At 52.6% G+C, this 45,321-nt stretch carries 33 protein-coding genes and 1 pseudogene (1 of these 34 only partly in view); 23 read left to right on the top strand and 11 right to left on the bottom strand.

Annotated features, from left to right (window positions below):
- Positions 1-580 precede the first annotated feature (580 nt).
- Positions 581-1,503, bottom strand: a pseudogene (locus tag ACE41H_RS16800) (ABC transporter substrate-binding protein); the annotation flags it as partial.
- Between the two features lie 146 nt (positions 1,504-1,649).
- Complete coding sequence (locus tag ACE41H_RS16795; RefSeq protein ID WP_375356622.1) at positions 1,650-2,468, bottom strand: endonuclease/exonuclease/phosphatase family protein; 819 nt, start codon at positions 2,466-2,468, stop codon at positions 1,650-1,652.
- Between the two features lie 206 nt (positions 2,469-2,674).
- On the opposite strand from ACE41H_RS16795, the gene ACE41H_RS16790 reads away from it, so the two are divergent.
- The 5 genes from ACE41H_RS16790 to ACE41H_RS16770 all read left to right on the top strand — a co-directional run bounded on the left by ACE41H_RS16790 (position 2,675) and on the right by ACE41H_RS16770 (position 9,471).
- A complete protein-coding gene (locus ACE41H_RS16790; RefSeq protein WP_375356621.1) occupies positions 2,675-4,516 on the top strand; it encodes a helix-turn-helix domain-containing protein in 1,842 nt (613 codons plus the stop codon).
- A gap of 98 nt (positions 4,517-4,614) precedes the next feature.
- Positions 4,615-5,649 carry an ABC transporter substrate-binding protein gene (locus ACE41H_RS16785; RefSeq protein WP_375356620.1) on the top strand — a complete coding sequence of 345 codons (1,035 nt, stop codon included), beginning with the start codon at positions 4,615-4,617 and terminating at the stop codon, positions 5,647-5,649.
- Positions 5,646-7,658 carry an iron ABC transporter permease gene (locus ACE41H_RS16780; RefSeq protein WP_375356619.1) on the top strand — a complete coding sequence of 671 codons (2,013 nt, stop codon included), beginning with the start codon at positions 5,646-5,648 and terminating at the stop codon, positions 7,656-7,658. The genes ACE41H_RS16785 and ACE41H_RS16780 overlap by 4 nt, the downstream gene beginning before the upstream one ends.
- A 621-nt stretch (positions 7,659-8,279) precedes the next feature.
- Positions 8,280-9,131 (top strand): hypothetical protein, encoded by an 852-nt coding sequence (locus ACE41H_RS16775; RefSeq protein ID WP_375356618.1) that lies wholly within the window; start codon positions 8,280-8,282, stop codon positions 9,129-9,131.
- Between the two features lie 73 nt (positions 9,132-9,204).
- Entirely contained in the window at positions 9,205-9,471 is a 267-nt protein-coding gene (locus ACE41H_RS16770; protein WP_375356617.1) for a hypothetical protein, read from the top strand.
- Positions 9,472-9,571: 100 nt separating this feature from the next.
- Here ACE41H_RS16770 and kimA read toward each other — a convergent pair whose 3' ends face one another.
- The 3 genes from kimA to ACE41H_RS16755 all read right to left on the bottom strand — a co-directional run bounded on the left by kimA (position 9,572) and on the right by ACE41H_RS16755 (position 13,507).
- Entirely contained in the window at positions 9,572-11,398 is a 1,827-nt protein-coding gene (gene kimA, locus ACE41H_RS16765) for a potassium transporter KimA (protein ID WP_375356616.1), read from the bottom strand.
- A gap of 260 nt (positions 11,399-11,658) precedes the next feature.
- Positions 11,659-12,750 carry a bifunctional diaminohydroxyphosphoribosylaminopyrimidine deaminase/5-amino-6-(5-phosphoribosylamino)uracil reductase RibD gene (gene ribD, locus ACE41H_RS16760; protein WP_375356615.1) on the bottom strand — a complete coding sequence of 364 codons (1,092 nt, stop codon included), beginning with the start codon at positions 12,748-12,750 and terminating at the stop codon, positions 11,659-11,661.
- Positions 12,743-13,507 carry a GTP cyclohydrolase II gene (locus tag ACE41H_RS16755; RefSeq protein WP_375356614.1) on the bottom strand — a complete coding sequence of 255 codons (765 nt, stop codon included), beginning with the start codon at positions 13,505-13,507 and terminating at the stop codon, positions 12,743-12,745. Before ACE41H_RS16755 ends, ribD begins: the two co-directional genes overlap by 8 nt.
- A 280-nt stretch (positions 13,508-13,787) precedes the next feature.
- Between ACE41H_RS16755 and ACE41H_RS16750 the strand changes: the two genes are divergently transcribed.
- The gene (locus ACE41H_RS16750; RefSeq protein WP_375356613.1) at positions 13,788-14,123 is read left to right on the top strand and encodes a winged helix-turn-helix transcriptional regulator; all 336 of its coding nucleotides are present in this window, start codon (positions 13,788-13,790) and stop codon (positions 14,121-14,123) included.
- Positions 14,124-14,198: 75 nt separating this feature from the next.
- On the opposite strand, the gene ACE41H_RS16745 is transcribed toward ACE41H_RS16750, so the two are convergent.
- Entirely contained in the window at positions 14,199-15,671 is a 1,473-nt protein-coding gene (locus ACE41H_RS16745) for a chitinase (RefSeq protein ID WP_375356611.1), read from the bottom strand.
- A gap of 474 nt (positions 15,672-16,145) precedes the next feature.
- On the opposite strand from ACE41H_RS16745, the gene ACE41H_RS16740 reads away from it, so the two are divergent.
- A complete protein-coding gene (locus ACE41H_RS16740; RefSeq protein WP_375356610.1) occupies positions 16,146-17,789 on the top strand; it encodes an SWIM zinc finger family protein in 1,644 nt (547 codons plus the stop codon).
- The gene (locus ACE41H_RS16735) at positions 17,786-20,827 is read left to right on the top strand and encodes a DEAD/DEAH box helicase (RefSeq protein ID WP_375356609.1); all 3,042 of its coding nucleotides are present in this window, start codon (positions 17,786-17,788) and stop codon (positions 20,825-20,827) included. Before ACE41H_RS16740 ends, ACE41H_RS16735 begins: the two co-directional genes overlap by 4 nt.
- 67 nt (positions 20,828-20,894) lie before the next feature.
- Here ACE41H_RS16735 and ACE41H_RS16730 read toward each other — a convergent pair whose 3' ends face one another.
- The 5 genes from ACE41H_RS16730 to ACE41H_RS16710 all read right to left on the bottom strand — a co-directional run bounded on the left by ACE41H_RS16730 (position 20,895) and on the right by ACE41H_RS16710 (position 25,531).
- Positions 20,895-21,551: a sulfotransferase family protein gene (locus tag ACE41H_RS16730; protein WP_375356608.1), complete on the bottom strand. Its 657-nt coding sequence runs from the start codon at positions 21,549-21,551 to the stop codon at positions 20,895-20,897.
- A gap of 30 nt (positions 21,552-21,581) precedes the next feature.
- Entirely contained in the window at positions 21,582-22,040 is a 459-nt protein-coding gene (locus ACE41H_RS16725; RefSeq protein ID WP_375356607.1) for a hypothetical protein, read from the bottom strand.
- A gap of 104 nt (positions 22,041-22,144) precedes the next feature.
- Positions 22,145-22,834, bottom strand: coding sequence for a glycosyltransferase family protein (locus tag ACE41H_RS16720; RefSeq protein ID WP_375356606.1), 690 nt, complete (start codon positions 22,832-22,834; stop codon positions 22,145-22,147).
- A gap of 574 nt (positions 22,835-23,408) precedes the next feature.
- Positions 23,409-24,311: a transposase gene (locus ACE41H_RS16715; RefSeq protein WP_375356604.1), complete on the bottom strand. Its 903-nt coding sequence runs from the start codon at positions 24,309-24,311 to the stop codon at positions 23,409-23,411.
- A gap of 503 nt (positions 24,312-24,814) precedes the next feature.
- Entirely contained in the window at positions 24,815-25,531 is a 717-nt protein-coding gene (locus ACE41H_RS16710) for a Crp/Fnr family transcriptional regulator (RefSeq protein ID WP_375356603.1), read from the bottom strand.
- A 466-nt stretch (positions 25,532-25,997) separates the two neighbouring features.
- On the opposite strand from ACE41H_RS16710, the gene adhE reads away from it, so the two are divergent.
- From adhE to ACE41H_RS16640, 15 genes are all read left to right on the top strand, one after another.
- Entirely contained in the window at positions 25,998-28,619 is a 2,622-nt protein-coding gene (gene adhE / locus ACE41H_RS16705; RefSeq protein WP_375356602.1) for a bifunctional acetaldehyde-CoA/alcohol dehydrogenase, read from the top strand.
- Between the two features lie 181 nt (positions 28,620-28,800).
- Entirely contained in the window at positions 28,801-31,062 is a 2,262-nt protein-coding gene (pflB, locus tag ACE41H_RS16700) for a formate C-acetyltransferase (protein WP_375356601.1), read from the top strand.
- A 61-nt stretch (positions 31,063-31,123) separates the two neighbouring features.
- A complete protein-coding gene (gene pflA, locus ACE41H_RS16695) occupies positions 31,124-31,879 on the top strand; it encodes a pyruvate formate-lyase-activating protein (protein ID WP_375356600.1) in 756 nt (251 codons plus the stop codon).
- A 303-nt stretch (positions 31,880-32,182) separates the two neighbouring features.
- Positions 32,183-33,541 (top strand): extracellular solute-binding protein, encoded by a 1,359-nt coding sequence (locus ACE41H_RS16690; RefSeq protein ID WP_375356598.1) that lies wholly within the window; start codon positions 32,183-32,185, stop codon positions 33,539-33,541.
- Positions 33,542-33,555: 14 nt separating this feature from the next.
- Entirely contained in the window at positions 33,556-34,440 is an 885-nt protein-coding gene (locus ACE41H_RS16685; RefSeq protein WP_375356597.1) for a carbohydrate ABC transporter permease, read from the top strand.
- Positions 34,440-35,270, top strand: a complete 831-nt coding sequence (locus ACE41H_RS16680) for a carbohydrate ABC transporter permease (protein ID WP_375356596.1) — start codon at positions 34,440-34,442, stop codon at positions 35,268-35,270. The genes ACE41H_RS16685 and ACE41H_RS16680 overlap by 1 nt, the downstream gene beginning before the upstream one ends.
- 39 nt (positions 35,271-35,309) lie before the next feature.
- On the top strand, positions 35,310-37,118 hold the full coding sequence (locus ACE41H_RS16675) for a cache domain-containing sensor histidine kinase (protein ID WP_375356595.1): 1,809 nt from the start codon (positions 35,310-35,312) through the stop codon (positions 37,116-37,118).
- A gap of 18 nt (positions 37,119-37,136) precedes the next feature.
- A complete protein-coding gene (locus tag ACE41H_RS16670) occupies positions 37,137-38,408 on the top strand; it encodes a response regulator (protein WP_375356626.1) in 1,272 nt (423 codons plus the stop codon).
- Positions 38,409-38,609: 201 nt separating this feature from the next.
- On the top strand, positions 38,610-40,826 hold the full coding sequence (locus tag ACE41H_RS16665; protein WP_375356594.1) for a stalk domain-containing protein: 2,217 nt from the start codon (positions 38,610-38,612) through the stop codon (positions 40,824-40,826).
- A gap of 127 nt (positions 40,827-40,953) precedes the next feature.
- Positions 40,954-41,259: a membrane protein insertion efficiency factor YidD gene (gene yidD / locus ACE41H_RS16660; RefSeq protein WP_375356593.1), complete on the top strand. Its 306-nt coding sequence runs from the start codon at positions 40,954-40,956 to the stop codon at positions 41,257-41,259.
- A 124-nt stretch (positions 41,260-41,383) separates the two neighbouring features.
- Entirely contained in the window at positions 41,384-41,524 is a 141-nt protein-coding gene (locus ACE41H_RS25300) for a hypothetical protein (RefSeq protein ID WP_445974747.1), read from the top strand.
- 120 nt (positions 41,525-41,644) lie between these two features.
- A complete protein-coding gene (gene metG, locus ACE41H_RS16655; RefSeq protein ID WP_375356592.1) occupies positions 41,645-43,648 on the top strand; it encodes a methionine--tRNA ligase in 2,004 nt (667 codons plus the stop codon).
- Between the two features lie 30 nt (positions 43,649-43,678).
- Positions 43,679-44,425, top strand: coding sequence for a cytochrome c biogenesis CcdA family protein (locus ACE41H_RS16650; protein ID WP_375356591.1), 747 nt, complete (start codon positions 43,679-43,681; stop codon positions 44,423-44,425).
- Between the two features lie 222 nt (positions 44,426-44,647).
- The gene (mntR, locus tag ACE41H_RS16645) at positions 44,648-45,073 is read left to right on the top strand and encodes a transcriptional regulator MntR (protein ID WP_375356590.1); all 426 of its coding nucleotides are present in this window, start codon (positions 44,648-44,650) and stop codon (positions 45,071-45,073) included.
- Between the two features lie 151 nt (positions 45,074-45,224).
- Positions 45,225-45,321: the start of a family 10 glycosylhydrolase gene (locus ACE41H_RS16640; protein ID WP_375356589.1), read on the top strand. It continues 1,493 nt past the right edge of the window; only the first 97 of its 1,590 coding nucleotides appear in the window; its start codon is at positions 45,225-45,227; its stop codon lies off the right edge, out of view.

Raw genomic sequence — 45,321 nt, 5'->3', positions numbered from 1 at the left:
CTAAAGTGTATTTTCGGTTCCCGGTTTTCTGTTTTTCTGTACCTGATCCAACGGGATAATCGTGCAAAGCTCCTGAACAGCGAGTATCACATGTCTTGCCACGATCGGCTGGCGGCTTGACCGTCCAGCACTAGAAGCGGATTCGAATTCCTCAGAACCCAGTAGCTACAAAGGTTGAAGTGGATTTGGGCTCTGTGAAAGTCGAGTTAATAATTCAACATGAAGTTCAAGGCGATCGACCTTCTTATGTAGAGCTTCTTCGCGGTTCATGAAATCGATCACCCCTTAAAATTTTGTTTACAGGAATACAGTCACCAGCACCCAGGCTACAGAGTTAGCAACACCCTCTCACTCATCCAATAACCTCAAATAAAGTATCGGATACGATGCCACGAAACTCCGATGCTCCCAGATTCTTACCTACAAACATGATATCCACTTTCCGAGAAAGTTTCGATACCAACCCTTCAATCGTAGAAACTTCATCATGTGTTAAGGTAGGCACTTTTTCAAGCTTGAGTCTTGTCATAGTACTAAAACCAGGCTTAGTGAAGTCTGCAGATACAGTATTCTTGACGAAATCCAACATAAATTCAAGCTGTGCTTCCAGAGATATCGGATCGTTGAATAAATCCCCCTTGCGGTTCGTCATGAAGACCAGGTTATTCTTGACGGCGGGGAGATTTTTCCACAAGCTGCTCTCATATACAACAGAAGGATCGGCGTCATCACCGCTCCAGGCGTTCGTGAAAATATAGTCTCCAGCGTACTCCGGCAGCTTCTCCAGAGACAGATTTGCCCATCCTTGGCCGCTATCAATGGCCTCCTTCTGAATGATCGGCGGCGCTTTCAGCTCCAGTTCGCCATAGAGGATATCGCCGCCTCTGCCAAAGTTATGGCCAAATGCATAGATTCCTTTGGCGTACGGCTGCAGGATAGATACGGTCTTGTCTCCGACTGCAGCCTGAACCTGAGGCTTCACCTCGGCGATTTTCTGATCCCATGCAGCAATCCATGTCTCCGCTTCGGCTTCCTTGCCTGTCATCTTGCCGAATTCACGCAGCTGCTCTCCTAATGGAAGCTCGCCAAACTTGATAGCCACGGTAGGGGCAATCTTCGAATAACTCTCAATGAGGCTGGCATCTGCCCAGCCGGGGGCAATGATCAGATCAGGCTTAAGCTCCAGTATTTGCTCAATGACTGGCCATCTCCCAAATTTTCGACACCATCCAGCTTCCCCTCAAAATAAGGATTCTCCAGGGCTTGCTGATTCACCCCCACAGGCTTGATGCCGAGCACCAGCAAATCCCCGACATAGCTGTCTGCCACTTCCACAACGCGCGCAGGATTGCGCGGAATCTCGACCACACCATTCGAAGCCTGATAGGTGATCGTCTCGGACTGCGCACCCTCGGTGCTATTCGTATTGCCGGCTGACGCTCCCCCTGATGCAGACGACGAAGGAGCTGCAGCATTTCCACAGGCCGCCAGAACTCCAATCATAAGTAAGGTAATCACGATAAATGCCCAGTTACAAAATTGATTTATGTACACAACGTTCTCTCCTGTCCTGTTATTCCAATTGAGAATAATTATCAATTAAATAATAACAGGGTTGACCATAACTGTCCAGCAAATGGAGCACAAAATTACAATTCAACAGCCACACCAAAATGATCTGACACGACAGGGCCTGTCTTCCCGTTCAGCACCACCGTGGATGACTTCGCCCGCACCGGCACGCTGGAGAGGATATAGTCGATACGCAGGCTGTCCATATTGTTTTCCCAGCCGGCAATCGCCTTGAGCACCGTGTAGCCCTCATCGCGCAGCTCTGCCGCTTCGTACAGATCATGCCAGCCATGCTTCATAACATAGTCGTACCCCTCGCCGCGAACGCCGGCCGCATTATTCAGGTCACCCATCATAAATACAGGGTTGGGCCTACAGCTCTGCAGGATGGCTTCCGCCCGGTCCCACTGCTGCCGGAAGGGCTCCTCGCTGTCATGCCACCAGCCGAAATGTCCGCTGACGAACCAGGTCTTCTCCCCGCCCGCTTCCGTCAGAATGCCGGCGATCTTCCGTGTGCGAAAATTGGCATTGTCGCGGCCTGCGGACACATAATCGCTTACCGTTTCCAGGATTGGCGTTCTCGACAGCAGCGCCATCCCTTCATCGTATTTCCCGCCGGTCATGTGAGTCGGCACCCAGGTCCAGTGATAGGTCTCTTCCAGCTGCTGCAGAAGAACATAGGCATAGTTGTCCTGCTTTATAACCGCCCCCTGCTCCGCCATCGTATAACGGGTCAGGCCTTCCGCTGCGACCGAAGCTGCGTGCATGGATTGATTCACTTCCTGCAATGCAATGACATCAAATTGATGCTCATTAATAAAGCGGGCCAGTTGCCCGATCTTGTCCATCTGGTGCTCTTCATGCCAAGCATGGGTGTTCAAGGTCAACAATTTCATTTTTAATCACCTGCATTCCATAATTGTATATACATCATAACACACCCAAGGGCCGCATACTGCTTCTGGCAGACGGGAAATGGCGAGGGAGCGGGGGCTTCCCTCTTTCGAGCCGGGCGAGTACAATCTTTAGAGAAGAAAGTCGTCCCCAAAATAGTCCCCAACTCTCTTTTCGGACGAATTGACAAGGAGGTCGGGTTTCGATCATGTTCCTGAAGAAACATACCGTAACACGCAACGGCAAGACCTATCGCTATTACCGGATCGTAGCCGCCTACAAAGACGAGGACGGCCGGAGAAAACACCGTCTGGTGAAGCATGTAGGCTCACTGACGGATGAAGAAGCGGCGCGTCTCAGACAGGAGCTGCGCTCCGGACGGTGGCGGCAACAGCCGGATACGTCCATAGCCTTGCCATCCGCAAGCCGCGCAAGCCGGCTCAATGTGGCTGCTTTTATCCCAAGGGAGACGCAGCAGCTGGCTTATTATGATCATACCGACAAAGAGTGGAATTTGACGGACCATGATATGCTATTGCTCGTACGCGAAGGAAAGGGCGAGCTGCATATGGCCGGCAAAAAGATCATGCTCGCTCCGGGTATTGCTGTATTTTGCCCGGCAGGCACAGGAATGTATATCATCAACGACGAGCCCCGGAAATTGCTGATCGACCGCATCGTGTTCGATACGCTCGTTCCTGCAGAGAACTTTGCGGGCAACGGCAGCGCATACGAACGAGCAGCCTGCCCGCTGCCGGAGGGAGAGATCCGGCTTGCTTATCCCAAGCGGGCGCTGCAGCTGTGCAAGGAGCTGCATGCCGCAGCGCAGCCCGGCAGACCGCGTGATCCGTTGAAAGTGCAGGCGCTATTTACGCAGCTGCTCGACAGCGTCTTCCCTTCGTCCTCTGCGAAGGAAGCCGGCGAGACGGAGCGGTGGATCGAGCATTCCATCCGATATATAAGGGAGCATTATCAGGAACATATTACGCGTGATCAGTTGGCGGCGCTGATCGGCATCAGCCCTGAGCACTTTTCCAGAATATTCATGAAAGAAACAGGCCGCAGCTTCATTGATTATTTGAACAGAGCACGGATTCGGAAAGGACGCGAGCTGCTGCAGCTTACACGGCAAAGCGTTCATGATATTGCAGTAACGACAGGTTTCGGGAGCGGGCATTATTTCAGCCGCAAATTCAAGCAGCTGACCGGTGTCTATCCGACAGAATACAGAAAGCAGCCGAAAAGCTATGCGGCGCTCAATCCGCACACAACGTCATGCCTGCTCGCGTTTGGCATCGTGCCGAAGCTCGGTGTCATTGGGGAATGGATGAAGCCATGGATGCTCAGGCATTACGAGAGACAGATCGATCTGTCCTCGTTTCAGGAGACGCAATGGTACAGCGAGAGTGTGATACAGAAGCTTGATGAGCTTGGCATCGACCTGGCGATCGCGTATTCCGATGAAGAAGGCGCAGAGCGGCTAAGCGACCGTGTTCCGGCACTGCTGCTTCCGAGCGAATGCGCATCATGGCGCAGCGAATTGCTCGGTCTGGCCGCTGCCGTCGCCCGCGAGGAGCAGGCTGTTGATTGGCTGGCTGAATTTGACCGGAAAGCGGCTGCGGCCAGAGACGTGCTGGCTCCGCTCCTTGGCCGGGGCGATACCGCGCTAATTGTTAAAATCGTCTCTGGAAAATTATACGTGTATGGAAATTTGACAAGCATGGGCGGCAATGTCATTTACGAGGCGCTGCAGTTGAAGCCGCCTCCGGCGGTCAAGCGGGACATTATCGACAAAGGGCTGCTCAATATACCGGTAGCTCCGGAAGCGCTGGCGGAGTACGCCGCCGATCATATTTTTTTGTTCCACTACCGTTCGAACTGGTATGCGCAAACACCGTCTGTGCTGGAAACCGGCCCATGGCGGCAGCTGGAGCAGGCTTGCCTGCAGCGCATTTATACACCTGATTACAATGTGTTTTATGGCTACGACCCGCTGTCGATGGATTTGCAGCTGGAGCAGGCGGCTGAGCTGCTGTCATCACAAATGTAATCATTATCTGTCATCTATGTCCATTGACGCGTTCCTGGAACGTTGCTAACATTCTCATTGATAATGATTATCAATTATTGGCGAGAGGAAGACATCCGATGAAACAACGCAAAGGAATTTCAGGTCTGGTACTGACGCTGCTGATGATTTTGCTGGCGGCTTGTGGGAATGCGGGGACAAATAACGCAAGTCCTGGCGGCAGCGCGGAAGGCCCGTCCGCAGCAGATAGGCAGCAGGCAGAGACAGGTGCCGCAGGCGCCGGTGCAGGACCGATCACGATACAGCACGACAAGGGCACGCTGACGCTGGACAAGCCGGCAACCCGTGTCGTGTCGCTCGACTGGATGTTCACCGAGTCGCTGGTCGCGCTCGGCATGCAGCCGGTTGGCAATGCGGAGAACGAAGAATACAAGAACTGGGTGACTTCCGAGGCTGCGGTAACGGATACAGTCGTGGAGCTCGGCATCAAAGACGAGCCGGACCTGGAGGCGATCGTCGCGCTGAAGCCGGACCTGATCATCGCCGGCACCGCCTATCAGGAAGGAATCTATGAGCAACTTAATGCTATTGCTCCGACCATGATGTTCACTCAATATCCAGCAGATGGCGACCAGTATACGAGGATGATGGATATTTTCCATGAGATAGCGGCCGCAGTGGGCAAAACAGAGGAAGCAGAGCAGTATGTGGCCGGGCTGGACCGGCATTATGAGGAAGCCAAGACCAGGCTCGCCGCCGCCGGCAAAGCGGATTTGCCTTACATTCTGATCCAGGGCCGCAGTGATCAGAATGCCGCCGCCTTGTGGACCATGACAGAAACGTCGATGGCGATTAAAACGTTGGATCATATCGGGCTGAAGAACGTCTGGAAACCGGAGAAATTCGAGCAATACGGATATACCGATACAAGCGTCGAGGCGCTCATTGCGGTACAGAATGCCACCCTGCTGTCTGTCGCGCAGCAGACGGATGACGTGTTCAACCGGCAATTGGCTTCCAATGCGGTATGGAATGATCTTGCTTTTGTCAAGGATAACCGGCGCTATGCGCTGGATGGCAGCACCTGGCTGTTCGGCGGACCGGTATCGGCCAAGGTGCTCGTCGACGAAGTCGTTAAATCATTGCTGCCATGAGACTGGCTGCCCTATTCGGAGGGGGTGCTGCCGCTCTCCTTGCCTTGCTGCTGCTCAGCTTGTATGTGGGCGACGCGCCGATTCCCGCCTCGGCTATCATCGAAGCGCTGCTGAGACCGCAGGACAATCTTTACCATCATTCAATCCGGGAGCTGCGCCTGCCGCGTGCCGTTATCGGCCTGCTGGCCGGCGCAGCATTTGCTGCGGCGGGAGCCTTACTGCAGACCGTTACGCGCAATCCGCTGGCTGCATCCGATACGCTGGGCATTAACGCGGGCGCTTATTTTATGGTGGTGCTGGGCACGGTTGCATTTCCGCTGCAGCTCCACCGCTCTCCTTTTGTATTTGCCGCAGCGGGCGGGGCTCTGGCCGCGCTCGCCGCTTATTTGCTGGGCGGCGGCCGCGCCGCGGCGCCGGTCCGCCTGGCTCTCTCCGGCATCATCGTATCAATGGTGCTCGGGTCGTTTACGGCGGCGCTGCACATTTTGAATCCGATTCAAACGCGCTCACTGTTTCTATGGGGCTCAGGGTCGCTGGAGCAGATGGACTGGAGCGGCGCAGCGTATGCCTGGCCCTGGGTCATGGCGGGACTACTGGCCGCCTTTGTGCTGGGCAGGCAATTCGATGTGCTTGAGTTCGACGAATCGACGGCACAGTCCCTTGGACAGCGAGGGGGATGGATCCGCTTCGCCGGAGTCGCGCTGTCCGTACAGCTTGCGGCCGTGGTCGTCAGCGTGGCCGGGCCAATCGGCTTCATCGGCCTGCTGGCTCCCCATCTGGTGCGCATGGCCGGGCTTCGCTCACATCGCCTGGTGATTCCAGCCAGCGCATTATGGGGGGCGGTGCTGCTTGTTGCCGCAGACATCATCGCCCGTTTGATTCACAGCGACGTCGGGGAATTGCCAGTCGGCGCGGTCATGGCGGCGGTCGGGGCGCCATGGCTGATCTGGCTGGTGCTGCGCAAGATGAAGGGAATCTCTACCGGAGCGGCGCAGGCATCCGTGACCGCCAGCGGTTCGGCCGCCCGACTGCGCTTCGCTCCGCTTGCTCTGGCACTGCTGGCGCTGCTGGTAGCGCTCATTCTTGTGAGCTTCACACTGGGCAGCTCACGCATCCCGCTGACCGAGTTGTGGGGCAGCCTTATCGGAGCGGACAGCGCTTCGCCCTATTCGATCCTGCTGAATCTGCGCATGCCGCGTACGCTCGTGGCTGCTGCGGCCGGCTTTGCGCTTGCGGTCAGCGGTGTGCTGATTCAAAGCGCCATCCGCAATCCGCTCGCCGACTCCTGGGTCATCAGCGCCGCTCCGGGCGCAGGCCTGGGCGCGCTGCTCTTGATCGTCGTCTGGCCTCAGGTTCCGCTCGGCTTTCTGCCCGTTGCGGCCATGATCGGAGCCGTGACCGCCGCCGCGCTCGTCTTCCTGCTCGCCTGGCGCAAGTCGCTGCAGCCGTCTGTTCTGATTTTGCTCGGCATCGCCGTATCCGCCGTCGCTTCCGCCGGTATTCAGGCGCTGCTGGTGAAGGGGAGCTTTTCTGGAAACAAGGCGTTGATCTGGATTAACGGCAGCACCTATGCGCGCGGCTGGCAGGATTTGCTTGTCATCGCCTGCTTTCTCGCGGTATTGCTGCCCGTGTCCTGGGCATTCGGCCGCAAATTCGATGTGCTGGCCTTCAGCGACGAAAGCTCGACCGGCCTCGGCCTGCAGGTGCGGCGCACCCGGCTTCTGGCTTTGGCAGCCGGTGTGCTGCTTGCGGCTGGAGCCGTTGCGAGTGTCGGTACAATCGGCTTTATCGGCCTGATGGTGCCGCATGCCGCCCGGCTGCTGATCGGTCATCACACGCGGCGCCTGCTCATCCTCTCCGGCCTGCTCGGGGCGATACTGCTCGTACTCGCCGACACGAGCGGCCGCATCATGCTTGCGCCCAAGGAAATCCCTTCAGGGCTGATGATCTCTTTGATCGGCTCGCCTTATTTTCTGTTCCTGATGTACAGAAGCATGGGGCGAAAATGAGCGTATGGAACAAAATAACGCCCTTCTGACTCCGCAAGGTGGAGGAAGGGCGTTTATTTGTGTCCGACAATAATTCCTTTAAGTTACACTATTCAGGCCATTCCGGAAACCCCGGTCAGAAATCCAGCGCACGAAGTCAATCATAGGTGCACGCGTTTGACCATGTTTAAATAAGATTCTGGGAATAAAAAAACTCCTTTACCCCAACGATGGAAGTACAACCATAGAGGGTACTCCTTTTATATTATATTCAAACACAATCCTGAAACCAGACTGCAATACCGAAAAACGTATTTATGAGAACCTGAAGGATACAAAGGTTAAGTAGCAAATAATCCTGCCTGTTAAGTGAAGTAGAAAAAAAGACATTCTTGCTCACTTCTACACCTCAAGCACTTTGAATTTTAATCTTCGTTTGCGCAACAATAATTGTTAAAAATATGTGAATTCTTCTAGCAGAGAACTGACAATTACCATGATTGGTGATAAGATCATATAACTACCTTATTTTGTAATTCTATTCCATTAAAATGGAACAGATCTTTTAAATTGCTCAAAAAGGGGCTGATAAACTTATTTGTGAGCGAGGGTGGCAAAATAAAATTGAAGGGAGTTTTTGTTTTGAAAGGAAAAGGTCTATTTTCTGTAGCGCTTTCCGCAGCATTGATCTTAACTTTACCTTCGATACCCGTCTTTGCGGAATCAGACACAAATGATGAAGTGCAAGCAAAACAAGCCGTTGTTAATTACCTTCAAGCCATTGAGAACCAGGACACAGATGAACTTACTAAATGGGTGGAAGATACGAGATTTTCATCATTAACCGAACAAGAAGAGCAATATGAAAATCAATTTGAAAACGATAACTTTACCGACTACACCTTAAACGATTTTGATGAAAATGGAGATTCATACGAGGCAACGATTACTATGACACGTAAAGCTACGGGTGAAGTCCATTCTTTGAATCTTCCGGTGGAGAAATTTGGGGATCAGTGGAAACTTGTCGTAAATGGACAAGAAACGATGAGCGAAAATGTTAAAGCGCGACTTCAGAGCAACCAGAATAATGAGGTAGGAGAAATATCGCCTAATGAAATCAAACCTCTGGCTGCTGCAGTCGCATATTGGAGCTTCTCTTTTACAAGAAATGGGGTGGTATTACCCAACACGTCAGCCTATTCAGATAAATTTGATATGACAGGAAATTCTGTAACGATCAATGGGTGGCAAGAGTTGCCCGGGTCAACCAGAAGCGTTACCTTACTATATTCGATAGTCGAGAAAGGCTTCCTCGGAGATGATGTTTACGGGGAAACTACAGTAGCAGGGAGATATCCTCAAAATGGAACATGGTACTCTACTAGCATAAGAAATGAGAACAGCAACACACCTCCCTCCGATGTTTCTATAAAAATTTATAATCCTAGCTCAACTATAGGTCCATCTGGAGCTGGTAATGCGTATCAATAAATAATTTGCTATTCTTAACACAATCCACTTACGTGGATTGTGTTAAGAATTTTTTGTTTAATGGGGTGAAAATATGTCGAACCAAAAACAGGACCATAATCCGGTATCCAAATTAAAAACAGAAATGATTAATGAATTGGAACAATATGAAGAACATGAACAGATTGCCATCCTGACAAAGATCACAAATGATCTTAAAAAAGGCCCTTACAGAAGTCGTATTTTACGAATGAGAGAATTCCTTTTAGTGCCTAATTGGACTGTGGTAATATCAGTTGGATTATTATTACCAATCATTATAGGCGCACTAATAATTTGGTTTGCATTATACGTGGAATAGAGAGTGGCCATGAGTTGCCCCTTGGAATTCTCCTATGTTTTCTTTCAGGTAACCCAACAGCCTTAGGCGAAAAAATTCTCTAAGGCTGTTGGGTTGGAATTTACTTTTGCAAATGATAAGGCACCGTCGTGATAATGACATTTCTGCGGTAGAGCAAGTGGGCCCGAATCAGCAAGCTGGATTGGTTATGCAAAATATTGTGCCAGCCTTTTTTCGGAATAAACTGTGGAATCACCACCGTAACCTGATAGTTCGCTTCACTAGCTTTCCGCTGGACGGTATCGATAAATTTAGTCAATGGATGAATGATGCTCCGATAAGGAGAATACAGCGTCACCAGGCGGACATCCGGGTGCCAGGTTTCCCACTTCTTCTCGAAGGCCACTTCATCCCCCCGCTCGAATGGAACATATACGGCAATAATCTGATGCGGGGACAGTGACTTCGCATAGTTCAACGAATTTTCGACGACATGGGTAATGCCTGCGACCGGCAGGATCACAACATTGCCATCAATCGGAACAACGGGCTTGGATGCCGAGATTCTGAGCTGTTCGGCCACGGCGTCATAATGCTTCCGGATCCGGTAAAAAAGCAGAATGATGAGCGGCAGGAACACCAGCACAGGCCACACCTGGCTAAATTTCGTTAAAAAGAACATGATCACCACAATAAAGCTGATCAAGGCTCCGATGGTATTAATGATGAATTTGAGTCCCCACCCCTGCGGTCGCTCACGCAGCCATTTCAACATCATCCCGGTCTGGGACAGGGTAAAGGGTATAAACACACCCACCGCATAAAGCGGAATCAAATGCTCGGTTTGCCCTTTAAAGGCCATGATTAATACAATCGACAGCAGGCCCAGGATGATAATGCCGTTGGAGTAGCCCAGACGGTCCCCTCTTACCGTAAACATGCGGGGAATAAATTTGTCTTTTGCCAGATTGACCGCCAGCAGCGGGAAGGCCGAATATCCCGTATTGGCAGCCAGAATCAGAATAAGCGCCGTCGTTCCCTGGATAAAGAAATACATAAAATTCCGTCCGAAGGTCTGCTCGGCGATTTGGGATAAGACCGTCACCTCTCCCATGGGGCTTACTCCGTAATAATAGGCCAAATACACAATCCCTGAGAAAAGCAGGGCAAGCAGCAGCCCCATGGCCATTAGCGTTTTTGCCGCATTGTTCGGAGCCGGATCCCTAAAATTCGGAATCGCATTGGAGATAGCCTCAACTCCGGTAAGAGCCGAGCTTCCTGAAGAAAAGGCGCGCAGCAGAATGAACAAGCTTACTCCCGCCACCGGAGTGCCGATGGACGTGTGCAATTCAGGAGCAACCTGACCTGTTGCAATCCGATACAGACCAACACCAATCAGTATAAAAAGAGCCAGCACGAACAAATAAACAGGGTATGCCAGAACCGAGGCCGATTCCGTAACCCCTCTCAAATTCAGCAGCGTAATTAACAGCACAAATATGACCGCAATCAACACATTATAGGAATGCAGACCGGGAAAAGCGGAGGTGATGGCATCCGTACCGGCAGATACGCTTACCGCCACCGTCAGGATATAATCCACCAGCAGCGAGCCTCCTGCTATTAAGCCAGGATACTTGCCCAAATTTTCTTTGGAGACGACATAGGCTCCGCCGCCGTGAGGATAAGCAAAAATAATTTGCCGGTAGGACAGGATCAGCGCAGCCAGCAAAATTAAAACACCAACGGCGATGGGGATTGAATACCAGAAGGCGGCCGTGCCGAGGGTGACCAGCACCAGTAAGATTTGTTCAGGACCGTAGGCCACGGACGAAAGGGCATCCGAGGAGAGAATCGCGAGCGCTTTTTTCTTGTTCAGCTTCTGCTCACTGGCTTCATGTGATTTCAGAGGCCTTCCGATTAAAAATCGTTTCAAATAGGGTAACATTTGTCCTCACCGTAACTTTCTTAGGAAGTCATTCATTCAAAACCCGCGTGTATACAGCTTTCCCTGCAACAGACTAAATTATTGGCAGGCTGAGCGGGCCTTGAATAGAATATCCCTTTGGAACGGTTTATGTAAAATGCTCCTTTTTCTTATTTGTGTCAATTTTGCCTGAATGGATTCATGTAAGCGAGCAAAATAACCTTTTTTAACATAAAGCTCTTGCTGGCTTTTGCAATCTCGTCCGGATCAATCTATAGCAATTAGCTTTTATCCGCTTTCGGAAAATAAGCTTCAATCTTCAAATCAACGCCAACGTGCTGCACACTCATGCAGGTCAAGGAGAAGGCTTCATCCATAACCGCCGCGCCCAGACCTTCAAGGAAGGTGGGCGCATCCTTGCCTCCGACCAGCTTGGGGGCCACATAGAGTACAAGCTTGTCAGCCAGTCCCTGCTGTACAAACGAGGCGTTCACTTGCCCTCCGCCTTCCACGAGCAGCGAGGAAATTTCATGCTGGCCCAGTATGTCCAGCACCTGCTCCAGATTCACCCGCTCGCCTTCCGTCGGGATGACTTTGACCCCCGCTTCTTCAAGCTGCCGCTGCTTGTCCTCATCCGGCGCGCTGCCGGTAAAAATCCAGGTTTCCGCCTCGCCGTCCGTTACCACGCGGGCATCCAGAGGAGTGCGCAGGCGGCTGTCCAGAATGACGCGCAGCGGATTTCTGCCATCAGGCAGACGGGTGGTGAGCTGGGAGTCGTCATGCAGGATGGTCTGCACGCCCACCAGAATGGCGGCATGCTCATGGCGCAGCCTGTGAACATCCTCTCTGGCCTCCCCGGAGGTGATCCATTTGCTGCTGGCCGTCCGGGTCGCAATTTTGCCGTCGAGCGTGACTGCGGATTTGATGGTGACAAACGGCCGCTTGCTCACAATATAAGCATTGAACACTTCGTTTAACCGCTCGGCTTCTTCTTCCAATACGCCCTGGATGACTTCAATGCCCGCATCCTTCAATATTTGCACACCTCGGCCCGCCACGAGCGGATTCGGGTCCAGCGCGGCAATGACGACACGGCGGATGCCGGCGCGCACGATGGCCTCGGCGCACGGACCTGTCCGTCCATGATGCGAGCAGGGCTCCAGCGTAACATAGATGGTAGCCCCTTCCGCATGCTCGCCAGCCATGCGCAGCGCGTGAATCTCTGCGTGAGGTTCGCCCGGCTTCAGATGGGCACCAATGCCCACAATTCTCCCATCCTTGACGATAACCGAACCAACCATCGGGTTGGGCCGGGTTTGGCCCCGGGCTGCTTTTGCATTATCCAGAGCCAGTCTCATGTAGGTTTCATGCATGCAAAATCTCCTCATTTTGACCGAAGTGACCGGAACGCTTCACCTTCGTCTGCAGATATTTGACGTTAAATTCAGAGACATCGCCCCATAGCGGGACACGCTTGACCACATTCATGCCGGAAGCCTTCAAGGCTTCAAGCTTCTTCGGATTGTTCGTAATCAGCGTCACTGGCTGCTGTCTCAGATGCTTGAGAATGCTGATGGCATCCGTGTAGCTGCGGGAATCGTCGGCAAAACCGAGCTCCAGATTCGCTTCCACCGTATCCATGCCATTTTCCTGCAAAATATAAGCCATCGCTTTGCTGAACAGCCCGATGCCTCTTCCCTCATGATTCGCCAGATAAAAGAGAGCTCCTGCCCCGTTCTCCACAATCATTCTCATGGATTGGTGAAGCTGGTACCCGCAATCACAGCGTTTGCTGCCGAAAATATCACCTGTATGGCAGATGCTGTGCATACGGATCAGCGCATCCCCGGCGTGCTCAAAATCACCGTAGACCAGCACGCTGGACTGCTGTCCTTCCGCCAGATTAAGGGAAGAGAGCCGCTTGATCAAGGTTTCGGTCGAAGCTGTCTGGCAGGCGGCCATATCCTCCTCGCTTTGCACAGGCAACCAGGAGTACCACTGGAACACCACGGTTTGCCCGTCAAGATTCACCGGAAGCCTGATGGGTCCGACCAGAATATTGGTCGATGTATCGGATTGTACGGTCGCTATTCTATCTTTCAAAAGGGAAACTGCCTTGTTATGAATCATGCTGCACCATCCTTAGCTTCTATAAGATTACCCCGCCCGGCGGGTTTGATATGACTATGACTAGCATACAAAAATAATAGCACATACGTTCGTGTATTTAAAGAAAAAATATGATTCATCCAAATTTTAGATGTAACCTCGTTTCATTAGATTACTTTATGTAACAGAGTATATTTATAAAACTTAATTTCGTCAAGTAAATATAAATAAAATAAGTTACATTATATATTTTAATCAGCTTTAGTTTTTAGTATAATAAACCCCAAAGAGGTGATAGAGAATGGAAACGTCACAATTATGCCCCCGGTTCGAAAAAGCTGTCGAACTGCTGAGCAAGCGCTGGACCACGTTAATCGTCTATCAGCTCATGGCTGGGCCGCAGCGGTTTGTCGCCATTGAGAATTCGCTGCCCAATCTGAGCGGCAAGGTTCTTTCGGAGCGTCTGAGGGAGCTGGAGGAGGAAGGGGTTATTGAGCGTACCGTGTATCCCGAGAAGCCGGTCCGCATCGAATATTCACTGACACAGAAAGGCCGTGAGCTGGCCCCTTTGCTGGAAAACATTCAAGGCTGGGCCACCCGCTGGGTTGAAGTGCTGCCTGCTCTGGAGAAGCAATAAACGGAGGTTGATAAATGAACAAGCCCAAAAGACACCCTTGCGGGAGCCTTTTGGGCTTGTTTGTTGTTCAATCGATTAGGGCATACGCTCCAGATACGGCTTCACCGTCTTGGCGAATCTGTAGCCGCTGGTCGCATCCCAGTTCACGGACCAGGTCATGGCCCCGCGCAAATCCGGGTAGCGAGCCACCGGTTTATAGCTGCCACAGCCAGTGCCTGTCGCAAGACAGCCCAGGGCGTTGTTCACGACAGAAGCATCCACGTAACCCCCGCCTGCCGCATTCGCAGTAGCCGGAACGCCCAAGCCCAACTGCGAAGGCGACACCCACTGCAGCGTCAAATCCGACAGGGCGGTCAGGAAGTCCACATTGCCCTGGGAATAACATTTGCCGTCACGCCCCAGCATACAGCCTGAATTGTAGTATTGAACATTGATGACGGTTGTGATGTCTTTCAGATTTTTATAGAGCTGCATGTAGGTCGTATTTTCATTCTGCATATCAATCGTTTGCGGAGCCATGGTCAGCACGAAGTCAGACCCTGACCTCTGCTGAATTTGGCGGATTGCGCTCGTTAAATTCGGCACATTCATGCCATGCTCCAGATCGACATCAAGACCGTCGAGGCCGAATTGGGAGATCAGGCCGGACATGCTTTCCACAAAATTGGACACGTTCGGGGAGGCCACACTAAGATCAATATTACCTCTCTCCCCGCCGATGGAGATAATGACCTTTTTGCCCTTCGCCTGTTTGGCGCGAATGTCGCTGATCAGATCGGCGTTGCTGTATCCGCCCAATGCCGAGGAGAGCGAGGAGTCCACGTTAAATTTAACCGCCCCCGGTCTGGAGGTATCCATATCGGCAAAAGCCAGCACGATGATATCGTACTCGTCAGGCACATCACGCAATCTCAAGTTAGTGGCCCCGTTCACGAAGTTCTGCCAGTACCCGGTAAGCGTATGCTTCGGCAGATCACCGTTTCCTCCGTCCCCGCCGGAAGGAGCCGTCGTCGCCGTCACCTGGGTGCTCTTGGCAGACGTATTTCCAGCGGCATCCTTGGCTGCTACACTAAACACATACGATGTACTGGCGGCAAGTCCGGTTACCGTAGCCGTCGTGCCCGATACGGTGAGCACCTGGTTTGTGCCCTGATAGACGACATACCCGGTCACCCCGACATTATCCGTGGAGGCGCTCCAGGACAAGGACACACTGGATGAGGTCGTCCCGGTTGCCTTCAGGTTGGCCGGTACGGAGGGAGCCGTCGTATCATCCGTTCCGCCTCCCCCATCTTCAACCAGCAGCCACAGTGCAGGTACATTGGGCGGCTCCCAGCCAGCCAGGGACGTATGCGACTGGCGGCATTGATAGGTGGCTCCCCCATAGGTGACCGTATCATTCACCGTATAGCTCACATTAGGAGCCCATGCTCCCTTGTCCGCAGCGAAGGCCGCGGCCGGCAGCAGAGCGGTCATGAGGACCATGACCAGCAAAAGGGACAGCAGCTTGCCATTTTGACGACAGACGGTCAGCCATTCTCGAATCATAGAAAATTCCTCCTGTTCATAGTTAAATCTATGATCTCTCTCCACTCTCTCGGCATCACCTCCTTCATCGCGGACAGATAGGCATGAATTTGCTAAATGGACTGAAGTGCCGCTATTTCAGCAAAATCAAGCATTTTGGAATTTTAACGGACCTCTTAGCCTCTATTTAGCATTTAAACGCATATTTTGGGTCATTTTGGGGTGAATAGGGTCTCCCCGGTCCGTTAGGACAATGAAATTCCACCTTTTGAAGCAAATAAGAGCGTTCTGGTCCGTTAGCGGAAAAGGACGACAATTCCTCGTTCCAACGACCAGTCGTCATGCACTGGTTTTCAGGATATATTTTCCACAAATATAGCATTGCGATCATTTCTCTCACAGGGGGAAATTTATAGGATGAGAGGGGACAATCTTTAGCTGGTGTAGCTGTTATAATAGAAGGAGTTCATATTTAGCTGTATGGAGACGGGACGGATGAAAATGAATGATACACAGTGGACCGGGCTTGTGCAGCAGGTTGCGGAGCATTTCAGCGATCTGACGATCAAACGCGGATTTCAATATTACAAGCAAGGACGGGTTGATGAGCTTACGATAGCTGATTCCGGATCTGTAGCAGCCATCGTTCAGGAAAACGGGACTTCTGCCCGCGTCACCCTCAACCTTCACTCTCTTGAGGACAGCGAGTGCTCCTGCGGGGAGAACGGCGGCTGCAGGCATATGATTGCGGTCCTGCTGCAGTACGCGGCACTGAAGGAGCGGCCGGTCTACAGCATCGTGAACGCCCATTCGGCTGGCCTGGCCAGCCGGGCGCAGACTCAGGCGCATGCGGAAGCAGACTATGCTTCCGGTAGCGGCACGGGGCGCTTCCCCGCGCTGCCTGGAGCGGACCGCGAGCATGCCGCAGGGCAGGCCATCGCGGACATGAGCACAGCCGAGTGGCATGACCTGTTCAGTCAATGCACCGCCTCTTTCGGGAGCGGTGCGCAGCCCCTCCAATATGCTCACCAGGCGCTGGAAGCGATCTATGCTCTCAAGCCGAGGCTCGCCCCCGTGCTGGAGCAGCTATTCGGGCTGCATGCCCATCTGTTCGTGCTGGACAGGCTGATCGGGCTCGCCCCGGGCGCGGCTCGTGGCGCCCACTTTTACATTGGGTACCACACGCAAATTGCCGCTGACGAAATAAAGGCCGCGATTCATCTAAGCTTGTCGGAGGAGCTGGCTATTGATGGTCATCCAGAACACTGGAGCATGGTAACGGACACACTCGGCTATCTGCGGGAGCGGATGCGGAACGAAAGCGGCGGACGGCTCCACTATTTCCCGGATATCTATTACCGGTTCTGGCAGCAGTGGCTCGCTCCCCATGCCAATGGAACAGAGATGTTCCGGGAGGAGCTCAGGCTGCTGGAGGCGGCTGAAGAAGCGCAGGACAGCGCTGCCGCCCGGGTGCCGGGGCTACTGGCCCGCAGCTGGATGTATGTATTCCTGTCACGCGATGAGGAAGCATGGCAGCTTCTGCAGGCAGCGGACCGCAGCACGGCCCGGCAGCTCCCGCCCGCCCAGCTTCTGCTGCTGATGAGTGAGCTGCACGGGAAGGGAGAATGGGCGCGGCTTGTTGACGGCCTCACAGCTATCGGCCCCCTGCTGGGAACGGGAAGCCTGGACGAGTATCTTGCTTACTGGCGGACGGCTCTGGAGCACCTGCCGGAGCTGGAGACGAGGATGTGGGATACGCTGACCGCCATGCTGCCGCTGTCCGGGGACATCTATGCACAGGCCCTGCTGGAGCGGGGCAGATACCGGCAGTGGATGGATTATCAGTTGAGCACCGGTGCGGAACCGCTCGACTTCCGCGTTGCGGAACTGCAGCCTTTAGAACGGCATGCGCCCGAGCTGCTGCTGCCCTTCTACCATCAGGCGGTGGAAAGATACGTCCTGCTCAAGAACAGGCATGATTACAAAGCTGCGGTCAAGCTGTTGAAAAGGCTGGCCAAGCTGTACAAGAAATTGAAGCTTGAGGACCGCTGGCAAGCGTTCTTCGCCTCCTTTACCCGCCGTCACGGACGGCTGCGCGCCCTGCAGGAGGAGCTTCGGAAAGGAAAGCTGCTCTCATGAGTACATTTACGTCGGCTTATACCGTTCATATTACGCTCAGCGCTCATGGCGACGCGCTCATCTACGGCACCACAGCAACGGACAGCTATGTGCCTGGGCTGACGCTGAAGCACCGTTTGTTCGCATGGCATGAGCCCTCCTGTTACGGCACGGAGCTGGAAGTCAGGCAGGTGCAGGAGGCCGAGATCATTATTCTGCCTGCCGAGCAGGTGATTCCCTTCTTCGCGCGGCGCGAGCTGCCGGAGCATATCGAATGGGCATGGGGCCAGGACGCATCAGGAATTGTCCGGCTTGCCCCGGCGCTCGCCGCCTGTATCGAAGAGCGGAAATACATCCCGAGCTTCTCCGCCTTCCGGTCCGGGCGGCTGGAGTGGATCTGGGACACCGATGCGCTGGAACAGAGCCTGCGTACTAAGCCTGCTTCACCGGAGAAGGAGGGTACGATGGTGGATTCCGGGCTGCGGACCGCGCTCAAGGAGAGCGCGGCGGATGAAGGGCTGGCGGCGGCTTTCTCGGCGGCGGTCTTCCAGCGCTGGTACGGCACGGAAGCGGAAGCGGCCGACCTGCGGCGGGAATATCCCCAGCTTTTCGCGGACAACGGTGCTGCTTCCGCCTGGGACGAAACAGGCTGGCTCGTATCCATCGGCTGGAAAGCGGACAGCGCGCCGTTTCGCCCGCTGCTGCAGCTGCTGGAGCCGGACGACGAAGAATGGCAGTGGCGGCTGCGGCTTGTGCTGCAAGACAAGCTCGATCCGTCCAGCCTGGTGCCCATTCGGCTGCGCGATGACGGGCAGGCGGCCGGGGACTGGCCGGACCATTGGACGGCTCATGTGCGGGACCGCTCCCCTGCCTGGCTCGCTGGTCTGCGCGCCAACTTGAGCGCGGACCAGCTGTCCGGCGGAAGCGGCGGCGTGCTGGGCAGCCCGCTGGCGGACGAGGCCGCCTGGCGCTTCCTGACGTCCGGCAGCCGCCAGCTGCTGGAGGCCGGATGGCAGGTGCTGCTGCCGGCCTGGTGGGAGGCCGCTTCGCGCAAGAAGCCACGGCTGCGAGCCAAGCTGCGCTCCGAAGAGAGCACCGACAGCAGCCGGGGCAAATCGCTGTTCGGCATGGATGCGATCATCAGCTTCGACTGGCGGATTGCGGTCGGGGATGCGGATCTGACCGAGGAGGAATTCGCCGAGCTCGCCGCCCGCAATGAGCGTCTGGTCCGCTTCCGCGATCAATGGATTACGCTTGATCCGGCCCTGCTGGAGCAGATTCGGCGGATCATGGAGGGAGTGGACAGCTCGCAGGGCCTGTCCTTTCAGGATGTGCTGCATCTTCACCTGCTGCAGAACCAGGAGCAGCCGTGGCGGCGCGGGCCGAAAGCGAAAGGGCAAGCGAACGGTCAGGAAGCTGAAGAAGAAGAGCCGATCAAGCTGGAAGTGGAGCTTGACACGTACCTGCAGCAGCTTCTCGGCCAGCTTGAGCGCAGAGCGGAATGGCCGCAGCCGTCCGTGCCTGCAGGCTTGCAGGCCGAGCTGCGTTCCTATCAGCTTGAAGGATATGGCTGGCTTGCGTTTCTGCGGCGGCTCGGTCTGGGGGCGTGTCTGGCAGATGACATGGGCCTGGGCAAAACGATCCAGTTCATCACCTATCTGCTGCATCTCCGGGAAACGGCGGAGCCGGAGACGGCCCTCCCCGCCCTGCTCATCTGCCCGACCTCGGTGCTTGGCAACTGGCAGAAGGAGCTGGAGCGTTTTGCCCCCTCCCTAAAAATAGTGCTACATTATGGAAGCAGACGGTCCGGCGGGGAAGCATTTGCGCAGCAAATCAGCCAGACCGACATCGTCCTGACCACCTATGCTACCGCCACGCTGGATCAGGAGCTGCTGCAATCGTTCACGTGGGAATCCATTTGCCTGGACGAGGCGCAGAACATCAAGAACGCCCAGACCAAGCAGTCTGCCGCCGTGCGCAGCCTGTCCGCCCGCCACCGCATCGCCTTGACCGGCACCCCGGTCGAGAACCGGCTGGCGGAGCTGTGGTCCATTTACGACTTCATCAATCCGGGCTATCTCGGCAGTCTGCGGGCCTTTACCACCCGCTTCATTCAGCCGATTGAAAAAGATCAAGACGAACAGCGGACGCAGGACCTGCAGCGGCTGGTCCAGCCGTTCATGCTGCGCCGCAAAAAGAAGGACCCGGCGATTCAGCTTGCTCTGCCTGACAAAAATGAAATGAAAACCTATATTCATCTCACGCCCGAACAGAGCGCTCTGTATGAGCAGACCGTTCAGCAGTTAATGGAACGGATGAAAGAACTGGAAGGCATGGAGCGCAAAGGAGCGATTCTGTCGGCGCTCACGCAGCTCAAGCAGCTCTGTGACCATCCGGTGCTGCTCACCAAGGAAAAGGTGGAGGAGCCTGCGTCGGCTGAAGACGGCAGCTCTGGAGGCGGTTCAGGGAGCGGCCCTGCGGAGTTCGCCCGCCTGATCAGCCGCTCCGCCAAGCTGGAGCGCCTCGTCGCCATGGTGAAGGAGCTGCGCGAGGAGGACGAGCGCTGCCTCATTTTCACACAATATATCGGGATGGGAGTTATGCTGCAGAATGTGCTGCGCCAGGAGCTGCAGGAGCCTGTGCTCTACCTGAACGGCGGAACCTCCAAAACCGCCCGCGACCGCATGATTACGCAGTTTCAATCCCGCGAGCTGCCCGCCGCCGAGCAGCCAAACGTATTTATCCTGTCCATTAAGGCAGGCGGCGTCGGCCTGAATCTGACGGCAGCCAACCATGTCTTCCATTTTGACCGCTGGTGGAACCCGGCCGTTGAGAATCAGGCGACAGATCGGGCGTATCGGATGGGGCAGACCAAGGACGTGCAGGTTCACAAATTTATCGCTCTGGGTACGCTGGAGGAACGGATCGACGAAATGCTGGAGAGCAAGCAGCAGCTCAGCGATCAGGTCATCTCCAGCACAGAGGGCTGGATTACCGAGCTGTCGAACGAGGAACTGCAGAATCTCTTCACCCTCCGCCGCCAGTGGACCGCCGAATGACCGTTCCAAAACGAAGCGGCCTTATTCCTGTGGAGCTCAGGACCAAGGCCGCTTAACTGATTATCATTCAAAAATGCTTTAAATCCTTATCAAGAAATTCTTTTATTTTATCGTAGTTAATATTATAGTTTAGTCTTTGATTAATCTTTTTCACAAAATCCTCCGGATTTTCCAACAGATCTGCAAAACGAATATCCACGATGTCTTTATTTTCTTTCTCCAGCTGTTCCCGATGAACATTTAGATTCGCATTGTATGGCCCCAGAATCGTTTGTGCAGTAGCGTAATCAGAGTTGCTTCTATGAGCAAGCGATTGAATACTCTCATCCAAGGGGCGCCACACAAATACATAAGTAATATTATTAAGCACTTCCAAAAAAGGTTTCAAATAATCAAATGTGATGACCATTCTGGGATCTTTTAAGCCATAAACAGGCTTTGCTTGTTTGAGCAGGGTTGAATACACTTCATTCTCGGGAAGTTTAGAAGCCATGATCCTGTCTCGGGACGGAGGACGATCCCACGCAGCTCCAACAGATCCAAGAATTTTATCATTAAGCGCTACAAAGTCCAAATTTTCAAAATGCCCCTTGGGATTTGTAGGATTGGGCCCTAATAAGTTATCCCCCATAGGGATTCCCATATGATACAACACACCAGCAACTGCACTTGATCCGGAACGATGAAGGGCGAATACTAGAAACAGCTTACTTATTTCATACAAAGTTGTTCCTCCTTTACATAACTGTTAGTTTCATCTCGCATTTATTTGAAAATGTTTTAAATTCTGATCGAGAAATTCTTTAATGACATCGAAGTCAACGTAGTTAATATTGCAGTTCAGTCTCAGATAAATATTTTTCACAAAATCCTCCGGATTCTCCGGAAGGTCTGCGAAATGAATATCCACGATGTCTTTATTTTCTTTCTCCAGCTGTTCTCGATGGTAATTCAGATTCGCATAGTAAGGCTCCAGAAGCGTTTGTGCGGCAGCGAAATCAGCGTTGTGTCTATGAGCAAGCGATTGAATACTCTCATTTAATGGGCGCCACACAAATACGTAGGTAATATCATTGAGCATTTCAAAATAAGGCTTCAAAAAGTCAAATGTGATGACCATTCTGGGATCTTTCAAGCCAGCTACACCAACAACTGCACTTGATCCGGAACGATGAAGAGCGAATACCAGAAACAGCTTACTTACTTCATGCAAAATTATTCCTCCTTTACATAAGTAACGAAGCAGAGCAAGCTGCTCTCAGTAATCTGACTCACTTTTTCGGACACTCCCCCCGCTGATTTTTCAGGGGAAACTCATCAGGGCTTCAACATTCCAGGATCGCTGCCATATTCGTGCAGAAATTTCATCCTGTAATGGTGATAGACAGGATCATCATCCGTATTCATGAGGCCACAGTTATGAAGCACCCATGGTTCAGCCTGATGCGGGATGCCCACAGAATACCCTCTTCTCCTGAATTCGAAGCATTGGGACAGGTCGTAATAATGCCAGCCGTCAAAAATGTCCTCCCGCCATGGGATATCATATTGAGTCGCCAGCAACAGGCCATCCACTGCAGCGACGCTTTGAAAGGGAGCCTCTGCCTCGTTGAACTTCACATATTGGTATACATGGCGATTCTCAATCACTTTCCCCATAAGCTGATCTGAATACCACCAAACACCATGGTCTGGAATAGCTCTCGCACCAATGAGCCCGACCAGACCGAGCTGCGGATGGCTTTTAAACAAAGCAAGCAGATCGGAAATAAAGTTGGTGTTCATGATATACGTATCCTGGTGCAAATAGATCTTGTACTTCGCGCGTGATTCACGAATGGCTTGATTATAACCGGACGCGAGGCCGGACGCTCCCCTGTTGAAGTAGGTTTCGCAATGAACGCCTGGCGGAAAAGACAGAAATTGAAGGTGCTTCACGCATAATTGGTACTGTTCCTCATCATTCACGCAAGTTACAAAACAAACGGTATCTTCCTTTTCCGTCATCATACTCCCTCTCATTCCCGTGTAATCTCCATAATTTAATTTATATGAAGCCGTGTTTTGGAGTATAACCTTGAATAACTTACTCAACTTTCGCAGAGCCCAAATCCACTTCAACCTTTGTGGCCGCCAGCCGATCGTGGCAAGACATGTGATACTCGCTTTTCAGGAGCTTTGCACGATTATCCCGTTGGATCAGGTACAGAAAAACAGAAAACCAGAACCGAAAATACACTTTAGGCACGCTAAAGAAAATAACGGATCAAATGAGGCACAAAAACGCCTGTTGTTACGTGATTCAGGACCATCGAATGGGTCTATTATCTTTTTGGATTGTGCCTTATGGAGGAGCAGATCGGTTCGAGGTCATGAGACGTTCTTTGGAGAAAGCAGAGCGTTTAGGTGATGTGAAACCGACCGAGAGAAGGAGGGAGCGGAGCAAGGCACCGAAAACATAAAAAGACCCTGATCCTCGTTGCCGCTTGAACCTGAATGTTTCCGATTTCCTCGTTCATGCTAATCCACACCGTTCAAGCCACGCATATCAGGCTCACCTTTCCTCGTTCAAGTACTGCAATTAGGCCGCAGCCGCAAGAGGCTGAACCGGTTGGCATGCAATCAGTCGGCGGTAAGGGATCGCCGGAATCACCACGCCTATGTACAGCAACTTCTGCCACATCGTTTCTTCCCCTTCGGTTAGGCGCAGTCGGCGGCGTCCGGTGTACTCGTTGAGGTACGCCTGCAGATGCTTTGTTCCTAAGGCTACATACGTACTCTTCAGCGATTTCCACGCCTCTCTCACCACTTTCCGCAAGGGCGTATACAGTCGATAGGCTTGAAGGAACGATTGTACCGCCGATGCACGGACATCTACCTGTTCGTTGATGAATGCAGCGAGTTCGTGACGATTTGCTCTTTGCCCATCTCCCTTCTTCTGCGGGACCAGGCGGATTTTGACCTGCTCCGGCTCGCCCGACTCCGTGACCGTGCACCCGGCTACGACTGCTGAAGCATGCGGATGAGAAAACTGAGGCCGGGACGGATTGCACCCATACCGGTCGCTGTTCACCTTCACGTCTCCGCAAAGCAGCTCCCGGGCATCGAACTCCCCGATGGCATGGCGGATTCGGTGCAGCATTGCCCAGGCGGTCTTGTAGGTGACCTGGATCACCTGGCTCAGCCGCATCGCCGAGATGCCATCGGGGAGCAGGAACAACTCCAGCGCCTGGAACCACTTGGTCAGGGGGAGATGAGTTCGTTCAAAAATCGTGCCGACCAAAGCCGACGTTTGATGCGCACACCTGGCGCATTCGAACATGGGGATGCGCCGGGAAGTCAGACGACTGCAGCGGGTGTGAGCGCAACGCGGGCAGACAAAGCCGTTCGGCCACTTCATCGCGATCAATGCCTCCATGCAGGCCTGCTCGTTGTGATAACGACGGCTAAAGGATTGAAGTTCCGTTTCCACTTGGACTTCCATGTCTGCTCGCCTCCGAATCCATAATCCATAATCCATAATCCATAATCCATAATCCACGAACATAAGTTCTTTTTTTCATTATACCAAACATGCGTTCCTGTTTCAAGCCGAACATCCCACTTGAGCTGCCTCTTTTTTCTTATCTCTTTTCTCGTTTCTCGTTTCTCTTTATTCCTTCCCCTAAGCCCCCCGAACCTCCAACCCCCGCATTCTGATCAAAAGGGATAATGGTGCAAGGCTGTATGGAAAGGCACCAAACACCAAACACCAAGCACCAGGCATCGGACACCAGACACCGGCCCCCCACTCTATAGAACACCCATCTCACTCTGGCTACTAGACTCTGAGGGGGAGCGAATCCCCTTCTTGCAAGAAAGCTAGCAAAAAGCGGTCTGCTTTGATTCAGCGTCAACCCCAGCAGTAGATCTCCGTTTTACCCCGTTATATCAGGGCCTGTTTGCCGATTTCATGCTGCGAAAGTTGAGTTATTATGGCTAAACGCATTAAATCCGGCAGATTTCTTTCGGACAAAGCTCGCAGTGGCAGATCCCTTGCAGCATTTCGAGATTTTTGATGACGATCATGCCCCCGTCATATTCGACGGCCCCTTTTTTTCGCAGGTCGCTCAGCATACGGTTTACGCTCTCGCGCGTAGCGCCGATCATATTGGACAGGTCAGTGTGCGTAATTTTTTTATTGATCACTACATGCTCGCCATGAGGCTCCCCATAAGTGTTGTACAGACGGATCAGGGTGGAGCACAGGGCCCCGGGCTTGCCATACAGCATAAGGTCGCGGAATTTGGTTTGCGTAATCCGGTGATGCGACCCCATCCATTTCATGAAGTCAATGGCAAAGTCGCAGTGCTGGCAAATGAGAAGCTCCAGATCATGATGATCGATCACACCAACGTCACTGTCTTCCAGAACCTCGGCGGAAAAGCTGTGCTTCGTGCCGAAGAAAGGGTCCGCCTGTCCGATCAGGTCGCCCGTCTGATACATATAGAGAATGAGTTCTTTGCCTTCGTCCGTCGTTTTTGTAACTTTGACACGGCCTTGCTTCAGGTAAAAGATTTTGTCCGACGTGTCTCCTTCCCAAAACAGGTGAGCGCCTTCGGGAATATGCCGGTCCTTCATGACCGCGAGCAGTTGATTGAAGCTTCCTGGAGAGAAGCAGACGGTATTGCCTCTGTGTTCGATGACCATTTCAGGGTTTCTCATCTTCCATTTCCCCTTTGTTAATGTCTGTGTTTCACAAATCTGTGTATTTGCAACTTTCGTATTTCAAAATTAATTATATACCTGTGGCGGTGATTTTTGGGGCTGTTAGAAAGGCGAAAAGTGGCGAAATTCCAAACTTTGTGATTGTTTTCACTAAAATAAAAATCAAACTTGAATTATATTGTGAAAAAAATCACATAATTGAAATATCGGCTGTGATACGATCAAACCGTAAAGAGAAACGAAACAAATACAGGGAGGATGAGAACCATGTTGCAAATGAAAAGTTTCGGAAGCAGCGTTACCTGAGGAGCAATTGAGTGCATCGTTTAATGTGAATATTTTCACTAATGAATTCAAAATTTATTTAAATTTTGTTAAAAACATCACACTTGAGGATTTGGCAGGGTGCTAAGATCAGTTCATCAAGAGGAGCCAATCCAAAGTGATCAGGAGGATGAGGGGAATGGCCGTAAAAAATGAGGCAGCAAAAGCGGCGGAAACACAGCAGACGGCAGAGCAGTATATCCAGACATTGATTGACAAGGCGAATGCCGCACAAAAGGCGTTCATGGATATGACCCAGGAGCAGATCGACGAAATTGTGCAGGCGATGGCGCTTGCAGGCTTGGATAAGCATATGTATTTGGCGAAAAAAGCCGTTGAAGAAACCGGACGTGGTGTGTATGAGGATAAAATTACGAAGAACATCTTTGCTACCGAATATATCTACCACAACATTAAATATAACAAAACGGTAGGTATTATCGAAGATAACGATTTTGACAGCTTTCAGAAAATTGCTGAGCCGGTCGGCATTATTATGGGGATAACTCCGGTCACGAATCCGACATCCACAACGATGTTTAAAGCATTGATCTCCATCAAGACCCGCAACCCGATCATTTTCGGTTTCCACCCTTCCGCCCAGGAATGCAGCAAGGAAGCGGCCAGAATTTTGCTCGAAGCGGCTGTCAAGCATGGAGCGCCGGAAAACTGCATCCAGTGGATTGAAGCTCCGACCATGGATAAAACGAATGCTCTGATGAATCATCCCGATGTGGCGCTTATTCTGGCAACCGGCGGATCAGGCATGGTCAAAGCGGCTTATAGCTGCGGCAAGCCGGCGCTTGGCGTTGGTCCAGGCAACGTGCCCTGCTTCATCGAAAAGTCCGCCGACATCAAACAGGCCGTAACAGACCTCATCCTCTCGAAATCGTTCGACAACGGCATGATCTGCGCATCAGAACAGGCTGTCATTATAGAAGAAGCCATATACGACCAGGTGAAAAAGCTGATGACCGCCAACGGCTGCTACTTCGTCAACAAGGAAGAAGCTGCCAAGCTGACCAGCGGTGCGATGAATGTGGAAAAATGTGCTGTTAATCCGGCTATCGTCGGCCAGTCTGCTATGAAAATCGCTGAGATTTGCGGCATCACTGTTCCGGAAGGCACAAAAATTATCGTAGCCGAGCTGGAAGGCGTAGGACCGAAATATCCGCTGTCTGCAGAAAAACTGAGCCCGGTGCTGGCCTGTTATAAAGTGAAAAATGCGGAACAGGGGATCGAGCGTGCGGCGCAGGTCGTCGAATTCGGCGGCATGGGCCACTCTTCGGCCATCCACTCCCATAATGAAGAAGTGATCCAGAAATTTGCCAACCGTCTGCAAACCGGCCGCATCATCGTCAACTCGCCTTCGACCCATGGCGCCATCGGGGATATCTATAACACGAATCTGCCGTCCCTGACGCTGGGCTGTGGATCGTATGGGCGGAACTCGACCGCGTCCAACGTATCAGCAGTAAACCTGATCAACGTGAAAAGGGTGGCGAAACGTACGGTGAATATGCAGTGGTTCAAGGTGCCTTCCAAAATTTATTTTGAGAAAAACTCGACACAGTATCTTGCCAAAATGCCTGACATTACACGGGTGGCGATCGTTACCGACCCGATGATGGTGAAGCTCGGCTATGTTGACCGTGTGACGCATTACCTGCGTCAGCGCCAAAACCCTGTAGCGATCGAGGTGTTCTCTGAGGTAGAACCGGACCCATCGACAACAACGGTGGAGCGCGGCACGGAAATGATGGCCCGCTTCCAGCCAGACTGCATTATCGCGCTCGGGGGTGGTTCCCCGATGGACGCGGCCAAAGGCATGTGGCTCTTCTATGAATATCCGGATACCGACTTCAACAATCTGAAGCAGAAGTTTATGGATATCCGCAAACGGATCTATAAATATCCGCGCCTTGGCCAGAAGGCCCAATTCGTAGCCATTCCGACAACATCGGGTACAGGCTCGGAGGTCACATCATTCGCGGTGATTACGGACAAAAAGCTGGGCAATACCAAATATCCGCTGGCAGACTATGAGCTGACTCCGGACGTGGCGATCATCGATCCTGAATTTGTATATTCGCTGCCTAAAACCGCTGTCGCCGATACCGGTATGGACGTGCTGACCCATGCGATTGAAGCCTATGTCTCGGTGATGGCCAGCGATTATACCGATGGTCTGGCGATCAAGGCGATCCAACTGGTGTTCCAGTACCTTGAGCAATCGGCATTGACTGGCGATAAACTGGCGCGCGAAAAAATGCATAATGCGTCCACTCTGGCTGGCATGGCGTTTGCCAACGCCTTTCTGGGCATTAACCACAGCCTTGCGCATAAATGGGGCGGCCAGTATCATACTGCACATGGTCGTACTAACGCGATTCTGATGCCGCATGTCATTCGTTACAACGCCAAGAAGCCTACGAAATTCGCGTCGTTCCCTAAATATTCGCACTTTGTGGCGGATGAGCGCTATGCGGAAATTGCCCGCATTCTCGGTCTGCCTGCACGGACGACGGAAGAAGGGGTAGACAGCCTGATCGACGCCATCCGCAAGCTCAACAAAACATTGGGCATCGAGGAGTCGTTCCAGCAGCTCGGCTTTGACCCGAAAGACTTCGAATCACGTGTCGACTATCTAGCAGACCGCGCGTTTGAGGATCAGTGCACCACTGCCAATCCGAAGCTGCCGCTGGTCAGCGAGCTGGCCGAAGTGTACCGCAACGCTTTCTATGGGCGATTTGACCAATAATAACGGCTGATCTCAAGCAACCAGGCTCTCCCGATGAAGGAGGGCTTGGGCTGCAAATGGGCAGAAATAGACTATGTGATAAAAATCACTTATATTGTGATTTTTATCACATAAGAACAAGCTTCATTATTTTACAATGGAAATGTAAAGAGATCCTGAACAAAATCATGGAGGGATAGACATGTCGGTGATTGAGAGAGAAGTACAGGAACAGCAATCAGGATGGCGCGGGTTTAAAAATGGCAAGTGGAGCCGGGAAGTTAATGTCAACCATTTTATTGAGCTGAACATTACTCCATATTACGGCAATGAAGAGTTTCTCGTTGGCCCGACCTCTAATACGACGGCGCTTTGGGCGATTATTTCCGATCTGACCAAGAAGGAGCTGGCGAACGGCGGTGTGCTGGATGTGGATGTGAACACTCCTTCAACGATCACCTCCCACAGACCGGGTTACATTGACAAGGACAAGGAACAAATCGTCGGTGTGCAGACAGATGCCCCGTTCAAACGTTCCCTGCAGCCGTTCGGCGGCATACGGATGATGATCGATGCCTGCAAGGACTACGGCTTTGAGGTCCCGCAAAATATCATAGATATATTTACGAATATCCGCAAAACGCATAATCAGGGCGTGTTTGATGCCTATACGGATGAGATGAGAGCAGCCCGTAAGGCTGGCATCATTACAGGTCTGCCGGATGCGTACGGACGTGGACGCATTATCGGCGATTACCGCCGGGTAGCGCTGTATGGTGTGGATTTCCTGATTCAAGATAAACAAGAGCAGTTGAAAAGCCTTGAAGTAGATGCTATGAGCGAGGAAATCATCCGCCTGCGTGAGGAGGTGTCCGAACAGATCCGGGCGCTGAACGAGCTGAAGCAGATGGCAGCAGAGCACGGCTGTGATATTTCCAAGCCTGCCGTGAATGCGAAGGAAGCATTCCAGTGGCTGTACTTTGGTTATCTGGCAGCTATCAAGGAGCAAAATGGAGCCGCAATGTCTCTGGGACGTGTATCTTCCTTCCTGGACATTTATGTACAGCGCGATCTGGCTGAAGGAACCTTGAACGAAGAGCAGGCGCAAGAGCTTGTGGACCATTTTGTCATGAAGCTGCGGATCGTCAAGTTCCTGCGGACACCGGACTACAATCAGTTGTTCAGCGGCGACCCTACGTGGGTGACGGAATCCATCGGCGGCATGTCTGTCAACGGGGAAACCCGTGTCACCCAAAACAGCTTCCGCTTCCTGCATACCCTGTACAACCTGGGACCGGCTCCAGAACCAAACCTGACGGTATTGTGGTCCGAGAAGCTGCCTGAAGCGTTCAAAAAATATTGCGCCAAGGTTTCGATTGAAACGAGCTCCATCCAGTACGAAAACGATGACCTGATGCGTCCGATTTATGGCGACGATTATGGTATCGCCTGCTGTGTATCCGCCATGAAAATCGGCAAGCAGATGCAGTTCTTCGGCGCCCGCGCCAACCTGGCCAAAGCGCTCCTGTATGCCATTAATGGCGGCAGGGACGAAAAATCCGGGGCTCAGGTCGGACCGGAATTCCCGGCCATCACCTCCGAGGTGCTTGATTATGAGGAAGTGATGAAACGCTTCAAGCCGATGATGGAATGGCTCGCCAAACTGTACATGAATACCTTGAATGTGATTCACTACATGCATGATAAGTATAGCTACGAACGGATTGAAATGGCGCTGCACGACCGCGACATCCTTCGCACGATGGCCTGCGGCATCGCTGGTCTGTCCGTAGCCGCCGATTCCCTGAGTGCCATCAAATACGCGAAGGTGAAACCGGTCCGCAACGAGCAGGGCATTGCCGTCGATTTCGAGATTGAAGGGGAGTTCCCTTGCTACGGCAACAATGACGACCGTGTCGACAGCATCGCCGTTGGCCTGGTTGAAAGCTTTATGGGCATGATCCGCAAGCATAAGGCGTATCGTGATGCCATTCCGACGCAATCGGTCCTGACAATCACTTCCAATGTGGTTTATGGCAAGAAAACGGGGACTACACCGGACGGACGCAAAGCGGGCGAGCCGTTTGCTCCCGGCGCCAATCCAATGCACGGACGCGACAAAAAAGGTGCGCTCGCTTCGCTCAGCTCGGTAGCCAAACTGCCGTACGAACACAGCTTGGACGGCATCTCCAATACGTTCTCGATTGTGCCGAAAGCACTGGGTAAAGAAGAGGAAATTCGCAAAAATAATCTGGTATCCATGATGGACGGTTATTTCGGCAGCAATGCCCACCATCTGAACGTCAACGTGTTCGACCGGGCACAACTGATGGATGCGATGGAGCATCCGGAAAACTATCCGCAGCTTACCATCCGTGTATCGGGTTATGCGGTCAACTTCATCAAGCTGACACGCGAGCAGCAGCTCGATGTCATCAACCGGACCTTCCACGGTACGATGTAAGCAGACGGAGGGCAAGGAAAAATACACGCACAGCGGATGCGGACAGAAAGGAAGAGGCAGCATGGTCAAAGGACATATTCATTCACTCGAAACTTTCGGGACGGTTGACGGCCCAGGCATCCGCTTTGTGCTTTTTATGCAGGGATGTCATTTGAAGTGTCAGTACTGTCATAACCCGGATACCTGGGCGCTGGATGGTGGCCGTGAAGCGACGGTAGAGGACATTTTGGCCGAGATTGAGCCGTATTTGTCCTATTATCGAAACTCGGGAGGCGGGTTGACGGTATCCGGCGGAGAGCCTACCCTGCAGTGGCATTTTGTGGCTGAGCTGTTCAAGGAGGTCAAGCAGCGCTGGGGGCTGCATACCACTCTGGACAGCAACGGCTTCAATGATCCGGAACGGATTCGAGAGCTGCTGGAGCACACCGACCTGGTGCTGCTCGATCTGAAGCATATCCATGATGAGAAGCATATTAAGCTGACCGGCAAATCCAATGAACGTACACTGCATACGGCACAATGGCTGTCCGAGCATGGACGGAAAATGTGGATACGCCACGTCTATGTGCCCGGCATCCACAATGAGGAGCAGGACCTGCTCAACCTGGGACGGTTCATTGGCACATTGAACGGGGTTGAGAAGTTCGAGATTCTGCCCTATCATCAGATGGGCATCTATAAATGGCAGGCGCTGGGCAAAGCCTATCCGCTGGAAGGGGTGCCGACTCCGACGGAAGAGGAAGTGGAGCGGGCTTACAGGCTGATCGCGCAAGGGCGCGAGGAGGCTCAAGTGCAGCACCCTGTGGCATACCGGTAGATTGGGCAGGAGCAAGCAATCATTAATTGATACGATATAAGGAGGACGCAGCAGCGAATGCCATGCTGAACTCCGTATTTTCAACCGCAGCTTCCGGAAGCATCCGGAGGCTGCGTTTTTTTGTTTTTCCAGTAAAAACATACGACTGATGCATGCCTGACATGATGAATTTGCTAGACAGGCTAAGGGGAGTGAAGGAATTTATCCCTCAATCCAAGAATTGTCATCCTTACGATGTCAGACTGCCTTTTCTATAATGGGTCTTGTAATGGAACAGACATAAAACAAGGAGGTCATTGAGGGATGAGCAAAGGAATAAAAGGGCTGCTCACAGGGCTGCTGCTTGCAGGACTGTTGACCGGCTGTAGCGGAGCAGGCACGGAACCGAAAGGTCCGGAAAGCAGCGGGGCAACGGACTCGAACGAGCCGTTTGAAATGACCATCCGCCATACCCAGGTGGGCGCAGACAAGCAGCGGCGGCTTGCGATTCTGGAGGATGTAGTCAAGCAGGTGGAGGCGGATGTGCCTGGGTTAACCTTCACGCTGGACGGAGTGGATTCCGATGTCAACCGTAAGGAAAAGCTGCGCGGCGAGATGGCTGCCGGCAATCCCCCGGATATTTTTGACCTGTTTGGCAGTCCGGATTCCAAGGTATACGCACAGGAGAGCATGCTGCTTGACCTGACCCCGATCCTGGAGGAGCTTGGCATCCGTGACAGCTTTACCTCCCTAGAGCCGTTTACCTATGAGGGAAAAGTATATGGACTGCCCCTTGGAGGCTCTGGTGAAGGATTCTTTTACAATAAAGCTTATTTCGAGGAAAAAGGGTTGAAGCCACCGCAGACGTTTGCGGAATTTGAGCAGCTGCTGGCCGACATCAAGGCTGACGGCAAGGTGCCGATGGCAGGAGCCTCGAAGGCGGGCTGGGTTCCGCTGATGCTGACCAATCACCTCTGGTCTCGCTATGCCGGGCCGGACGTTACGGCCAAGTTTGCAACAGGTGAAGCGAAATGGACGGACCCCAAAGTTGTTGAAGCGTTCGCCAAGCATCAGGAGTGGGTGAACAAAGGTTATTTTAAACAGGGAGAGCTTGGCTTTGAATATGCGGAATATACCACTCAGTTTACGAGCGGCGAAGCCATTCTCATGTATGACGGGACCTGGAAATCCTCCGTGTTCAAGGAAGGGCAGTCCGGTGAAGGCATGATCGGCAAGGTCGGATTTTTCAATATGCCGCCTGTTGAAGGGGGCACAGGGGATCAGACGGCGCTGATGCGGGATGTGAATAACGGATACGGTTTTTCAGCCTCTGTTGCAGAGGATCCGCGCAAGCTGGAGGCTGTCAAGTCGTTCATCAAGCATATGTTCAATGAGGAAACTCAGCTCCGCGGGCTTGTGGAGGACGGAGTTCTGCCTTCGATGAAGCTGGATGAGGCCGTGCTGAAGGAAAATATTACCGATGGCCTCATGAAAGAAATTGTCGCGGTATTAAATACAGCACAATCGTCCTTCCCGGCGTTCGACTCGCTTGTGCAAGCGGATGTGACGACGGAAATCAGCAATATTCAGATTCAAAAGCTGATCGGCGGCCAGACCACCCCTGAGCAGGCGGCAGAGCAAATCCAGAAGGTGCAGGATGAAGCGAATGCTGCAGTGCAGTAATTGGGGAGGCACAGATGAACAAGGCGATGCGCAATCCCGCAGTATATATTGCATTTATTTTTCCGGCTGTGGTGCTTATTTTCATGTTTTTCATTTATCCGATTTTCAGTTCGATCTATTATAGCTTTACGAGCTGGAACGGGGTTTCTGCCCATCCGAAGTGGATCGGAGCGGAAAATTATATCAAGGCGCTGGGGGATGAGCGCTTCTGGCGCTCGGCCCTGAACAACCTCTGGTTCATCGTTTTTTCCATCGGCATTCAGGTGCCGCTGATTATCGTGTTTTCCCTGCTGATCGCAAACGTCAGACGACTGCAGGGACTGTATAAAACGGCCGTATTTTTGCCCTCCATCATGTCGACAGCCGTGATCGGCATTCTGTGGGGCTTCATCTACGAGCCGAATATCGGCCTGATGAACCGGCTGCTCGGCCTGCTCGGTATCGATCCCGTATTTTGGCTGTCTGACGAAAAGCACGCCATGCTGTCCATTTTGATTACGAACGCATGGCAGTGGACCGGATTTTATATTGTGATGGTGCTGGCAGCCATCCTTGCTGTTCCCAGGGAGCTGGGGGAGGCCGCAGCCATTGATGGAGCCAGCCGTATTCAGCAGTCCGTCCATGTCATTCTGCCCCTGATCCGTCCCATCATCTCGGTCGTTGTGATGCTTTCGATCGCCGGGGCGATGAAGGCGGCGGATATCGTCATCGTCATGACCAAAGGTGGTCCGGCAGGTTCTACGGATGTGCTGGCTACTTATATGATCAAATACGCAATCACCAATTTTAAATACGGCTATGGCAATACGGTGGCTGTGTTGATTTTTGCCATTACGCTTGTTTTGACGGTCCTGTACCATACGATTTTTGCAAGGCGCAGTGAAAGGGTTGAATTCTGATGAAAAGGGCGAGGATGCTTTGGCTGCCGCACACGCTGCTGATGCTGTATTTGCTGGTGATTCTGTTTCCGTTCCTGTTCGTTCTTTTCTCTTCCGTGAAAACGGACAACAACGCCATTGCGTTGAATCCTTTTGGCGTCCCGAAGGAAATTGTCTTTTCCAATTATGTGGAGGTATGGGTCAAGGCGAAGATTAGCGTTTATTTCCTGAACAGCCTGTACATTTCCGCACTGAGCGCGGCGGTGTCCATTCTGATCGGCTCCATGCTGTCCTTCGCGGTGACCCGGATGCGTTATCCGAGAGTTGGCAGTGCTGTGTTCGGCCTTGCCCTGCTCGGCATGCTCATTCCCAATAACTCTTTATTGCTTCCGATCTATCTGCTTGTCCGCAGGCTGGGCGTTCTCGACACCCATTGGGCTCTCATTATTCCGTATATTGCGAATGCGATTCCGTTTACGGTCATTGTGCTGGCGGCGTTCATGCGTTCGCTGGCCTCGGAAGTGGAGGAAGCTGCGGTCATGGATGGGTTGAGGGCTCCGGGAATTTTTGCTAGAATTGTAATACCTCTAACGGTCCCAGCCATGGTCACTGTTTTTATCGTGAACTTCCTCGGCAACTGGAATGAATTTTTACTCGCCAATTATTTTTTGTCGACCGACAAGCTGCGCACCCTGCCTGTTGGCATGGTCCAGTTCAGAGACCAATACCAGATGAATTATGCCCAAATGTCGGCTGGCATCGTTTACAGCATTCTGCCTGTGCTGCTGATGTATGCCGTGCTGCAAAAACGAATTATGGAAGGCCTGACGGCAGGCAGTGTCAAAGGATAACCCCGCTTTCGCACGCCTGATCCGCAGGGATGGACCACTATGACGCTGCGCATGAAGCTTTTTGCCGCTTTTATCGTGCTTATCATCGTACCTATGTGCCTGCTGGGTGCGCTGACCTTGTGGGTCTCGTCGGATGCGGCGGCGCGCAGGTACAGCGAGCAGGCCGAGTATGCGCTGAAGGCCATCAGCTACAGCCTGACCGGTGTTTTTGAGGAAATGAACAAGGTAACGGATAACGGAATTGCGACTGCGGTGTTTCATATGGCGCTGTACGCCGATGACCCGGAAAAGCAGAACCTGAATGCCGATGGTCAACTGACCCTTAACGACAGCCAGCGCAGCTTCAGAAACCTGCTGTACAACTATCCGGATATCAGTTATGCCTACCTCTATAATTTGCGTGGGAACGGGATGTCCTCCGGGATGGTGTCCATTTTTACGAAAGAAGACTTTACAGCGCTTCCGTTTGAAAGCTTCAAGAAGCATCCCCTATATCAGGAGGTCATGGCCAGGAACGGGAATCCGGTCTGGATCGCTCCCTATGAATATCCCGAGCTCACCGGCTCCGAGCCGGTATTCACCCAGATCCGGTTAGTCAAGGAGCTGAAGCATTTCCGGAACATCGGCATATTGGTGGTGCAGATCAAAAACTGGCAGTTTGACCGAATTTTCCGCAATCTTCGGCTGAATGAGCCGACAGGGAACACGACGTTCATGCTCGCTAATAACAAGGGTTTGATCGTATATGATCAGACCGGGCTGAATAGCGGGAAAAATATGTCTGATCTTATGGGGCATCCTTTCCGTTACGGCAGCGGATATGAAAGCTACAGAACCCCCTTTCAGGGGGATCAAAGCATGATTTCCATCTATCATCTCAAAGACTACCCATGGAGTCTCATATCCGTGACGCCATGGAGCTCCCTCACTGCCGAATCCTCTGTGTACGCCTTATGGTTCGTTGTATTCATGGTTGTCTGCCTTGCCGCCGCCGTCCTGTTCAACATGCTGTTCATGAACCGCATCACCGGTTATATCGCCGTTCTGGTCCGGTTTATGGGCAGGGTGGAGGAAGGGGATTTAAGTGCACGGGTCAAACCCGGAAAAGAGGCTGAACTGCGTGTTCTCGGGGAGGGATTTAATTCATTGATGGACAGAATTGGCATTTTGTTTGCCAAAATCAGCTCCGAGCAGGAGCAGAAAGCGCGGGCGGAGCTGCGTGTGCTGCAGGCGCAAATCAAGCCCCACTTCCTGTTTAACACGCTGGAATCCATCAATGGCCTGGCGGTCAGGGGAGAGGGGCGCAAGGTCAGTGAGATGGTCATCCGCCTGGCCGGCATGCTGCGCACCAGTATCCAGGAGAGGGAGGAAATTACGCTGGCTGAGGAAATCAGCCATCTGCGGAGCTATCTTGAAATTCAACAGTACCGGTTTTCCGGCTTGTTCACGTACGAGATTTTCATACCGGAGGAGCTGAGAGCCTGCCTGGTGCTGAAGCTAACGCTGCAGCCTTTGGTGGAGAACGCGATCCAGCATGGCTTTGAAGGCAGAACGAGCGGCGGAGTGCTGCACATTGCCGTGTGGGAAGAGCAGGGGGACATCATTCTTGAAGCTGCGGATAATGGGGCCGGTATCTCTCCCGAAGTGCTTGGGACGTTCCAGTATATGATCAGGGAACAGGATGATTCGGCAGCTGGCAGCCGGTGGTTTGGCGAACAGCGGGGTCTGGGGGTACGCAATGTTGCCGACAGAATCCGGATTCAATACGGCAGCAGTTATGGGATTATTATTTGTTCCCATAAAGACTCAGGGACCGTCATACGCTGTAAAATACCGAAGTATGGCTAAGCGGGGGGAGGAAGCGTGATGGTAACAGCACTGCTTGTGGATGATGAAAGACCTGTGCTCGATAACCTGGAGAGCATTCTGCCCTGGAACGACATGGGTATTGAAATCTCCGGCACGGCCGGCAATGGGATGGACGCGCTGCGGCTGGCGGAACAACAGAATCCCGATTTGATCCTTTGCGATATCCGCATGCCGGTCATGGATGGGCTGACCTTGATCGCCGAGCTGCGCGGCAGGGGGATTGACAGTGACGTCCTTCTGCTGACAGGTTATCAGGAGTTTGAATATGCAAGGACGGCTCTCAAGCATGGGGTGAGGGAGTACATCACCAAGCCTATAGATTATGGCATGCTTGAAGATGTGCTGAGGTCGCTTGCCGCCGAGATCATCCTGCGCCAGCAAAAAGAGACCGAGCTGCAGGCCAGGAACGAGGAGATTGGCTGCTGGGTCAAGCGGAACCGGATCAGGGAGGTGCTTACAGGAGAAGCCTGGAGCACGCCTTCCTCACCTATTTCTCTGGCGGAGGAAGGGGAGCCGTACGCGCTTTTCGTGGCGGAAGCCTGCATGTACTTTGATCAGACCCGGCAGTGGAACGTTGACAGCAAAAGAGAATGGAACAGGCGGATGTCGGAACGGCTGGAGGCCATCTTGCAGACTCGTTTTGTAAGCCCGTTCGTGTTCCAGGTACGGGAAGGGGAATGGTGCGTGGCGATAGAGAGCGTCTTACAGAAAGAATTGCTGTCAGAGCCTGCAAGCTTGCAGGAAATTGCCGGGCAGTTCGCCAGCATTTGTGCCAATTCAGGGATGGAAGGCCGGCTACTCGCACATCCGGGACCTCTGCAGATTTTGGATCTGGTGGCGGTATACCATGCTTCCAGGCATGTTCAGCTGCAGCCGGGGGAACGGCTGTGTCTGCTGACCAGCGAAGAATATGGCGGAGGCCGCCAAAATGGGGATGCGATTGAGACGGCCAAGCAATATATTGCCGCCCATCTGGCTTCGGACCTGTCGGTGGAGGAGCTGGCGGAATACATCGGCATCAGCGGCAGCTATTTTTGCCATCTGTTTAAAACCCGCTGCGGCATGACCTTCCTGGAGTATGTAACCCGGGAACGGCTGGCTGCAGCCCAAGCGCTGCTCGCGGGAACGAATTACAGCATTACGGCGATTTGCTCGGCTGTGGGCTACCGGGAACGAAGATACTTCACCAAAGTGTTTCACAAGCATTTCGGGCTGACGCCATCGGAGTACCGTGACCGGCTGCGTGCCGGTGTGCATGCGACGGGATGATGCGGCGGATATTTCATGGTTTACATAATGAATGCGTCGGCTGCCATTCTTTTGCATTTCGAGGATCGGGAACTTTCTCCACAGAAGTTCCTCTTTTTACTTTTTCGGCAAAATTCACAGCAACTTTTTACAAACACTAGCGTCTAATAGTATGACTTTTTACGGGGAAGCCAAGAATTTGGTAATAGAAGGAGACAGAGAATGAATCTTAAGAAATGGACGATGCTCACTGCACTGGCCGTATCCCAGGCCGCGGCGGTTATGCCGGCAGCCGCAGCCGCAGCACCGGTTACAGGAGCATCCGAGATCAGTGATCAGCAGGTAAACGCAACGAATGAAGGTGCTGAAGCAGAAGCAACCGATGTGACTGATGTAAACGGGAGCATTGATGACAGCGCTGCTGAGAATGCTCTGACTTCAGAAGAGACAGATACCACGGATTCTACAGATGTTACAGATTCTGAGGAGGACCAGCAGTATCCGGAAGATACACAAGGCAATGCCAGCGTAACAGACGATGTGTATATTCCTGCTTCATCCAATCAGCTTATTCTGTATATGAACAGCGCCAAAATGGTGCAGGACGGCCAAATTTATACGGCTACCCAGCCGATGACTGTAAAGGATGGCGTCTCCTATGTTGCCATTCGCTCGCTCGTTAACCGTGTTGGACTGCAATTTTACTATGATACCGCCACCAAGGAAACGGTCATTACCCAGGGAGCACAGGTTCTCCGTTTCAAAACGGACAGCAAGGTATACACTGTCAACGGTGAGCCCAAACAAATGAAGGGGCCGGCCTTCCAGCAGAAAAACGTATTCATGGTTCCTTTGACATCGATTACCCAGGCTCTGAACATTCCTTACACGGTGGATAATGTCAATAAAACAGTTATTCTCGATCTGGTCTCAAAGCCTGTCGCTTCATTTACGACCAAACCGAGCACAGATATTTATGCTACACAGACTCAGGTTACATACCTGACCCAATCCTCTTCTCCAAGAGGGCTGCCGATTGTTAACGAGCGCTGGGAAGGACGCCAGGACGTGTTCCAGGAGCCGGGTACTTATACGATTACCTATTCCGTTCAGGATTCGTCTGGCCAGTGGAGTGATCCTTACTCGCAGACCATTACGGTCAAACCGCAGAACCAGCCACCTGTCGCCATGTTTACGACAGACAAGAAGGAATATATGATGGGTGAGAAAATCACCTATACCGATCTGAGTACGGATGATGAGAACCGTATTCAGAAGCGTGAATGGGTGAACAACAAGCTTGCCTTCTTCGAGCCTGGGGAAAAGGAAATCTCCTTGACCGTAACGGACCAGTTGGGCCTGACAAGCACCTATACGCAGACCGTTACGATTAAGAACGAAACCTTGTATGAAGAAGACGACTTCAACAAGCTGTTCACGCCGTATGGTGATTTGTATGAATTTGACGGCAGTGAAGTGCCACAAATGGAAACTGTGCCGGCTTCCGTGACTTCCGGACCGCGCTTGCTGATTCGTGCCAACAGTCCGGAGCGGGTGCTCCAGGACGGGATCGTCTATCAGGAGATTGGCACGGGCAGCCAGCGGATTCTGGCTCATTATGTCAATGAAACGGGTCGTAATGTGAAGATGTATATCGTGGCAACGAATAACAATATCCTCCCTGCCACCATCAACGTGGAAGCATCCGGCTTCGGGGGACCGAGCCCGTTTGCCACCGCTGCGGGCAAGCTAGGAACGATGCGTTATCTGCAGTCCCTGACCGACGGCACCAAACGCTCCACTATGGTGCTGAATCCGGGCGAAAGCAGAGTGATTTTGCCGGATCTGAGTGCAATCAAAATGAAACCTGATGAGGTCATTTCCCTGCTGTCGGATTTGAATTCGGACCAGCCGGTGCAATATACTGTAATTATGGTTGAAGAGTCCGCCGATCCGCTGGTAGCGTTCCAGACGCTGCCGAAGCTTGACAAGGACGGTATCCACAACCGTGGTACGTATATGGATGCCGATCGTACGGTCGAGTATGCGGAAGAAGTTGGAAGAAAAGCGCAGCGCATCGTTATTGGAGACAACAATGTGGATCCGAACCTTACTGGAACGGACGGCATTGACGGCTCTGCGGCTTCCAACGCCGGCAACTTCGGGGTATTGTACAAAATCAGACTGACCAATGTTGCGCCATACTCCCTGATTACGTTTAATCCGCGCGGAGGCTTGTATTCCGGTTATGCCATGGTTAATAGTCAAATTATAGCCGTCGCTAACAATAGCGGTGTAAGAGCGCCGAATGAAAACAGCGTTCTGTACCGTACCGGACATATGGCCGAAAGCGTTGAAATTTACTTTACCGCAGCCGCTGGCAGCAATCTGCCTGTCAATCTGCTGGTTCAGCCGCTGCCTGAATACAAGCAACAATAAACAATCAGCAAGCATCCACCGTTAAAAAGTCACTTTTTACAGGCTTGTAAAGGCGTTCAGGGCAGGGGTTCACAAGTGAATCCGGCCCGGGGCGCTTTTCTTGCATGGAACGCAGAGGAGGAAGGTTATGGCGGACGGAAAAAGAATACTGGCCCGCAGGCTGGTGCAAGGGCCAATCCACTTCTACCGGCGTGTTATTTCCCCGTTAAAGCCCCCGACCTGCCGTTTTTATCCGACATGCTCGGCGTATGCGCTGGAGGCGATCGAGGTGCACGGCCCATTCCGCGGCTCCTGGCTGGCTGCAAAACGCATTGGCAAATGCCACCCGTTTCATCCAGGCGGTTATGATCCCGTGCCGCCGGCCGGGGCAAATGGCACAGAACGGAGCCGCAAGCGGGACAACCCTTCCCTTGCAAATGATGAGCAAACTTGACATAGCCTCATCGCTTCGCTATATTTTGAGTAATATGATTTTCCAGTGAAGGGATAAGTACGACATAACCGTCCAGTACAGAGAGCCGGGGGAGCTGCAAACCGGTCTGGAGGGCTGTCCGAAGATGGTCCTGGAGGAACTGCTTGTGAGCGGCTGCTTTTATTATACCGGCGTAAGCAAGCAGCGTGTTCCAGCGTTAATGGACGGTCTGAATGGACCGGTGGAGTCCGTCTTCCGCGAGGAAGCGGAGAACATTGGGTGGTAACGCGTGAGTAGACTCTCGCCCCATAAGGGGTGGGGGTCTTTTTTGTTGGCTCACTGCTTTGCAGCCCTGTATCCCGAGACTGGAAAACCGAAATTGAACAAAACTGCAGGAGGGAAAAGTATGGCGAATGAGAACACGTTTTATATTACAACGCCTATTTATTATCCGAGCGACAAGCTGCATATCGGGCATGCTTACACTACGGTCGCTGGTGATGCCATGGCCAGATACAAAAGACTGCGCGGGTATGAGGTCCGCTATTTGACAGGCACGGATGAGCATGGGCAAAAAATCGAGCAAAAAGCGGCGGCAGCCGGCAAAACCCCGCAGCAGTTCGTAGATCAGATCGTGGCAGGCATCCAGGAGCTGTGGCAAAAGCTGGACATCTCCAATGACGATTTTATCCGCACGACGGAAGAGCGGCACAAAACGGTCGTACAGGACATTTTTGACCGCCTGCTCAAGCAGGGGGATATCTATAAGGGCGAATACGAGGGCTGGTACAGCATTCCGGACGAGACGTATTACACGGAAACCCAGCTTGTCGATGTGATCAAGGATGAAGCTGGCAACGTGATCGGCGGCAAAAGTCCGGACAGCGGACATCCCGTAGAGCTGGTGAAGGAGGAATGCTATTTCTTCCGCATGAGCAAATATGCAGACCGTCTGCTGCAATTCTATGAAGAAAATCCGGACTTCATCCAGCCGGAATCTCGTAAAAAGGAAATGATCAACAACTTCATCAAGCCTGGGCTGGAGGATCTGGCTGTCTCCCGGACGACATTTGACTGGGGGGTTAAGGTAAAAGGAGATCCAAAGCACGTGGTCTATGTGTGGATCGATGCCTTGTCCAACTACATCACCGCTCTTGGCTACGGATCGTCCAATAGCGAGCTGTATGACAAATTCTGGCCCGCCAATGTGCACATCGTCGGCAAGGAAATCGTCCGCTTCCATACGATTTACTGGCCGATCATGCTGATGGCGCTTGACCTGCCTTTGCCGAAGAAAGTGTTCGCGCATGGCTGGCTGCTGATGAAGGATGGCAAAATGTCCAAGTCCAAAGGAAATGTCGTCGATCCGGTGACCCTGATCAACCGTTACGGACTGGATGAACTGCGTTATTACCTGCTGCGCGAGGTGCCGTTCGGTGCGGATGGAACGTTCACGCCGGAGAGCTTCGTCGAGCGGATCAACTCTGATCTGGCCAATGATCTGGGCAATCTGCTGAACCGTACCGTTGCGATGGTTGACAAATATTTCGACGCCAAAGTGCCGGCCTATGAGCAGGGCGTTACAGAGTTTGACACGGCCCTTGAGGAGATGGCGGGAACGACCTATGCCAAGGTTGAAGAGGCGATGGAAAAGATGGAGTTTTCCGTCGCCCTGACAGCGATTGGCCAGTTCATCAGCCGCAGCAATAAATACATTGACGAAACACAGCCATGGGCCTTGGCTAAGGATGAAGGCAAACGGCGCGAGTTGGCCTCCGTCATGTACCACCTGGTGGAAAGCCTGCGCATTGCGTCCATTCTGCTGCAGCCGTTCCTCACCCGCGCGCCGCGCAAAATCCGGGAGCAACTCGGGTTAACGGAAGGGACGCTTACCACATGGGACAGCGGCAAGCAATTCGGGCTTATTCCCGAAGGCACGCAACTGCATAAAGGAGACCCGATCTTTCCGCGTCTGGATGCTGAGCAGGAGGTGGCATTTATCGTGGAGGCCATGACAGGAGGTGCCAAGCCTGCTTCCGCCGAAGCGCCAGCCCCAGCCGCTCCTGCGGAAGCGCCGGAGAGCAAGGAAGAGATCGGGATCGAGGATTTCGCCAAGGTGGAGCTGCGCGTAGCCCAGGTCATTGCCTGCGAGCCGGTCAAAAAGGCCGACAAGCTACTCAAGCTGCAGCTTGATCTCGGTTACGAGCAACGTCAGGTCGTCTCGGGCATTGCGAAGTTCTACACGCCAGAGGATATGGTAGGCCGGAAGGTGATTTGCGTCACCAATCTGAAGCCTGTGAAGCTGCGCGGAGAGCTGTCGCAAGGCATGATCCTTGCCGCCTCCCAGGGCGATCAGCTCACACTTGCAACCGTGCCTGACAGCATGCCTAACGGTGCGATTGTGAAGTAATATCTCTCATATTCAGCGGCAGGGGAGCGTATGCTCACATTAAGTGAGTATACAAGCGGGGTGAACTTTCTGGATATCCATATCGGCGTAGCTTTTGCGGCAGGGCTGGTGTCATTTGCGTCTCCCTGCAGTCTTCCCTTGTACCCTGCTTATCTGTCTTATCTTACAGGGCTGAATTTTACACCTGCTGTGCAGCAGGTGGCATCCCACGAGCATCGTGTTCGCGCGATTACGCATACGCTGGCTTTTGTCCTGGGGTTTTCGGCTGTTTTTTATTCGCTCGGAGCCGGGGCGGGGCTGCTCGGGTCCTGGTTTCATATGTACAAGGACGGCCTGCGTCTGATTTCGGCTGTACTGATGATGACGATGGGCCTTGTTGCACTCGGCTGGCTGAGACCTATGCCATTAATGAAGGATTACCGCGTGTCAGCTGCCCGTAAACAAGCCGGTTATATAAGGTCCTTTGCCGTCGGGATCGGTTTTGCTGCCGGTTGGTCCCCCTGCATCGGGCCCATGCTTACAGCAATTATCGCCCTGGCCGCGGTTGAGCACAGCACCTGGTTTCTGCTCGTCACAGGTTATGCGGCAGGCTTCGCGCTACCGTTCTTTATTCTTGCTTTCTACGCCGGGAAAATCCGGCCCCAAGCTCGATACAGCTCGCTGCTGATGAAGCTCGGAGGAGTGATGTTGTTCGCCATCGGCATTCTGCTGCTGACGGATCACTGGAGCAGGCTGTCCTTGTTCCTGCAGCGCTTTAACCCTGAATGGCTTATGTAAAATAACAATTTGAGCTTTTGGAAAATGCCCGAAAAAACGCTCTGCGATCAGCTCGCGCAGAGCGTTTTGCTGTTTATGCCGCCGCATGAATCCCGGCAAACGTGGGCATACAAGGGGGTGAAGGGGCAGGACTTGCCAATAGGTAATGAGAACATGTATCATTATTTAAGCAGTCATACGGCGGACAAGCGATGGTTGGAATAATAGAAATGAGGGAAGCAGATGCCAACGCCTAGCATGGAGGATTACCTGGAAAGGATTTACAAGCTCATTGATGAGAAGGGCTATGCCCGTGTATCGGATATTGCGGAAGGACTTGAGGTTCACCCTTCATCAGTCACCAAAATGATTCAAAAGCTGGACAAGGACGATTACCTGGTGTATGAGAAATACCGGGGGTTGATCCTTACCCCGAAAGGGAAAAAGGTCGGCAAGCGTCTGGTGGATCGTCATCATCTTCTTGAACAGTTTCTCGGCATGATCGGGGTCAGTGAAGAGCATATTTACCAAGATGTGGAGGGCATTGAGCATCATTTAAGCTGGGATTCCATCACTTGTATTGAAACGCTGGTCGAGTTTTTCGAGCGGGATGCGACCAGGCTGCAGCAGCTGCGCGACCTTCAGAAAGAAACGGCTGGAGAATCTTAAACGGGCATCCGTCCGCAAGGGCAGATGCTTTTTATTTTGCTGCTGTCGCAACATCCCCTGGCAAATTACGTCTATCCATTATATAAATAGAGAGCGCTGCATATACATAGCGTGAAAAAGGGACAAGACAAGCTTTTGGAGGTTTTCGAGCATGAAGCGTTTTTTGAAATGGTTTATCGTCGGTTTGCTGGTGGTGTTGACCTTGCAGACAGAGTCATGGCGGGTGCTGGCGACCCCGGCCAGGGACA

The sequence above is a fragment of the Paenibacillus enshidis genome, assembly GCF_042136365.1.
GTDB classification, from domain to species: Bacteria; Bacillota; Bacilli; order Paenibacillales; family Paenibacillaceae; genus Paenibacillus; species Paenibacillus enshidis.
The sequence above is the reverse complement of the archived record's forward strand: the minus strand, read 5'-3'. Positions and strand labels throughout refer to the sequence as shown.

Excerpts from the sequence above, each read along its gene's own strand:
- ACE41H_RS16795 (WP_375356622.1), bottom strand. The coding sequence starts at position 2,468 with ATGAAATTGTTGACCTTGAACACCCATGCTTGGCATGAAGAGCACCAG.
- ACE41H_RS16790 (WP_375356621.1), top strand. The coding sequence starts at position 2,675 with ATGTTCCTGAAGAAACATACCGTAACACGCAACGGCAAGACCTATCGC.
- ACE41H_RS16785 (WP_375356620.1), top strand. The coding sequence starts at position 4,615 with ATGAAACAACGCAAAGGAATTTCAGGTCTGGTACTGACGCTGCTGATG.
- ACE41H_RS16780 (WP_375356619.1), top strand. The coding sequence starts at position 5,646 with ATGAGACTGGCTGCCCTATTCGGAGGGGGTGCTGCCGCTCTCCTTGCC.
- ACE41H_RS16770 (WP_375356617.1), top strand. The coding sequence starts at position 9,205 with ATGTCGAACCAAAAACAGGACCATAATCCGGTATCCAAATTAAAAACA.
- kimA (WP_375356616.1), bottom strand. The coding sequence starts at position 11,398 with ATGTTACCCTATTTGAAACGATTTTTAATCGGAAGGCCTCTGAAATCA.
- ribD (WP_375356615.1), bottom strand. The coding sequence starts at position 12,750 with ATGCATGAAACCTACATGAGACTGGCTCTGGATAATGCAAAAGCAGCC.
- ACE41H_RS16755 (WP_375356614.1), bottom strand. The coding sequence starts at position 13,507 with ATGATTCATAACAAGGCAGTTTCCCTTTTGAAAGATAGAATAGCGACC.
- ACE41H_RS16750 (WP_375356613.1), top strand. The coding sequence starts at position 13,788 with ATGGAAACGTCACAATTATGCCCCCGGTTCGAAAAAGCTGTCGAACTG.
- ACE41H_RS16745 (WP_375356611.1), bottom strand. The coding sequence starts at position 15,671 with ATGATTCGAGAATGGCTGACCGTCTGTCGTCAAAATGGCAAGCTGCTG.
- ACE41H_RS16740 (WP_375356610.1), top strand. The coding sequence starts at position 16,146 with ATGAAAATGAATGATACACAGTGGACCGGGCTTGTGCAGCAGGTTGCG.
- ACE41H_RS16735 (WP_375356609.1), top strand. The coding sequence starts at position 17,786 with ATGAGTACATTTACGTCGGCTTATACCGTTCATATTACGCTCAGCGCT.
- ACE41H_RS16720 (WP_375356606.1), bottom strand. The coding sequence starts at position 22,834 with ATGACGGAAAAGGAAGATACCGTTTGTTTTGTAACTTGCGTGAATGAT.
- ACE41H_RS16715 (WP_375356604.1), bottom strand. The coding sequence starts at position 24,311 with ATGGAAGTCCAAGTGGAAACGGAACTTCAATCCTTTAGCCGTCGTTAT.
- ACE41H_RS16710 (WP_375356603.1), bottom strand. The coding sequence starts at position 25,531 with ATGAGAAACCCTGAAATGGTCATCGAACACAGAGGCAATACCGTCTGC.
- adhE (WP_375356602.1), top strand. The coding sequence starts at position 25,998 with ATGGCCGTAAAAAATGAGGCAGCAAAAGCGGCGGAAACACAGCAGACG.
- pflB (WP_375356601.1), top strand. The coding sequence starts at position 28,801 with ATGTCGGTGATTGAGAGAGAAGTACAGGAACAGCAATCAGGATGGCGC.
- pflA (WP_375356600.1), top strand. The coding sequence starts at position 31,124 with ATGGTCAAAGGACATATTCATTCACTCGAAACTTTCGGGACGGTTGAC.
- ACE41H_RS16690 (WP_375356598.1), top strand. The coding sequence starts at position 32,183 with ATGAGCAAAGGAATAAAAGGGCTGCTCACAGGGCTGCTGCTTGCAGGA.
- ACE41H_RS16685 (WP_375356597.1), top strand. The coding sequence starts at position 33,556 with ATGAACAAGGCGATGCGCAATCCCGCAGTATATATTGCATTTATTTTT.
- ACE41H_RS16680 (WP_375356596.1), top strand. The coding sequence starts at position 34,440 with ATGAAAAGGGCGAGGATGCTTTGGCTGCCGCACACGCTGCTGATGCTG.
- ACE41H_RS16675 (WP_375356595.1), top strand. The coding sequence starts at position 35,310 with ATGACGCTGCGCATGAAGCTTTTTGCCGCTTTTATCGTGCTTATCATC.
- ACE41H_RS16670 (WP_375356626.1), top strand. The coding sequence starts at position 37,137 with ATGGTAACAGCACTGCTTGTGGATGATGAAAGACCTGTGCTCGATAAC.
- ACE41H_RS16665 (WP_375356594.1), top strand. The coding sequence starts at position 38,610 with ATGAATCTTAAGAAATGGACGATGCTCACTGCACTGGCCGTATCCCAG.
- yidD (WP_375356593.1), top strand. The coding sequence starts at position 40,954 with ATGGCGGACGGAAAAAGAATACTGGCCCGCAGGCTGGTGCAAGGGCCA.
- ACE41H_RS25300 (WP_445974747.1), top strand. The coding sequence starts at position 41,384 with ATGGTCCTGGAGGAACTGCTTGTGAGCGGCTGCTTTTATTATACCGGC.
- metG (WP_375356592.1), top strand. The coding sequence starts at position 41,645 with ATGGCGAATGAGAACACGTTTTATATTACAACGCCTATTTATTATCCG.
- ACE41H_RS16650 (WP_375356591.1), top strand. The coding sequence starts at position 43,679 with ATGCTCACATTAAGTGAGTATACAAGCGGGGTGAACTTTCTGGATATC.
- mntR (WP_375356590.1), top strand. The coding sequence starts at position 44,648 with ATGCCAACGCCTAGCATGGAGGATTACCTGGAAAGGATTTACAAGCTC.